This is a genomic window from Vibrio qingdaonensis (assembly GCF_026191675.1).
GTDB classification, from domain to species: Bacteria; Pseudomonadota; Gammaproteobacteria; order Enterobacterales; family Vibrionaceae; genus Vibrio; species Vibrio qingdaonensis.
In genome coordinates this window covers 1-49,081 of sequence record NZ_JAKRRY010000039.1, presented here as the reverse complement: position 1 = coordinate 49,081, position 49,081 = coordinate 1, and the positions used below count along the sequence as shown (strand labels likewise).

The following is a 49,081-nucleotide window of genomic DNA, read 5'->3' as shown; positions in this document are numbered from 1 at the left end:
GGCGAGCGCTTTTTCTGCCATCGCCATACCAACGGCATTCGTGATGCCTTGCCCTAAAGGACCGGTTGTTGTCTCGATACCTGGTGCGTAGCCGTACTCAGGGTGGCCTGGTGTTTTAGAGTGGAGTTGACGAAAGTTTTTCAGATCATCGATTGAAAGCTCGTAACCTGCTAGATGAAGCAGAGAGTAAATCAGCATAGAGCCGTGACCGTTAGATAAGATAAAACGGTCGCGGTCAGCCCACTCTGGGTTAGACGGGTTGTGGTTTAGGTGTGAACGCCAAAGTACTTCGGCGATATCAGCCATACCCATAGGTGCGCCAGGGTGACCAGAGTTGGCTTGTTGTACGCCGTCCATGCTTAGAGCTCGAATAGCATTAGCGAGTTGTTTACGATTCATGGTGTCTTCCAAAATTTATAAATGGTAATAAAAAAGGCACCTGTTATCAGTGCCTTTTTGAATTGGGTTATAGTTTTGCTGCAAGCATCTCTTCAAGCTTACCTTGGTCGATAGCGAAGTTGCGAATGCCTTCTGCTAGCTTTTCAATCGCCATTGGGTCTTGGTTATGATCCCAAAGGAATTCAGCGTGACTCATAGCGGCAGGACGTGCTGCTTGGCCTTTAGAATCGATCAGCTTCTCAACGACTTCGCCTTCTGCTTCTTCTAGTTCTTGCAGTAGGTTAGGGCTAATGGTTAGACGATCACAGCCAGCTAGCTCTAGGATCTCACCGATGTTACGGAAGCTCGCCCCCATGACGACTGTGTTGTAACCATACTCTTTATAGTAGTTGTAGATAGAGGTGACCGATACAACGCCTGGATCTTCTTGTGCGTCGAAATCACGACCTTCTTTCGCTTTGTACCAGTCCATAATACGACCAACAAATGGTGAAATTAAGAAGACGCCGGCTTCCGCACATGCACGCGCTTGTGCGAATGAGAAAAGAAGCGTTAGGTTACAGTTAATGCCTTCTTTTTCTAGCACTTCAGCTGCGCGAATACCTTCCCATGTTGACGCAAGTTTAATTAGGATGCGGTCATTAGAAATACCGGCATCGTTATACATCTTAATAAGCTTGCGTGCTTTAGTAATGCTGCCTTCTGTGTCGTAAGAAAGACGAGCATCCACTTCTGTTGAGATGCGACCCGGGATAGTACTCAGGATCTCTTTACCAATGCTCACTGCAAGCATATCGCCAGCATCTAGAAGTTGCTGGTTTTTGTCTTGGCTTTGACCTTTCGCGTACTCGATGGCTTGATCGATAAGAGGCGCATACTCAGCAATTTGTGCTGCTTTCAAAATGAGAGAAGGGTTAGTCGTTGCATCTTCTGGTTGGTATTTACGAATGGCTTCGATGTCACCAGTATCGGCGACGACAGTCGTCAGTTTGCGTAGTTGCGCTAATTTATTGCTCATCGGTACGTTCCTATAGTTGAGGCAAGGTCGTCTCATAATAAAAGGGCGACATCAGTAGCACGTGTGTTGGCTACTGAACAGAATCCTAATCAGCGAGCATTCATGCGTGAGCATGTGTTTGGCTCGTGAGTAAATGTTGATTCATATTTAACTCATGTAGGCTGAAAGTCAATAAAATATACCTGGTAAATTGCTCATTCATCCGATTACTTTCGGTTTTTGATAACGGTAGCGCACTTTTGTAGATTGGCTAGCACCAGTAAAGGCGTGGTTATCCTCGACTAGCTCACAAAATAGGCTGAGATATTGTAATGCAATTGAGCAAATGTCACGAATGTCGTATGCTCATACATATGTTCAGTGTGTGAACCAATGTATGCCTGTTTGCGGTAGAGCAGGCTCGAAAATAGAGCTAAGTGTATGGATAATTCAGAAACAAGTGCAGACGTACTCACTGAAATCGCAGTGGCATATTATCAAGATGGTGCAACTCAAGAAGAAATTTCAAAAAAGTTTGGGGTGTCTCGCGCAAAAATCGGGCGCCTCCTGAAACAAGCACGAGACGAAGGCATTGTCGACATTACAGTAAAATATCACCCAGTATATAGCGCTAAAATAGAGCAACGACTGATGGAGCGTTTTGGCATCAAGCGGGCATTGATTGCCTTAGACCAGCCGGATGGGCAGTCACAACGCAATCAAGTTGCGGGTTTAGTATCAAACTATCTTGCGCAAACATTGAAGACGGGCATGGTGGTCACGGTTGGGCAGGGGCGCAATGTATCCGCAGTTGCCCATCATACTGGTGTCATCAGTCCACGCGCTTGTAAGTTTGTGTGTGGTATCGGCGGTATTCACCCGAGAGGCGGTCTTTTTAATGCCGATCATATTTGTCGGCAGTTAGCGAAAATCTATGGCGGCTCATCGGAAACGCTCTATGCGCCTGCCTATGCAGAGAATAAGGAGCAAAAGCTCGCCTTTATGCAAAATGCGACCATTAAGCAAACACTGGATTTAGCACGTAAAGCCGATATGGCACTCGTTGGTGTCGGTGACATGAGTGAAAATAGCTATATGGTAGATTTAGGGTGGTTTACGGCTGATGAAGTGGTTCAGTCACGGCTTCACCAAGGCGTTGTCGGTGATTTTGCAGGCTATGACTTTTTTGATATCCAAGGTCGGGCTGCGAATACCGTCATGAGCGATCGCGTAATCGGTTTAGGGTTGGAAGAGTACAGAATGATCTCTGAAGTGATTGCTATTGCATCGGAAAATAGTAAACCTATGGCGTTGCTTGGAGCACTCAGAACTGGCGTTATCGATGTTATCGCAACAAGCGTGAGTAATGCACTGACGGTCTTGAACCTTGATGAGCAGATGAGAAATATAGAAGGTAGTCAAACCCACCAAACTTGATGAGTACTGGCTATATCGCTGATTCATTGATTCAGCGATAGGCCATCCAATTTATGGCGCTCTATGTGTATCGTCCAGCAAACCTATGCGCTATCAGCGACTCAAGAAAACGCCCAACCTTTGAGTATGTTTAATAACGCTTGATAACGTGCCGGTAGTTCCCTTCGTTTCTTTTTGATGAGATAAAGAGGCTCGCTGATAACGTTTGGGGTTGGCGTAACGCTCACTTGATTTTGATACGCCGAGTGATTGATCGCAACTTTAGGCAACACGGTTAACCCAATCCCCATAGCAACCGGTTGAAGAATTTGGCTCAATTGGTTGATATAAGTCACTTTAGTCAACTTGGACCAGTCCAAGTCTTGCAGTGCTTTGTCACCGCTATGTTCAAAAAACTTCTCAAAATAATGCTGTGCATCTGGGTGGGCGACGACGCCCAAAGATTCAATATCACTCAAAATACTCGCGCTCGGCACATAGGCTTTTGGCATCACAAGGCTAATTTCTAAACGTCCAATGGATTCACACGTGAGTTCAGATTGGTTAGGCATGTAGGTAACAATGCCTATATCAGCGTTCCCTGAAAGGACATCTTGAATGATTTTTCTGTTGGGACCAGCCTCTAGGTGTGTTGATAGCCCGCGGTATTTGGTTTGCAGAGAAATAAGTTCAGGGTAGATAGCGGTAGCAATAGCTCCGGGCGCTGCAATGTGAAAAGCACCTTGATGTGGGTCATCGAAACTGAGCTGTTCTTTTAGCATATGTTCATGCTTGGCCAGGTTTACCGCGTACTCATAGACGATGTGCCCCTGCTCAGTCAGTTCGAAGGTTTTTCCTTCACGGCGAAGAAGCTCAGAGCCCAAATCATGCTCTAGTTTTTTTATGTGTTGGCTGACTCCGGGTTGAGTCATGAATAGCTTTTCTGCTGTTTGAGTAAAGTGACCGACTTCGACGAGTGTTCTAAAAGTATGTAGCCAAGTAGTGTTTACCACGAGTTAATCCATAACAAAATCTTATCATGTCGTTAGTATACGATAAATTATCGATTTATAAACAGGTGAATCTTACGGGTAAATGGCTGCGTTACCACAGCCACCGGTTTATAACGGATTAACGCATGTTTATTAAGGGGCTGACTGACGCTCAATTCATACCGCTAATGCGTGATTAGCATTCGATTGGTAAGTCATGTCGCTGTCCCCACTCAGTCCAAGAGCCGTCATAAACAGCAAGGTTGTTATACCCACACATCGAGGCGCCAAGCGCCAAAATGCAAGCGGTGACACCAGAGCCGCAGCTAAATACTAGTGGTGTGTTCTTATCGTCATTAATAGAAGAGAATAATGATTGAAGCTCACTAATGGGCTTTAATGTGCCATTTCGCATGAGCTCTAAAAATGGCAAACAAACAGAAGAAGGGATGTGTCCACTGCGTATGCCTTCTCTAGGCTCTTTTACCTCGCCGTTAAATCTTGCACGCGAGCGAGCGTCGACAATGGTTCGAGAAAGGTCATTGGAGATGGCTAACACTTGCTCCGAGTTAAGAAATCGATTGTGATCCACAGGCTGCTCTAGCTTACTCGGCTGTGGGGTAACAAATGCGGTATCAACGGGGTATTGATGTGCTTTCCATGCAGGGAGTCCACCGGATAAGACATAGACATGCTCTAACCCAAGTGCTTTTAGCATCCACCAAGCGCGAGGAGAGGCAAATGTGCCTGAGTTGTCATACACCACAATCGTCGAGGTTGGGGTGATGCCAAGTTGTGAGACCAATTGGTTAAATATCAATTCTGGCGGCATCATATGCGGCAGGGGGCTGCTAGCGTCACAAAAAACGTTGTCATAGTCAAAGCGCTGAGATTGCGGAATTACCCCGTCGTTGTCCTTTGTTGGTTCCATTGGAATCTGGAATTCAATACTGGCATCTAAAATCACAAGCGAGTCATCTTCACCCAGTTTTTCATATAACCATGTGGGCGTGACCAGTGGCAGTGTCATAGCATTTTCCTTTTATTGCTGCTGACAAGAAACCAATTGATAGGTGCTTGTCGAGGAGAGTGGGCTTTGCAATTGATCCAAAGTGGCAAGTGTACCTATTTGGCAACGACGTGCGGGATCAGTCGTGATTCTTACTGTCGATTTATCGGGTAGTTCAACGGTTAAATAATGACGATTGCCATCTAAAGACTGTGTCAGTGTTTGACTGATTACTTGCCCCTGTATTGTGGCGACCGAATGCGTTAGAGGAAACCAAAGAAGAGCGACCAATAGACTAAGACCTGCGCCTAGAACGATAAAAGCGGCTTTTAAAGATTTCAAATTGTCCTCCTTAAGATCCAAAGATAAAGTAACGCGGAAAGCTAAGGGCCAAACACGCGTTTCTAAGCGTTAACATGGTCAAATCTACACAGTCATCAACATCAAAGTCGGTCTAGCAATACTGATGGTATGCTAAACCGAGGGGGGCGAGTCTATTTAACACATTAGCGACAAGTTGGGCAGGCTGGGGATTTAGGTAGGCCCAGTTCGCGCCAAGTTAGGGTCAATGCATCGAATAACAATAGTTTACCTTTTTTAACTTGACCATAGTTCGCAATGACTTTGATCGCTTCTAAGGCTTGCATTGCACCGATGATGCCAACAACGGGTGACATGACACCAGCCTCTACGCACGACAGTGACGTTTCTCCAAACAGCGCACTTAAACACTGATAACAGGGGAGTTGGTCGTCGTCATAGGTAAATACTGATATTTGTCCTTCCATTCGAATAGCGGCACCACAAACAAGAGGTATTTTCGATTCAAAGCAAAGCCGATTGAGTTGATTTCGTGTATCAACGTTATCAGTGGCATCAAGGACCAGTGAGTGCTGTTGTATTAAGTCAGATAACGCTAAATCACCTAGACGTTCTGGAATAGCAATAATCTTAGCATTGGGGTTGAGTGCTTGCAGGGATGCCTTCGCTGACTCAACCTTTGCCGTGCCAATATCGCCATCAGTGTGGAGTATCTGGCGCTGCAAATTAGAGAGTTCAACGTTATCGTCATCAACGACAGTTAACTGACCAATACCTGCCGCGATTAAATATTGACTGGCAGCACAGCCCAACCCACCTGCACCGATCATCAAGATTGATGACTGTTTAAGCGCTTCTTGCCCTTCAAAGTCGAAGTTCTTCAAGATGATTTGACGGTTGTAGCGAAGCATTTCCTTGTCGGAGAGAATATCCACAACGTCCACCTCAATAAAGTGTTGAATTGAGAAGTTGGATTTGCACTGTCTCTCCAACCGACACATTTCCTCGGTCTTGCTCAAGAACAACAAAGCAGTTTGCCAAGCTCATTGAACGGAACGCACCGGAACTTTGGTTGCCCGTTGATTCTACTTCAAACTTGCCATCTACAATGGAGTAAACACCACGTTGGTAGTCGGTGCGTCCAGGGCCTTTTTTAAATGCGGTTTTAGTGATCGTAGGGATTGACTCGGGTGCCTTCCATTGTGTATGTCCAGCCAGTTTTGCAATGAGGGGTTGCACTAAAACATACATGGTTAAGACAGCAGATACCGGGTTACCCGGGAGTCCACAAAACCATGCATGGTCAAGTTCACCAAAAGCAAAGGGTTTGCCTGGTTTGATTGCGAGTTTCCAAAAGCCAATTTGCCCTAGTTCTTCAAGGATGTCTTTGGTGTAATCGGCCTCACCAACACTAACACCGCCAGAGGTAATGACAACATCGGCCTCTTGTTGAGCGCTAATAAAGGTGTTGCGCAGTGTTTCTTGGCAGTCTGGGACAATCCCAAGATCAATGGCTTCGCAGCCAAAATTATCAATAAGAGGCTTGATACCATAGCGATTGCTATCGTATATCTGACCATCTTGCAGTTGACTACCCAGCGGTCTGAGTTCATCACCCGTTGAGAAAAAGGCTACTTTTGGTTTTCTGAATACCTTGATGTGGCTAAAGCCGAGTGTCGCAATCATCGGAATATCACGAGCCGTTAGGCGAGCACCTTGTGCCAGTACGACGTTCCCTTGCTCTATGTCATCGCCGGTTGGACGAATGTTCATATTGTGCTTGATATGATCTTGATTGAAAGTAATGGCATTACCGTTGACCTGCGTATTTTCTTGCATGATCACGGCATCACAACCGGTAGGAATTTTTGCCCCAGTCATAATTCGGATACAGGTTGTCTCGGGCCATATACCTTCAAATGGCTGACCCGCAAAGGACTTGCCTGCAAGTGGCAATGTTGTACTTTGCTCTAAATCGGCAATACGAACGGCATATCCGTCCATCGCTGAGTTGTCAAAAGGTGGCACATTCATCGGGGAGCGTAAATCTTCGGCTAGGACAAATCCTAATGCTTCAGGAAGCGAGCGTTCAATGATGTCTGTAATTGGTTTGATCGGTGTGAGCATTTTTGATAATGCTTCTTCTATTGGCATTAAGCCCGGAGCGTCGCAACAACCCATAAAATATGTATTCCTAATTCATTGCAAATATCAGGCTAACTTTATCATATTTTTGGCCTGTAGCCCCTAAGTAAAGAAGGGCGGTACGACAAAACTAACGATAAAATGGGGGTGTAATTCAAATGGATTCCGAGTATCCTGTCGTCCCTTGCGGGACTAGTAAGAGGTATGCAAATGTCAGAATTAAGCGAATCAGCACAATTGGTCAAGGAAGCTCTCTCGAAGCGCGGGTTAGAGACACCAATGTTGCCAAACACTGTCAGTCGAGAAGAAAAAAAAGAACGCATTGAACATCATATGCGGGAAATTCTTACGTTACTGCAACTCGATTTAGCTGATGATAGCTTAATGGAAACGCCACAACGTATTGCAAAAATGTACGTAGATGAAATTTTTTCAGGTTTAGACTACGAGCGTTTTCCTAAAATTACCGTCATTGAAAATAAAATGAATGTCAGTGAAATGGTGCGTGTGAAAGATATTACGGTCACGAGTACCTGTGAGCATCATCTTGTCACCATAGATGGTAAGGCCGCTGTGGCGTATATTCCACGTGGTAAAATTATCGGGTTGTCTAAAATCAATCGTATTGTTAGGTTCTTCGCTCAACGCCCTCAAGTACAGGAACGAATGACGCAACAAATTTTAGTGGCGTTGCAAACGCTACTTGAAACGGATGATGTCGCAGTTACTATCGACGCGGTGCACTATTGCGTTAAATCGCGTGGGGTCATGGATGCAACCAGTGAAACCACTACAACGGCATTAGGGGGAATATTTAAATCTATCCCAGCAACGCGTCATGAATTCTTACATGGTTTGCGATAATGTGATGTTCATTCACTCGCCCACGACTAATTTCACAACAACGCCTTCGAGATATGAAGGCGTTGTTGTATTTACTATCCGTTTTCAGCCATACTATTGATAATCGAAGAAAATTATAAGACAGAGTTGGCATATTTCTCTAAGCAATGGGTTTGAAACGTGAATCTCGCCAGTTGCGCTAACCTCAGTCTCTTGGACGAGTTGGATGAGTAGACTTCAAAAAATCTATAACTATGCAGAGCCGAACCTATTTCTAGTGGTGATAATGGGCGGGTTAGGCTACCCGTTGTATTATTGGGTATGGGAATTTCTATTTCCTCAGCCATACGAGAACGTGTGGTTAAGACTTTTTTGTAGTGCATCGGCATTGTTGCTGGCTTTTCGTCATTCGCTTCCAAGATACTTGAAGAGGTATCTTCCCCATTATTATCTATTTGCAATTGGGCTTTGTTTACCGTTTTTCTTTTTCTACATGATGTTGATGAATAATTGGTCTGATGTGTGGGTATTGTCCTTCATGTCGTCGATTTTTATTCATATTTTATTGGTTCACGATACACGTGTGATGTTTATGCAGGTCGTGATATCGCTAGTATTGGCTGGGGGGGCGGCGTATTTTGCGTCTAACGGCACCATTGAATTAGCGCATAAAGCCAGCTTCATCCCGATATTTGGCTTTACTTATGTTTTCGGCAATTTATTCTATTTTCGAAACCAAACAGAGCATGAAGCTAAAGTCTCCATTGCTAAATCGTTTGGTGCTGGGATAGCCCACGAAATGAGGAACCCGTTAAGTGCGTTGTTATCATCGTTTGAAGTGATGCGCTCTGTGGTACCAAACAGTAATTCTTCTTATCGACATTCTTATCACCTTAATGCACAAGAAATACAGACCATGAATGACATTATTGATGATTCAATGAAGGTCATCTGGGCTGGTAATGAAACCATTGATTTGTTGTTAACATCGATTGATAAAAACAGAGTATCAACATCGACGTTTTGTAAGCATCGTGCCAAATTGGTCTTAGAAAACGCGGTGACAAGCTACGCGTACAAAAATGAATCAGAGCGTAGAGCGGTTCATATAGAGATTGATGAAGACTTTGAGTATTTAGGTAGTGATACACTACTAAAGTACGTGGTTTATAATTTGCTTAAAAATGCGTTTCGCCATCGTGGAACTGGCAAGTTTAGTATTACTATACGCTCAAAGAAAACCAGTGATGGGTATAGTTTGTTAGTTAAAGATACTGGCTTAGGGATTGAGCCTGAATTGATTAAGAATATCTTTGAAGATTTCTACACAACAGGGAAAAATGGCACATTTGGATTGGGACTATCATTTTGTAAAAAGGTGATGACCTCGTTTGGCGGCAAAATAAAATGTCGCTCTACCCAAGGAAAATGGACTGAGTTTGAACTTCAGTTTCCGCATTATACTTCCAATAAAATTACTCATATTAAGCGCGAGTTAATGAAATCAAAATCTCTACTATATATCGGCCAAGCGCATTCGTTGATTCAGGAAAAACTGAGTGAAGTGAGCAGCCAAACTGAACTGGCACTCAAGACGGTATCAATGGAAGAGGCATCTGAGTACGAAGAGCATCAGTTTGAGTATAACCTTATCGTAATCGATGGCAGGCTTGATCGCCAAGGTTGGGCGTTTATGTCTCGATTAGAAGGTAAACTGTCTTTTACTGAAGCGAGGATAGCATTTCTACATGATCCGATGGACACGAGAAATTTATATTTTCAACGTTATGTCGCGATAGAGTTGTTCGAGTGGCAACAGTTTTTTGAACAGACGGCTAACTCGTTGGACTACCTGATGTTTGATCAGCTCAAACAAGTTGAAAGTTTACCGGCGTATAATGAAATCTCGACTCAAAGAACGGTCATGATCGTTGATGATAATCACTCCCTTCGCTCTATCACATCGATCATGTTAGAAAAGCAAGGATTGCACGTTTTGCAGGCTGAGAATGGTCAGGTTGCTTTGGATAAGCTAAAGCAAGAGTCGGTTGACCTAATATTAATGGATATCGAGATGCCAGTACTTGATGGTTTGACGACAACTCGGATGATTAGAGACTCTAACGAAGAGTATGCGTCCATTCCAATCGTGGGTTACACCGGAGATAAAAGTGAAGAAACCATCATCAAAATCAACGAGTTTGGAATGAACGATTATATTGTTAAGCCCACGCCAAAAGATGAGCTAATCGATAAAGTCGCTTCTTGGATCTAGTGAAACAAGCGTCATTAATGCCTCATCATACTCGCAATAAATTGACAACCTATCGATAAATTTACCACGCCGTTGGTCAGTATTGACTAACGGCGCTATTCGTTTGACTAAAAGAGGACGAGTAGTTTGACTAGAAGAGGACGAGCCAGCGCATACTAAGTGCCCGTGACTAGTCTCGCGCTTCGGTTAGACATTGCTGTAAACAAGACTTTTTTAGGTTCTGTAACGGCCCTTTTTAGTCACGTTCAACCGTTAGTCAAAGATCAATTCAGGGTTGTCCCACGCTTGCTGACAAACATGGATAACACGGTCTAGCTCTTCTCTCGTGTGCTCTGCATTAATCGAGAACCTCAATATATGCTTACCATTAGGTGTGGCGGGTGGGCAGAATATGGAACCAAAAATTCCGTGACTCTCAAAGAAATTACGAATTTTTAATGTATTTGGTGCATCGCCGGTATCGAGTCCAAATATTTGAGACTCACTACGAATATCAAAACCAATTTTTCGTAGCGCTCGATTTAAGTACTCTGCGCTGCTTTGTAGCGTTGCACGGCGTTCATCTGATTTTACAATGACGTCTAATGTCGTATCTAATCGCTTCATTTCATAAGGAAGCATTGCTGAACTAAAAATAGCAGGGTAGGCCACCATTGGAATGCAGTAAGCGGTTTTCTTATTAGCAAGTATTGCGCCAGCGCGGTACGAAAACGTTTTAGCCAAGCTAGCAGTAATAAAGTCGACGTGGGCGGTGAGGCCGAGTTCTGCCACTAATCCCGCGCCTTTTGGACCGTGTGTTCCAAGAGAGTGGGACTCGTCAACGACTAACGCACACTCTTGTTCATAAGAGATAGACACAAGATCGACCAATGGCGCGATAGTACCAGTGGTGCTATATATCGAATCGACTAAGATGATCCCAGGGCCATTACGCTTTATCTGTCTCGCTAGGTGGCGAGTGTTGTTGTGCATAAATGGGTGCAGCTTAGCGCCCGCGATTCTCGCCCCTTCCCAAAGGGACGCATGGGCAAAAAAGTCTATATATACATTGGTGTCTTTATTACAAATCGCTTGTAGCAAATTGACGTTTGCTGTCCATCCTGACTGGGATACCAGGCAACTTTCAAATCCAGTAAGTTGTGCTAGTTTAGTTTCAAACGCTGGATTTTTATCGCTACCGAGCAAAAAAACACCGGACATTAATAGGCTTTCGTCGTTTTCTTGAATGGCACGAATATGTGCATTTTTTATGGTTTCATTGCTATTGAGACTCAGGTAATCGTTAGTCTGCATGACGACATCACCCGCCTTTGGTTGCATGCCACAGATAATCGGTTTTTTATCGGCATTAGAATGAATACGATCTTCTATGAAAAAATCATGTTTTTGGGTAATAAAGTCAGGGAGAGCCTTTTTAATCTGAGTTAAATGCATAACAGTATTCTCTGAGTAATTGAAATTATATGTCGGCCGATGCACTTATTTATTGCCGATAATAGAATGACTGTCACCACCCAAATACTTATTCTTTGGTGATACTTGCAGAATGAACTATAACTTATATTAATATATTAATTTTACTTATACCTGTTGGGGGTCTAGGCAAAGTGGGACTTATCGTTTGGGCCTCATTACTGATAAAAAAGTCATTTTTTGTTCGAGTATTTTAACTCAGGCCAATACATAGCAATAAACCCCACACTTACCCAAATGACTGCAAACGTAGCAATAGTGAGCTCAAGAAACCCAAACTTATGAAGCCAGTGCCATTGAGGGTACTCAACCTCGAAAAAGGCGGTGAGTCTATGCATGGCGATCGAGCTAATAACGGAGGGGAAAGTAATCGCAGCAATAGAGGGTTGAAACTTGAGTTTAAGAAGCCGGAAGTAACATAAATATATCATTAGAGTCATGGTGATAGCGATGCCTGCAAGCGCTCCAGTCAGGATCGGATCAGGCTCATCAAAGTTCACTAGGTAGGCAGCTAATGTGAGATTGATTGGGGCTGCCATAATTGCAATGGTTGGTCTTGCCCGTTTCTTTAGCATGCCTTCAAAAACGAGGCGATATAGAACTAGCGGTAGCATAAAAAAGTAAATGCCAATACAGACACTCGCAATGGTCTCAGAATATACAGTATGTCCAAACTGAGTACCTGCGAGTGAGCTACTAATTAAGCCAACTGGATATAGGAACCAACTTGGGACAATATTTGCAATTTTAAAACTGCGTAATTGATAGAAGAAAAATAAAACGGCGAGTGAGAGATGAAGGGTTAAAGCTGCAAACCACAAAGGATATGCAATAAGTGGCAATATTAATGCTAAGTAATCACAAAGAATAAGTAACGCCATACTCATTGGTGCCATTAAGCTACCAGTAATTGAGTTTTTTATATCCGCTGAAAAAATATGCTTATTTAAAAGGTATTTTAATAAAACCGGGAGCAGAAGCAGGGCACCAATACTCGCCAGAATCGGTTGTATTTGTTTGCCTACATTAGGCAAGTACAACGCCCAAGCATGTCCAAGCCCTATAATACCAAGGGCTAATGAGGCCTGTGAGGTTGGAACATTATGAAACTGAGTCAGTCGTTTTAGAGCAGCTATATACATCGTCACCTAATCAGTTCCCTATGATTATTTAAGTGAATACTGCCAGCGCCGATAGTTAAGCACTAGAAGTCTAGCCGTCTGATTGTATCTCAATTCATTTGAAATTGCGCCCTAGTTTTCTCGACTTGGCAGATCCTCTTGTTTCAATTTAGTATTCTTTAATGTGCGGTGAAGGAGCTGACTATAAATGGGCTGACCACCAAGCATTTGAGCAATGATTGTTGCCCCCAAAGCGGTAATAATTAGTGGGAGAATAAGGTAATAGTTATTGGTCATTTCAATGACTAATAGGATACCAGTGATAGGGGCACGTACCGTGGCAGAGAACAACGCCCCCATTCCTGCAATAGCGAAAACACCGGGCTCAATAGGGAGATCAGGAAAGATAAGCTGTGCCATTAGCCCAAATGCATAACCAAAAGAAGTGCCCAGTGCAAGCATAGGGGCAAAAATACCTCCGGGAGCGCCAGAGCCAAAGCAAATAAGTGTGGTAAATACACGGCCAATAAAGAGAATGAACAGAAATCCTGCGCCAAAATCCCCATTGGTGATTTCAGGTATTAAGCCAATCCCACCGCCTGTTAACTCAGGTACGTAGAGCAGTAAAAGCCCAAAAATACCCCCAATGACAGAACCTGTTAATAGGAAACGCTTTAGATCATTTTTATGCAGTTTAACAAACAAATCTTGAAAGAGAGTGACGAGTCGATTGAAGGCAACACCAAAAATACCAAAGAGTGCACCGAGTACTAGGAACAACCATAATACTTGCATACTTGGTGAGTCATACTGCGGCATGCTGATTACCGCGCCCTGTCCATTGATAGAACGAAAAACGATAGTGGCAGCAACAGCAGAAATCAGCACCGCTTTGATTGAGATTAATGAGTAACGAAAGTGGGGGCGCATTTCTTCAACGACAAACATAATACCCGCGAGTGGTGCATTGAACGCCGCAGCTAAGCCGCCAGCCGCCCCTGATGCGAGAAGAGTATGTCGGCTATCGTCATCTTTCACTCTAAATATATCGGTAACCATACGACCAATATTGCCGCCCATCTGTACGGTCGGTCCCTCCCGTCCTAAAACCATACCTGAGCCGAGTGCTCCTAGGCCACCAAAGAATTTAACCGGTAGCACTCGCCACCAACGTACTGGTCGTATGTTATCCATTGCGCCTTCGATTTCTGGAATGCCAGAACCAGCGGCTTCTGGTGCGAATTTGTGGACAAGGAAATAGCCGATAAATGCCAATGCGGCGCTGATGATAAAGGCAGAAGCCCACAGAGGGAGTACTGAGCCGATCTCGTCCTTTAACCATTCAGTACGGGTGTCAGTGACGAAATGAACACCAAGCTCAAACAATGTGCCAACAAATCCAGCTAATATACCCACAATACAGGAAAGAAAAAGCACAGAAACCGGCGTCTTATCCCTAGACAGAAACTGATTAATGGTTTCTCTAGGTACTCTGACGAGCAGTGACTGCTTAAATTTTTCTCTCTTGGTCATAAAAGTGTGGGCCTTTTCTATTTGACGGGGGATTTAGAACCGAAATTATACGAGTTCTGAAATAGACAAACAGTGACAAGTTTGCAAAGTAGTATTGCAATATTAGTGCGCTTAGAAAGCGTGACCAGTTAGACATAAATAAACGTGTGGCAAACTTGTAATTAGAGGATTATGGTCCATAGTTAAAGCGTAGGGTATGTATTCGACAAGCACGGAGGATTTGAAGCCCCTACGTACAATTTGGATGTGAAATGTTACACATACTACTGCCTCGTAAATGATCTCAGCATCTCGTATGGCTTAGAGATTCGCAAACTCACGATTGAGTAACGAGGGTCGAGGCGCACGCAAAGTGCGCCTTTTGTCGTTTATCATCTGCGCTTTTTTAACGTATTCATATAATTGGTGTTTTGTTGACCATTTGAAGTGAATTTTCAAATAGCGCACTCTGTGATAGCGCAGAAAACCGTTTATACTAAATGCATTATTTCAATTCATTGGATTCTGTATGCCACTTCAAGTGCCTACCAATATTATTACCGGCTTTCTCGGTGTAGGAAAAACAACGACGATTCTTAACTTACTTAAAAACAAACCCGCCAATGAGCATTGGGCCGTACTCGTGAACGAGTTTGGTGAAGTAGGAATTGATGGGGCGATGCTTGCCGACGGCGGGGCAATGATTAAAGAAGTTCCAGGTGGCTGTATGTGCTGCACTGCTGGAGTCCCAATGTCGGTCGGTATTAATGCGTTGCTGCGTCAAAAACCAGATCGTTTGATTATTGAACCGACAGGCCTTGGTCACCCTAAACAAGTGATAAAAACCTTAACGTCGGAACAGTATCTAAATTACGTCGATCTGCGTGCGACCATCACCTTGGTGGATCCAAGAAATTTATCTGACACAAAATATCTCTCTAATAATAACTTTAATGACCAACTCGCCGCGGCGGATGTGGTGATTGGTAATAAAGTTGATCAGTGTAGCTCAGAAGATATCGATACCTTCAATGATTGGGTTAGCGTACAAGAGCCAGCACTCATTTATCACCAGCTGGTTAAACAGGGTAACTTGCCTATAGAGTTGCTTGATATCGAACGAAGAGAAGCGTTAACTTCAACCATTCAGAATGAGCGAGAACAGCAGTTACATGACCATAGTGACATGGAACCAGTGTTTGAGTTACCGCCAGAACAGGCATATATACGCCGAGAAAATAAAGGTCAAGGGTACTTTAGTTGTGGTTGGATTGTAGGGGCAGAGCATTTATTTGATTTTGACCAATTATTTTCTATGTTGAGCGATTTAACCGCCGAGCGGGTAAAAGCCGTAGTGAACACGACTAAGGGCTGCTATGCCTTTAATGTGTCGAATCAAGTGGTAACGGTTAATGAAATTTCATTGCAAGGCTATGAGTCTCGAATTGAAGTGATTGACAGTCAATTACTGCCTTGGGCGGAGCTTGAGACCATTTTGCTTATGCTATGTGGCATAAAAGTCTGAGTCGCACTACGTATCGGTGAACGGGTAGAACAGTGAGTTGAAATTATCGCCATGTGCATCCTAAGGGGGCCATGGTGCTTTGGTGTCGGCTGTTGAACCAACGGTGATGGCAGCAGTACGTGTAATACGGGCTGGTATCAAACATTAGCTCGAATCAAAAACTGGTTCGTATCAAGCACTGGTTCGTATCAAGCAATTGGGATACTAAACTCATTTTTTTGATGATGTTGAGCGCCCCCAAAAAGGTATATGGGGCCGAGAGCGCCGTTCGCGCAATAGGATGACTCGTGAAAAAATTGAATAAAAAGAGTTGGATAGAGCGACAAACACAGGCATGCTATTCGGTAACATGTTTCTAACAGGAAGTAAGAATTATGATTATTGAAAATGGCGTGGTGCATATTGATTCATTTTTGGCGGTAACAATGGGGATCATTGTCCTTTTTGTTGGTAGGCGGCTCAATCAGGTGGTTGGATTTTTAAAAGAATTTAGTATCCCAGAGCCTGTTTCAGGCGGTATTGTTTTCTCGGTTCTTTTTGCTTTATTACATATGGCCACTTCCATTGAGGTTAACTTTGACTTAATGGCGCGAGACGTGTTACTCGTGTACTTCTTTACCACCATTGGAATTAATGCCAGCCTAGGTGATCTAATGAAAGGCGGGAAGCCCCTCATTATTCTGTTGGTGATTACTATTGGGTATATGCTTGTTCAGAATATTACCGGTATTACGGTCGCTACAGCCTTTGGACTTGAACCTATCGCTGGCCTTCTTAGCGGAACGGTTTCCTTGATTGGTGGGCACGGAACCGCGATAGCGTGGGCACCCAAAATACAAGAACAGTTTGGGCTAGATACGGCAATGGAAATAGGGATTGCTAGTGCAACGTTTGGTTTGATTTTGGCGAGTTTAATGGGTGGGCCGATTGCTAAGTTTCTCATCAAGAGATATGACCTTAAACCTTCTCAAGAAGACGCGATGGATGTCGGTGTATCAGACTCGGCCTCAGATACTAAAATCACCTCTTATGATTTTCTCGATGCGATGCTTGCCATCCATACTTGTATTATTGTTGGTTTTTTCTTAAATGAAGGGGTTGAACATCTAGGGCTGCAACTACCGCTTTTCGTCACTTGTTTATTCGCTGGTATTATTCTCTCGAATTTAGTGCCTCATAGCTATCCGCGAATTACGGGAACTCGATGGCCTGCAAATAAACCTTCTATTGCGCTGATAGCGGATATTTCCTTGGGTGCGTTTTTGGCAATGTCACTGATGAGTATGCAGCTTTGGACGTTGGTTGATCTTGCTGGTCCTATTTTTGCTATATTAGGCGCTCAATTTATTGTTGCTATCCTAGTTAACTTGCTGATTATTTTTCCAGCGATGGGCAAGAACTACGATGCAGCGGTCATTTGTTCTGGTTTTGGTGGGATTTCTCTTGGCTCAACACCCACTGCGATGGCGAATATGTCTGCGGTAGCTCAAAAATATGGAAACTCTCATCAGGCCTTTATCGTCGTTCCTTTAGTGTGTGCATTCTTTATCGATTTAGCTAACGCTCTCATCATTCCCTATTTCATGGGGTTACTTGCGTAGCATTAACCTAATATTAGCATTACGCCAACACTCGCATTAAGCTCATAATGTCATTATATCGAGAAGCCATCAGGCTTCTCTTTTTTTTGAAAAATAGCACGGATTCACTAGGATTAAGTCATCGACACTAAGGAATGAAAACAATGGCATCGTATAAAGTACTGTTGATGGTCACATCTCATGGGAATTTAGGATTTACTAAAGAAATGACCGGCGTCGATTTAGTGCAACTTGCCATTTGTTACGCTGCTCTTGACGCTTACGATGTTGATGTAACGGCGTGTTCGGTCAAAGGTGATATGCCACCGATTGACCCTTTATATGATCTTGAGGCTGAAGTTAATGATGGTCAATTATCGGTTGATCGGGGAGCGTTGATGAAGTTATTGGCTTCATCGAAGCGAATTGTTCAGATTGATTGTGCAGAGTATGACGCTGTTATTGTGTGTGGTGGCTATGGAGCATTGTGGGATCTTACCTGTGATCCTGACTCGGTCACGTTACTTGATGATTTTTATAGCGCTGATAAATATATTTGTGCGTTTGGTCATGCATCAGGTGCATTAATTCATGTCACTCGAGAAGACGATACGTCTATTTTGGCTGGAAGAAGAGTGACAGGCTACAGTAACGGTGAGGAATTAGCAGGTAACAGAGCTGACGCTATTCCATTTTTTGTTGAAGATGAATTGGTGCGATGCGAAGCTTTGTATAGCAAAGCCGAGAATAACCAACCGCATGTGGAAATTGATGACCGGCTTATTACTGGGCAAAATACCGCGAGCGTAAGGTGTACGATTGACGCGCTACTGGTGGCGCTTAAGTCGCTTTCTATCCAAAAGGCTTGTTCGAGCCCATAGAGCGACTTACAGTCGCTGACATATCTAACAACACATCAATATTCCCTTTTTAATTCTTAGCCCATAAGATACTGGTGACAAGATAAAGTTAGCGCTGTTGCGTGGATTATATGCACCAAGGGAGTATTTCCCGGCGATTTTTTATTAGCGATGGATTTCTGCAAAAGCAGAGGTCTTTAAATGTTGGATCAGTGATGAAAACAGAAAAACAAAAAATGCTTGCGGGAGAGCCTTACCTTGCTTGGGACACGGAGTTGTATCAAGCGAGAATAAGGTGCCGAGAAATTCTTAAGCAACTTAATGATAGCATTCCAGACTCACCGCAATGGAATGAGGCTAAAGAAGCTCTCATTGAGAAAAATGGGGGAGGGTTGTATCTTGAGCCTCCATTTAGGTGTGATTATGGCAGTAATATTCAAGTTGGAAACAACTTTTACGCGAATTTTAACTGTGTGATCCTTGATGTTAATCGCGTTGAAATAGGCGATAACGTGCTTTTGGCTCCAAACGTTCAAATATACACGGCGGGTCATCCATTGGAGGCTAAGGCCCGTGTGGATGATGGCGTGGAATTCGGCTTGCCAATTAAAATTGGCAATAATGTATGGATCGGTGGTGGGGCCATCATTTGCCCGGGTGTTACTATTGGCGACAACACAGTTATTGGCGCAGGGAGTGTCGTCACGAAAGACATCCCAAGCAACAAGTTGGCAGTAGGCAATCCATGTAAAGTGATCAAAGAAATTAATAACAATGAATGAAAGTGTCACTTATAGCATTTAATTATTGATCGTTAATCCTGGTTGGCTTAATTGCTCTATTGTGTTGCAGGTAATTTGATTATGATAAACAGAAGCGTCAAAAAATTGTTATTTCGCCAACGAAAATTTGACGTTTTATTTGATGTTAATTCCATAAATATTTATGATGTAGCGATTAGTATTATTGGGTTTATCATTAGTGGATCATATGTCGCCAAATACAGCTCTGGAATTGTCGTTCGGTTTGATTGCGAACGCGATGCAAAGTTGCGCCGCGGCAATTTTGATCACCGATGCTAAGGCGAGCATCAAGTACGCTAATGACCAGTTTTATCAGTTAACGGGCTATTCTGCAGAAGATGTCGCCAATCGCAACCCAAGTGTTTTAAAGTCGGGAAAAACTAGCCCTGACACTTATCGCGAAATGTGGTCTGCGCTTTGCAGTGGGAACTCATGGTACGGTGAGCTCATTAACCGTAAAAAGAATGGCGATCTATTTATAGAGAAGGCGCAAATTAGTCCTTTCACACACCAAGGTGAAACGTATTATATTGCGGTCAAACGCGATATTACTTTAGAAAAAGATACCACAGATAAATTAAGTGATTTGGCTTACTTCGACACGTTGACTCGCCTACCGAACCGCACTTCTTTCTTTGAGGAATTACAACGTTTTCTCAGTGTGAATCCGCACTCATTAGATGCATACTCATTATTACTCATCGATCTTAATGAATTTAAGTCAATCAATGACAGCAAAGGTCATGATTACGGAGACCTGTTCTTACAGGCGGTGGCGAGACGCTTTAAATCCGTAATTGGTGAACAGGGTATTGTGGCTAGGCTCGGTGGTGATGAATTTGTTGTTTTGATCCCTTCGTGCAATGGTGACGTTGCCGCTAAATTCGCACAGCGACTCATTGACGCTATCGCCTATATAGAAATCGGCAACAAGTATGAACGCGGTTCTGCTGCTATTGGTATTACCACTAAGTCATCAAAAAATATCGAATCAAGTCTGTTGTTAAAACAAGCCGATTTGGCAATGTACCGTGCAAAACAGTGCCAGGCGAATTGGCTGTGTTATACAGAAGAGATGGGTGAGCAGTGGGGCAGGAAAAAAGCCCTTGCACAAAGACTCTCTGAGGCCATAGAGCAGCATCGTTTAGAAGTGGCTTTTATGCCAGTTGTCGATCTCGCAAATCATGAAGTGGTCAGCTTTAAAAGCCGCTTGACGTGGCATGATCAAGTCTTTGGTGAGGTAAATCGTTTTGAATTTATCCCAATTGCAGAAGAAAGCCAACTCATCCGAAAGTTGAACCTATTTACTATTGAGCAAGCCTGTAAATATGCCTCCGTCGGTGCGTTACGGAAAGTCGCCGTCAAAGTGTCATCGAGAAACTTTGGGCATGGCTCATTTGTGGATGAAATCGTTCATATACTTCAACGTTATAATCTACCAGCGGATTGCCTAATCTTGGAAGTGTTTGAAGAATCCTTATCTAAAAAGCGCAGTGTGGATGAACTGTATCAGCTTGTAGAACACGGCTGTCAAATCACTGTAGCGGATTTTGGTATGGGTCATATCTCAATCTCAGATCTTCGTGATTTACCGATTCAAAAAATTAAAATTAGTGCACTGCTTACAACAGAAATCGCCGAGGATGAATCCGTTGAGCAGGTCGCTAAAGCCATTGTAGGTCTAGCAAACTTACTTAACATAGACACCATTGCCGAGGGAGTGGAAACCGACGAACAGCTCTCGTCATTAAAAGCGATAGGCTGTCACTTTGCTTCTGGGGAATACATTTCCACACTTATGCAATACAGCGCCTAGCGATATCATTTCTTATTTAGTTATCCTGCCAAAAACTTGATATTCACAATTTGAAACTATTCACGTTTAAGGCATCGATACGTTTCGATGTGGTGATAATGATCACATTTACTTCAGTACTTGCTCGAAATTTTGAATATAAGCGCTAGGATTACCGCCATCGAAACGTATCGATGGCGATAATTTTAGTTTAGATGTTCATCGATGACCTAAAGAACCGAGCAGGTACAAAAATGAAAAAAAGTGCACTAATCAATTCTGAGCTTTCATATTTAGTTTCCACCCTTGGGCATACTGATGAAGTCACTATTTGCGATGCGGGTTTACCTATCCCAGAAGAAACTCTGCGAATTGATCTCGCCCTAACGTTAGGTGTGCCTTCATTTCTGCAAACGGTCAAAGTTTACTTATCTGAAGCTCAAATCGAAGGTGTGCTACTGGCGGAAGAATTTAAACGTGTGTCTCCAGCAGCTCACGATGCATTAATGGATCTGATAGACGCTGAAGCAAAAGCAACTCACAAACCGATTTCAGTCACGTATGTGTCTCATGAAGAATTCAAAGTAAGAACGCAAGACTCCAAAGCAGTAGTGCGTACAGGCGAATGCACACCGTATGCTAACGTGATCTTTCAATCTGGTGTTGTGTTTTAGACCAAAAAATTATGTGCGAGCAGGACAGCCCTATGTTGCAACCCATACTACAACTTAGTGAGATAGAAAAAGCCTTTCCGGGTGTCAAAGCCTTAGATAAGGCGAGCCTAAACGTGTATCCAGGTAAAGTCATGGCACTTCTTGGCGAGAATGGTGCTGGTAAATCGACGCTGATGAAAGTACTGACAGGCATTTATGCCAAAGATGCTGGTGAATTACGTTATCAAGACCAAGAGGTTTCATTTGCAGGTCCGAGAGATTCTCAACAAGCTGGCATCAGCATTATTCATCAGGAGTTAAATTTAATTCCGGAACTCACGATTGCTGAGAACATTTACCTTGGACGTGAAAAAACCAACGCATTTGGTCGCATTATGTGGAGCGAAATGTATTCAGATGCGGATGCTTTGTTATCACGCTTAAATGTAAAACATAGCTCAAAAACATTGCTTGGTGCGCTCAGCCTTGGTGAGCAGCAGATGGTCGAAATTGCTAAAGCACTGTCATTTAAGTCGAAGGTTATCATCATGGATGAGCCGACGGATGCATTAACGGATACCGAAACGGCGTCACTGTTTAATGTGATTAATGAATTGCGTCAGCAAGGGTGCGGCATTGTTTATATTTCTCACCGATTGAAAGAAATTTTTGAAATTTGTGATGATATTACCGTCTTGAGAGATGGCAAGTTCATTGGTCAAACTGTCGTCGCGGACACAAACGAAGACGCCTTGATTGAAATGATGGTTGGTCGAAAGCTCGATGAGCAATACCCACGTATTCATGCTGTGCACGGTAAGCGTAGCCTAGAAGTCAAAGGTGTTTCCGGTCTTGGCGTCACTGATGTGAGCTTCCATGTTGATCAAGGCGAAATTTTAGGCGTGTCTGGTTTAATGGGCGCTGGTCGCACAGAACTAATGAAAATCGTTTATGGTGCACTGAAAAGAGAAGCTGGCGATGTGTCACTTTATGGAAAAACGATTAATCCCAATAGCCCTCAGGAAGGGTTAGCCAACGGTATCGCGTATATTTCTGAAGACAGAAAAGGCGACGGCTTAGTGCTGGGTTTATCGGTGAAAGACAATATGTCGCTCTGTACATTAGAGACATTGTCGAACGGCTTACAGCTTCAACATGGTGATGAGGTTATCGCTGTGGAAGATTTCATTAAGTTATTCAATATCAAAACGCCGTCTAGAAACCAGATCATTGGTAACTTATCTGGAGGTAATCAGCAAAAAGTGGCGATCGCTAAAGGGTTAATGACTAAGCCTAAAGTCCTTATCCTTGATGAACCGACTCGAGGTGTGGATGTCGGGGCGAAAAAAGAAATTTATCAGCTGATCAATAAGTTTAAGGCTGATGGCATGAGCATCATTTTAGTGTCATCGGAAATGCCCGAAGTGCTTGGAATGAGCGATCGAATTATGGTCATGCACGAAGGTCGCGTAAGTGGCGAATTTATGGCAAACGAAGCCAACCAAGAAAAACTATTGGCGTGTGCGGTGGGTAAAAAGGTTAACGAGGAAGCAGCATGAGCAACAAAACAATAAGTGTAACAACAGAAAAGAAGACGACGCTATTCAATAAGGAATGGCTAATTGAGCAAAAGTCACTGATAGCGTTGATTTTTCTTATTGTAGTGGTGTCTTTTCTCAATCCAAACTTTTTTACCGTCGACAATATACTCAATATCCTTCGTCAAACATCGGTTAATGCCATTATTGCGGTTGGTATGACCTTGGTCATTCTGACAGCGGGTATCGACTTAAGCGTCGGTTCTGTGTTGGCCCTATGTGGCGCGTTTGCCGCTAGCCTAGTTGGGTTGGAAGTGCCGGTGATGATAGCGGTACCAACGGCGCTTGTTGCAGGTGCTGCATTGGGCGCGATCAGTGGCATTATTATCGCGAAAGGTAAAGTACAAGCATTTATTGCCACCTTGGTGACCATGACGTTGTTACGTGGTGTCACAATGGTGTATACCGACGGACGCCCAATTTCTACGGGCTTCACGGAGACAGCAGATGCCTTCGCTTGGTTTGGGACGGGTTATGCTCTAGGTATTCCAGTACCAGTATGGCTTATGGTATTGGTATTCGCTTCGGTTTGGTATTTGTTAAACCACACACGTTTTGGTCGTTATGTTTACGCACTTGGTGGCAATGAATCGGCGACTCGCCTATCAGGTATTAATGTCGATAAAGTAAAAATCGGCGTGTATGCAATTTGTGGTTTGTTGGCGGCATTGGCTGGCATTATTGTCACCTCACGTCTGTCGTCAGCGCAACCTACAGCTGGAATGGGCTATGAACTTGATGCCATCGCAGCGGTGGTATTAGGCGGAACGAGCTTGATGGGTGGGCGCGGTCGAATCATGGGTACATTAATCGGTGCTCTGATTATTGGTTTCCTGAACAACGCACTGAACCTGCTTGACGTCTCGTCTTACTACCAAATGATTGCAAAAGCCGTTGTTATTCTGCTAGCTGTTTTGGTTGATAACAAAAACAAGTAGAACACCGATTATATAGGAGCGAGATGAAAGCTGGTTTCGCTCCTTATGAAACGCAAGCACAACGCTACATGGTACTTTGTCATGAGGTACCCAGAACTATTAGAACCATTTTACATTTATTAGTAACACCCCCTACATACAATATATAAAGGAATAGACCATGAAAAAATTGGCAACGCTTATCTCAGCAGCTGTACTATCAGCTTCTATGTCTGCGACCGCAACAGCACAAGATACAATGGCGATCGTTGTGTCGACACTGAATAACCCTTTCTTCGTAACAATGAAAGACGGTGCGGAAGCAAAAGCCAAAGAACTTGGCTACAACCTTATCGTTTTAGATTCACAAAATGATCCAAGCAAAGAGCTTTCCAATGTGGAAGACTTAACGGTTCGTGGTGTGAAAGCGATTCTAATTAACCCAACAGATTCTGATGCGGTATCGAATGCCATCCGTATGGCCAATCGTTCAAATATCCCAGTACTGACACTCGATCGAGGCGCAAGCCGTGGTGATGTGGCAAGCCATATTGCATCTGACAACGTTGTTGGTGGTGAAATGGCGGGTCATTTCATTATGGAAAAAGTAGGCGAAAAAGCAAAAGTCATTCAGCTTGAAGGTATTGCCGGTACGTCTGCAGCGCGTGAGCGTGGTGAAGGTTTCATGAATGCAGTCAAAGGTTCTGATATGGAGCTATTGGCAAGCCAACCAGCCGACTTTGACCGTACTAAAGGTCTAAACGTCATGGAGAACTTGCTTGCGGCAAACCCAGATGTTCAAGCGGTATTTGCTCAAAACGATGAAATGGCATTAGGAGCATTACGTGCAGTACAAGCGGCGGGCAAAGACGTTATGATCGTAGGGTTTGATGGTACTGACGATGGCATTGCAGCGGTAAAACGTGGCAAGTTAGCGGCAACCGTTGCACAGCAACCCGATATGATTGGCGCGCTAGGCGTGGAAACGGCAGTTAAAGTATTAAAAGGTGAAACGGTAGAAGTGTATATTCCGGTTCCTCTTAAGATCATTAACGAGTAACGTGCGCTGATTGGTCAATAGACGCCTGCAATGAGGGCGTCTATTGAAGTCAGTTCTTTATTGGAAGCGGTATTTGCTCTTTTCGTTAGTCAGGCGGGCCGCAATAACGTCATGCATTTTTGACAGAGAGTATTTTGGACTAATCGGTTAGTCCAAAGTTTTCTTATTCCTAGTTACAAGGAACACTATATGAATGAGCTCATTGTTTTAGGTAGCGTCAATGCAGACCACGTTTTACAGGTGCCTTCTTTTCCAAGACCTGGTGAAACGTTACACGGTCACCGATACCAAGTTATCCCTGGCGGAAAAGGGGCGAATCAGGCGGTCGCTGCGGCAAGATTAGGAGCGGATACTGGGTTTATTGCATGCGTTGGTGATGATCCGTTTGGCGTAAATATACGTGAAGCTTTTCAAGTCGATGGCATCAACGTGGCAGGTGTGTCGGTGGAAGCCGATACTCCCACCGGTATTGCGATGATACAAGTCGCTGATAGCGGTGAGAACAGCATTTGTATTTCAGCGGAAGCCAACGCCAAACTACTTAAGACGCAGGTGGAAAAACATCGTACGTTGATCGATGGTGCCAGTTACTTACTGACGCAACTGGAAACCCCGTTAGAAGGTATTGAGTATGCAGTCGCACTTGCTAAGCAGTCGAAAACGAATGTCATCCTAAATCCTGCACCAGCGCGTGAGTTGCCCGATAGCATACTATCGTGTATTGATGTGATAACACCCAACGAAACCGAAGCCGAAGTGTTAACGGGCGTGACGGTTACCGATGATGAATCAGCTCAACGAGCAGCAAGTTTATTGCATCATAAAGGCATTGAAATTGTTATGATTACGCTGGGTTCTCAAGGGGTTTGGTTAAGCCAAAACGGACGTGGTAATCGTATCCCAGGGTTTAAAGTAGACGCGACCGATACCACCGCGGCAGGCGATACCTTTAATGGCGCATTTGTCACGGCATTAATACGTGGTGAAAGTATTGAGGATGCCATTATTTTTGCCCATGCGGCAGCCGCGATTTCAGTGACACGTTTCGGCGCGCAAACGTCGATTCCAACTTTAGATGAAGTGAACGAGTTTATTTCGCAGCAAAGCTAGAATGGAGATGTAGGCTAAATGGCTTCGATGAAGGATATTGCAAGGCATGCAGGGGTTTCAACCTCGACGGTTAGCCATGTCATCAATAAAACGCGATTTGTTAGCGAAGAGATATCAGAGCGCGTGAATAAGGTGGCAAAAGAGCTAAACTATGCGCCATCTGCGCTTGCCCGAAGTTTGAAAATGAATCGAACAAGAACGATAGGCATGTTGGTGACAACGTCGACGAACCCTTTCTTTGGTGAAGTTGTAAAAGGCGTTGAGCGCAGTTGTTATCAAGAAAACTACAATCTTATCCTCTGTAATACAGAGGGGGATACTGAGCGAATGCGTGCATCCATTGATACCTTGATGCAAAAACGCGTCGATGGCTTAATATTGATGTGCTCCACCTTAGAAGGGGAGAAAATTGATATTTTCCAGCAATATCCGACGATTCCAGTGGTAGTGATGGATTGGGGCCCTATTCACTTTGAAAGTGATAAAATTCAAGACAATTCATTTTTTGGTGGTTACCTTGCCACCAAGCATTTAATCGAGTCTGGTCATCAGGAAATTGGTTGTATCACAGGGCCGTTAAATAGACAGCAAGCACAAATGCGTTTCGATGGTTACAAAAAAGCCCTTGAGGAAGCCGATCTTGAGCTAAATTCAGACTGGGTTGTGGAAGCAGACTTTGAGTGTGAAGGTGGTGCGCAGGCGCTTAATACACTCGTCGAGCGCGGTCGTTTGCCAACAGCATTATTTGTTTGTAATGATATGATGGCCATGGGTGTTATTAATGTCGCCGACCGACGGAATATCCAAATTCCTGATGAGCTATCCATTATCGGTTACGATGATATTCATATTGCTAAATTTATGACACCGTCATTAACAACGATCCATCAACCTAAGTATCGTTTAGGGAAAGCGGCGGTAGAAACGCTACTCGATAAAATAGAGAAGCGTGTTGAGCGGCCTGATCTCATTCAATTAGAGCCAACGTTGGTAAAACGTGAAAGTGTAAAATCACGCTAGCGCAGCGGTATAGGTCATCGTTTTATTGACGATATGGCGATGTCACACCACTGACGAGATAAAAAGGCGTTAAATAGAGCTCCTCTGAAGCTTCCGTTTAACGCCTTTTTCGTGTCTAGAGCTAAAGTCGGTTAAGTGCAGTGTTAGACTACAGTGCGTTTGCTAATATGGTACGAGTGACATCAAGGGTAATGCCTTTATTTTCACCCATTTCGAGGTAGCCATTCTGTTTTAGCTTAGCAATAATCTGCTCAATAGCGTCACTTTTATCTCCAGGTACTTCTGACAACACGAGATCGACATTTAACCCCTGGTAGAAGCTCTCAATGGCGACGATGGTATGTTCTGCTAATGACGGACTATCGGCTAATCCAAAGACATTTCGCCCCATTTGCTCTAGTTTCGCTCGTTTTGCTTCAATTTGAGCACGAAGTAAAGAAGGTTGAACAATGGCGAGAGAGCGCGCATGGTCGACGTGCCATAAGGCGGTTAATTCATGGCCAATCATATGAGTCGCCCAGTCTTGAGGCATACCAGCGCCTATGAGACCGTTGAGTGATTGATTGGCTGTCCACATTAGGTTTTCACGCCAAGCGTCATCTTGCTGTTCAAATTGACGTCCGAGCACGAGAAGATTTTTAAGCAGCACTTCCGCATAGCCATCTTGAACCATATTGCCCGTTGGGTAGGTGATGTATTGTTCACAGACATGAACCCACGCATCAACCAGTCCATTAATGAGTTGCCTTTCCGGCAGTGTTTTCATTGCACTCGGATCAAGAACAGCAAAAGCCGGTCGAACTGCAGGCGACATAAAGCCGAGTTTTTCATTCGTGGATCGTTTGGTGACTACTGCCCCCATGTTGGATTCCGACCCAGTGGCCGGAAGCGTTAGAATAGCGCCAAGTGGGATGGCGGTTTCAACGGTATATTTGCCCGTCACGAGATCCCAGCTGTCACCGTCATGCAGCGCTGCTGCGGCAATGTATTTAGCGCCATCAATGACAGAACCACCGCCAACCGCGACAATGAAATCAATGCACTCAGATTTCGCTATCGCGATCGCTTTATCTAAGGTTTCTTTGGTTGGGTTAGCTTCAATGCCCGAAAACTCCATCCAGCGATGATCGCTAAGTGCGGCGACAACCTGTTCATAAACGCCGTTCTTTTTTATCGACCCGCCGCCATAAACAACGAGCACATTGGCGTCGCTTGGTACATTAGTGGCTAACGCACTGATTTGTCCAACCCCAAAATGAATGACCGTGGTATTAACGTAGCTAAATTTCATGAAATTGCCCCTTTTGACTCAAAGTACTATGCCGAGACACCGATGTTGATGCCCAGAGAAAGCTGATGCATAGAGCAGCTAACGCATAGATAAGTGATAGGTTTAGTGTATAGGATGGGTTAATACTATGGTGGGGGTGTATTTTTGGGGTTCAAGGGAAACCCCAAAAATAGTTAAAAATGATTAGCTACAAGTCGGCGGTTTTCCAGCGATTTGGCGCTCTTGTTGCAATTCTTTATGCAAAGATTTCAGCTGCGTTTTTGCTTCTTGAGTAGAGCTAACAGATTGGCTTAATTTGATGAAGCGGTTGACCGCATTATCGACCCCTTGTGAGTTGTCTCTGTCGTAGTCAATCAGCGCTTGCATGGCAACGCCTGCTTCTTGATAAGATTGCTGGGAAGCCTGTTCTGCCGCCAATGCTGAGCGAAATGCGGAGTCATATTGACAAGCAATCAGAGCGTTAACTGAGGCGTCTATATCCGGACCGAAATCAAGTGTCGGCTTAGGCTTTGTAGCTTGTTGCGCCGCTTGTTTTGCTTCTTCTTTTTGGTCCTTTGAGTAGCCATCAACAGCTCCTGCTGTGCCGCCTGCTAAAGCGCCAGCAGTGACATTTCGGCTGAGACGATACGTATTCACTTCTCCGTCAACAATAAGGTCGGTGAGTGCACCTAGCATTCCTGCAGACACCGCACCGACAGCTGCGCCTTCTGCGGCACCTTGTGTCGTATTGGCACTGCAGCCAAACAGAAAAGTAGACAAAATAGTGATGGCAATGATGGAAGGTTTCTTCATGGCATAATTCCTAGGTAACTTATTGTTATTGAAAATCTTGTCATTAAAAATTGTACTATTGACCAAGTATAGGGCAACTGTTTTTTGTTCGATCCATTTATAATCGCATCAGAGGTATTTTTGTGATCTGACATCACGCGGATTGGCCAGCAACTTCGAAAGGTATAGGTGCGAATTATGGAAAGGGTGGGGCGTGTCTTTTTTGGTGAATACTATAACGGATGGGTATGGAACTTTCGTATAAAGCTTACTCCCCCCCCGTAAGTTTTATACTCGTAATGGTGATCCATGTTTCGATAAAAATACCATAAAGAAAATTACTTAGAGTACGTAACGATTTTTTGTGCTTGTATATGAGTATATACCAGGTTTTTTACTCTGGAATAGGTTGGATTTGAACCATTTTTTAACATGTGTTAGCATTTGCGCCGAATTATTAATTAGAGCTCTAAATAAATGGAGGGCGGTTTTTTTGTTTTCTCATTTGAGTAAAACAAGTAGGAAGCGTATTAGTTGTATTTATGGAAAAAGCATTAAAGAAATATAGTATTGAGACGACGGACTATCAGGTCGGTCAGGACAATGTACAAAAATGGGGGTTTGATATTCATAACCCAGTATTCGGGACAAGCGCCGCACTGGTCATCCTATGTCTACTTTCACTTCTCATCGTTGAACCTTCCACAGCGCTTAGCGCGTTAAACAGTGTTAAAAATGGCATCATCCAAGACTTTGACGTCTTCTTTATGTGGGTGACCAACTTCTTTATATTTTTTGCTTTAGCATTGCTGGTTTCACCATTAGGAAAAATTCGCATTGGTGGGAAGGAAGCTAAATCAGAACATTCCACGATTTCTTGGCTCGCGATGTTATTCGCAGCTGGCATGGGTATCGGCCTACTCTTTTGGGGGGTAGCAGAACCTACCGCTTATTTCACCGACTGGTGGGGCACCCCACTGAATGTTGAACCTAATACGGAAGCAGCAAAGTCACTTGCTATGGGCGCGACATTATTCCACTGGGGTTTTCATGGCTGGAGTATCTACGCCATTGTTGCGCTATCTCTAGCCTTCTTTACTTATAACAAAGGATTGCCGCTCTCCATTCGCTCTGCGTTCTATCCCGTTTTTGGTGATCGCGCGTGGGGTTGGTTAGGGCATATCATTGATATTATGGCGGTGCTTGCCACATTATTTGGTCTGGCAACTTCTCTTGGGTTAGGCGCTCAGCAAGCGACAAGTGGCATTAACTACGTATTTGGCCTAAATGGTGGAATTGGGATGCAACTTGGTGTCATTGTGTTTGTCACAATGATCGCTGTTGTTTCCGTTATTCGTGGTATTGATGGCGGGGTGAAGGTACTTAGTAACGTTAACATGATCTTAGCGTTTTTATTGTTGGTGTTTGTGACCGCTGTTAGCTTTGACGTCGCTCTGTCTTCTCTTTGGACGACGACGGCCGGGTATTTAGGCAATATTGTTGAGCTGAGTATTCCTCATGGTCGTGATGATACCGTTTGGATGCATGGTTGGACGGTATTTTACTGGGCTTGGTGGATTTCATGGTCACCATTTGTTGGGATGTTTATCGCGCGTGTCTCTAAAGGTCGTACGGTTAGAGAGTTTCTGTTGGCGGTTATTTGTATTCCAACCGTGGTCACTGTGATTTGGATGTCGGTATTTGGTGGTATCGCGATTGATCAAGTCATGAACAATATTGGTGAACTCGGCGCGACAGGACTCACGGACATTTCACTGACTTTGTTTCACGTGTACGACGCTCTGCCATATGGTGAAGTACTTTCAGTGATTTCAATTGTACTGATTTTGGTCTTCTTTATTACCTCATCAGATTCGGGTTCCTTGGTCATCGACAGTATAACGGCTGGTGGCAAAATTGATGCACCAGTACCGCAACGGATTTTTTGGGCTTGTATTGAAGGCGCAATTGCGGGTGTCATGTTGTGGATTGGCGGTAAAGAAGCATTACAAGCATTGCAATCCGGCGTTGTGGCTACCGCGCTTCCGTTCGTATTTGTATTACTGCTGATGTGTTTTAGCTTGATAAAGGGCTTAAGGACGGAACTGCCTGAATATCGATAATAATGAGTTTGTTGTCATAGATTAAATCAGAGGAGCCAGTAGGCTCCTTTTTTTCGGTTGAAGAATGTGAAAACCAAATTAATAACACAATCATTACCTTGGTGCATCATTATGGGTTAATTGATTGATTTCATTTGTGTTGAGTGAGGTGTCTGATGTGCTGAGAAAATAGTCCAAGCATTGACGACAGATTGTTTTAATAGCATGAGTAAAGGAGAGAATAGTCCCATTAAGTAAACATATTTTGGTGATTTATCGTAATTGATAAATGCATTATCGATGCAAAATAAGTGGTGTCGGTTTACATAGATTACGCATTTAATTGCGAGTCAAACGGGTTTTTTTGCCTACAAAACTCTCAATAAGAACGAAAAACGCACACTTTATTTTCTTCAAAGCTAAAGTGGATTTGGTTAATGTAAATGCCTTGTTAACAATCGTATTGCGCTTTAGGGATCGATAGCGATGGCAGAACCAGCACTAGACACTATCTAAGGAGAGAATGGTAATGGAATTCACTAATAGTATTAAACGTACGAGAAAGTGGGGAAAAGTCAGTATTTTAGCGGCTATCTGCTCGACTTCCTTCCACATGCAAGCGAATGCGGTACCGGTAGCAAACTCGGAATGTCGTCCGGATGGGCTCTATAAAACAGCGGGTATCGATGTGCCATATTGTACAGCGTATGATACTGAAGGGCGGGAAATTATGGGGGCGGATCACCCTAGACGTGTCATTGGTTACTTTACCAGTTGGCGTTCAGGCGATGACCCTCAATCCTCCTATTTAGTGAATGACATTCCTTGGGAGCAATTGACCCATATTAACTATGCATTTGTCAGTATTGGGTCTGATGGCAAGGTTAATGTTGGTGACGTTAACGATCCTAGCAATCCAGCAGTAAATAAAGAATGGCCAGGTGTAGAGGTCGACCCGGCTCTAGGTTTTAAAGGTCACTTTGGCGCTCTAGCAACCGCGAAAAAGAAACATGGCGTGAAAACACTGATCTCGATTGGTGGCTGGGCAGAGACTGGTGGTCATTTTGCCGCAGATGGTAGCCGAGTTGCTGATGGTGGATTTTATACCATGACGACGAATGCGGACGGGTCGATTAACCAACAGGGTATTGAGACCTTTGCGACTTCAGCCGTAGAAATGATGCGAACCTACCAGTTCGACGGGCTAGACATTGATTATGAGTACCCTACATCAATGGCAGGAGCAGGCAATCCAGATGATGTGGCTTTCTCGGAATCTCGACGTGCCTATTTAATGAACTCTTATCACGTGTTGATGAAAGTACTCCGTGAAAAATTGGATGCAGCTAGTGCGCAAGACGGCATTCACTATATGTTGACCATTGCAGCGCCATCCTCCGGCTATTTGTTGAGAGGAATGGAAACCATGGCCGTAACCAAGTATTTGGATTACGTCAACATCATGTCTTACGATTTACACGGCGCTTGGAATGATCATGTGGGTCATAATGCTGCCTTATATGATACGGGCAAAGATTCAGAGTTGGCTCAGTGGAATGTATATGGAACGGCTGCCTATGGTGGTATTGGGTATTTAAACACCGATTGGGCTTACCACTATTTCCGCGGTTCAATGCCAGCGGGTCGAATTAATATTGGCGTACCTTATTACACACGTGGTTGGCAAAATGTTACTGGCGGCACGGATGGACTTTGGGGGCGTGCACCGTTACCTAATCAAGCAGAATGTGCGGCTGGTACAGGTGAAGGTGAGAAGAACAATTGTGGCTATGGGGCATTAGGCATAGACAACATGTGGCACGATAAGGATGCCAATGGTGTCGAAATGGGGGCAGGTTCTAACCCTATGTGGCATGCAAAGAACTTAGAAAAAGGCATTATGGGTTCTTATGCAACCGCATACGGTTTAGATCCGGTTAATGATCCTGATGATGCTTTGTTTGGGAATTATACTCGTCACTATGACAGTGTCGCTGTCGCGCCATGGCTATGGAACGCAGATAAAAAAGTGTTCCTGTCGACAGAGGATGTTGATTCAATCAATGCCAAAGCGAACTACGTCATTGACAAAGAAATTGGTGGCATCATGTTCTGGGAGCTAGCGGGCGACTATAATTGCTACATCTTTGACGCAAACGGAAATCGTGGCGCGATCGATCTTACTGAACAAGCCTGTGCGTCGGGTAATGGTGAATACCATATGGGTAATAGCATGACTAAGGCAATGTACGATAAATTCCTTAGTGCGACACCTTATGGAAATAGCGTTGCCACTGGCGTAATACCAACGGAAGCGGTAGATATTTCTGTTTCCATTGGTGGCTTCAAAGTCGGTGACCAAAACTATCCAATCAACCCTAAAGTAACCTTTACCAATAACACAGGCAGCGATATACCGGGTGGCACTGAATTCCAATTCGATATTCCTGTATCTGCGCCGGATAACGCAAAAGATCAGTCTGGTGGCGGTCTTCAAGTCATTGCCTCTGGACATACTCGAGCAAATAATATCGGTGGGCTTGATGGGCCGATGCACCGCGTGGCCTTTACGCTACCAAGTTGGAAAAACTTACCCGCTGGTGCGACGTATGAGCTAGATATGGTTTACTACTTACCTATTTCTGGCCCAGCCAACTATACGGTTAACGTGAATGGTGTGGATTATGCGTTTGCATTTGAACAACCAGATTTACCACTAGGTGATTTGACGACTGGTGGTGGTAATAACGGTGGCGGTAATGGCGGAACGCCGGGCACGTGTAACTCTACGGGGGTTAACGCTTACCCTAACTTCCCGCAAACGGATTGGCAAGGAAACCCGAGTCATGCCAGTGGTGGAGATCAGATGAGTCACAATGGGGTGGTGTACAAAGCAAAATGGTGGACCAATTCTGTACCTGGCAGTGATGGTAGTTGGGAAGAAGTGTGTACTTTGTAATACAGAGCGACGCATGACGTAACATATATCATGTGAAATGAAATTAACGAATAAGCCCGCCTGACTCTATTGCTCTGGCGGGCTTTGTGTTAGACGGGCGTTCCAATAAATATAAATGGGTTTAAATCGGCTTAAATAGATATAAGTCGGCTTAAATAGATATAAGTCGATATTAGGAAAATTGGTAGCCTTCTGGAACGACCACAATACCTTTACTGGAAATAGTAAATCGAGCCGCATCTTCGACTGGGTTCTGACCAATAACCGTGCCATCGGGGATGAGGACATGCTTGTCAATAATGCACCCCTGAAGTTGGCACTGCTCACCGACGCTCACACCATCAAATAGAATGCTATCGGCAACGGTGGCACCATCATTAATTCTGACATTCGACGACAATACCGAACGGTGCACCGAGCCCCCTGAGTTCACTACACCGTTTGAAATAATGGAGTTGATGAAAATACCTTCGTTGCCTGTTGCGGAGGAGACGGTTCGAGCGGGTGGCAGTTGTGGCTCATAAGTTCGTATTCCCCAGTTTTTTTGGTACAAATTCATGGGGGGAACGGGCTCAAGTAAATCCATGTTTGCTTCATAAAATGAGTCGATTGTGCCGACATCTCGCCAGTAGCAGTCTTTTGCGACTCGACCTGTCTCTTCCCCAAAATGGTAGGCGTAGACTCCTGAACTATCAATGAGTTTAGGGATTAAGTCATGACCAAAATCGTGGCTAGAGGATTCTAATTCCGCATCTTGATGAAGCGCATCTTGCAGTGTTTTCATAGTAAAGACATAAATGCCCATCGACACTAAAGACTTGGATGGGTCACTGAGCATCGACGCGGGATCATCGGGTTTTTCTTTAAAATTAATTACTTGTTGCTTGTCATTGGTTTCAATAACACCGAAGGCGGAGGCTTCTTCTCTTGGTACATCCATGCAAGCGATGGTCAGTTCGGCGCCAGTTTGCTTATGAGCATCAATCATCGCGGCATAATCCATGCGGTAGATGTGATCGCCAGATAGCACAACGACATGTTCGGCCTCACTACGCGATAGTAACCACATGTTGTGATAGATAGCATCAGCCGTGCCTTCATACCATTTTCCTCCTTTACGCATTTGCGGAGGAACGACGGTGATGAACTCTTTGAGTTCAGGGTTGAATATCGACCAACCATCTCGAATGTGTTTATGAAGGGAGTGTGACTTATATTGAGTCAGTACCAATATTTGTCTTAGTCCAGAATGGAGACAATTGGTTAGGGTGAAATCAATAATTCGATATTTTCCGCCGAATGGCACCGCCGGTTTTGCTCGGTCATCGGTAAGGGGGCTAAGGCGTGACCCCATTCCGCCTGCGAGAACGATCGTGAGAATATCTTGCATGTTGACTCTCCTGTTTGGTGCACGAGTGATTGACTATGGAGTTAACCTTACAAGAATTGAGCCAGTAATTAAGTAACTGATTGTTGGTTGATATTCATGATTTCATTCAGTGTTTGCACCATATTGAACTGGGGTGGAATGCGCCTGCACTTATGTGGTGCGAACGTTGTCGAGATACAGGGCGACACACAATTCTGGTGGTATTAAAAACAGGTAGTGGCGATGATCACAACTATTACCATATGAAATTGCTATAGTTTACACAATGTAATGCGACGACTATTTTGGCGCGATGACGATATAGAGGTAAGTATCGATGAGGTTGATGGCTCATATCCTATTTTTGGCTTTTTATTTGCCTAGCACTGCGCTAATGGCTCAAACCCCAACTGAGATAATCGAGCAATCTGATCAATCTATGCGCGGTGATGCCAGTTATTCAGAACTCACGATGAGGATCATTCGACCAGAGTGGACGCGTAGTATGAGCATGAAGAGCTGGACTAAAAATCAGGCCTTGTCACTAGTGTTAGTGACTGCGCCGGCAAAGGATAAGGGCTCAGCGTCGCTAAAACGTGATCGCGAAATGTGGAACTGGATTCCAAACATCGAGCGAGTAATTAAAATAGCCCCTTCAATGCTGGGGCAATCTTGGATGGGATCGGATTTTACCAACGACGATCTCATCAACCAATCGTCAATTGTGGTGGACTATACCCATGAGCTAGTGGGTGAAGAAAGTTTCGATGGTGTGAATACGTGGGTGATTGATGCGGTCGCTAAGCCTGATGCACCTGTTGTCTGGAGCAAAGTGAGGCTTTGGATCTCACAAACCTCTTATTTACAGCGCAAAGCGGAATTTCATGATGAGTTTGATGAAAAAGTCAGCACGATGCAGAGTTTTGATGTTAAGACGTTAGGTAATCGAATGGTTGCGACACGTATGGAAATGGTACCCGCGGATAAACCAGGTCATAAGACCGAAATGATTACCCATGCAGCACAATTTGATTTTGCTATTGAAGACGGCTTTTTCTCACAAAGCCAAATGAAAACCTTGCGATAATCGTTGTCACTTAGGCCGTGGTTGATGCGAAACAGTAACAAAAGGGGACTCAATGCTGGTTAAGCTTGCATGGCGTAATCTATGGCGACAAAAAAGAAGAACGATATTGACGGCTGCTGCACTCGCGCTCGCGCTTTGCCTGTCTTTGCTGACGCGCAGCTTTCAGGAAGGGAGTTATAATGCCAATATCGATAACGCAGCACGTTTTTATACTGGGTTGATTCAGTTACAAGATCCTGATTACGCAGACAATGCGAGTATTGATGATCTATTGTCCGCTAATTTGGATGATTTTGCTTACCTTAAGTCTGAACCATCCATCGAATATATCCTACCAAGGTTGGAAAGTGTCGCATTGGCAGCGGCGGGTGAACGTTCAAAAGGGGTTATGGTGTTGGGTGTAAACCCCGAACTGGAAGATCGTTACTCTGGCGTGAGTGAAAAGGTTTCTCAAGGACGTTTTCGTTTTGATAGTGACTCCCTAAAAGGTAGCAGTGTACTCATTGGTGAAGGGCTGGCCAAATATCTACGATTAGAGGTGGGTGACGAAATAATATTGTATGGTCAAGGCTACCAAGGTCAGACAGCTTCGGGTCTTTACACTGTAAATGGGCTCCTTAAATTTCCGGTAATGAGTTTGGATAATCGGCTCGTTTATATGCCAATAAGCGAGGCGCAGCGTTTATACAGTACCGGAAACCAACTGACATCTTGGGTTTTACACACACAAACACTTAGCGACGTTGATTCGGTAGAAGCATCATTAACAGATCATTTTGGTGATGACATTCGAATAAGAGATTGGAAAGATCTTTCACCAGAAATGGCGCAACAAATAGAGATGGATCGAGCTGGCGGTATTTTTCTCATCTACTTGCTTTATGGCATTGTCGGCTTTGGTTTGTTTGCGACGGTCATGATGATGACATTGGAGCGCCAACGAGAGTTTGCGGTTATGTTAGCGGCCGGCATGAGCCGAGGAAAGTTGGTGTCTTTGTTATTTATTGAATCAAGCTTTATTTGTATTTTAGGGATTGCGCTTGGTATCGCCGTCGCCATGCCAATTCTTGGCTATTTCTATTTTAATCCTATTCATATCACTGGCGAGGCCGCTAAGGTCATGCTGGAAGCTGGATTTGAACCTATTCTTCCCGTCTATCTTAACTTGGGGCTTATTATTAATCAGGCGCTTGCGGTCACACTAATGTTACTCATTTGTCTAATCGGTCCAACTTGGAAAGTGCTACGCCTTAACCTGGTTAGTGCGTTAAAAGGAGGTGGTCATGATCATTAAATTGGCGTGGCGAAACCTTTGGAGAAATAAACTACGAACCAGCATCATGCTCGGGGCAATGGTGTTTGGTTTGACTGGTGTTATTACTATGATGGGCTTTATGAATGGGCTTGTCGATAACATGGTACACAACGCTATTGCTTGGCAAACCAGTCACTTACAGATTCAAAATAAGCAGTTTAAAGAAAATTCGGATATTAATGCCTACGTGGTTGATGCTCAAGCGATCGCGGAACGTTTAGATAATCAACCCGACGTATTGAAATGGAGATCCCGCTTTTTAATTGATGGGATGATAGCGTCTGCCCGCAGTACACGGGGTGTTCGAATTGTCGGTGTCGATCCCGAGGTAGAAGCGAGTTTTACCCCACTATCCCAACATATTATTGACGGCTCGTGGTTTGATGGAACAGGGCGGCACCCGATCTTAGTATCACAGAAGAGCGCCGAACGATTAAAGCTAAGAGTAGGCTCGAAAGTCGTTTTGACATTAACCGACCAATTTGGGGAGGTCACGGGCGCGGCCTTTCGGGTTAAAGGTATCTTCAAAACACCATCTACGAATTATGATGAGGGCAATGTTCTCGTTCAGAAGTCCGACATCCAACAGATAACGCACCTTTACGAAGTGCATGAGTTCTCTATTTTAGCCTCTGCTGAACTGGGCGCAGACAGTCGCCTATCCATCGCAACATTGGTGACTAAAATCAACGCTTTACTGTCGCCAGATAATGAAGCCCGAGCATGGTTTGATATACAGCCATTACTTGCGTCAATGATGGCAACCATGGATGTGAGCAATCAAGTGATGCTGATTGTGTTTGTTGTCGCAATGGGGTTTGGCATTATCAATATTATGCTGATGTCAGTGTTTGAACGCACTCAAGAGTTTGGTGTATTGATGGCCGTCGGTATGCCTAAGTTTAAGATTTTTATGCTAATAATTTCAGAGACATTGTTTTTGGGCTGTGTGGGGGCGGTACTAGGTGTGTTTAGCAGTGTACTCGTTATTGGGGTATTGAACGTCACCGGAATTTCCCTTGGTTCACATTCAGACGGTCTTGGAGTATATGGCGTAGATACGGTTTTATATCCTCAGGTCAGTGTGGACCAGTACTTAATGGTGCTTATTACGGTTCTGTTTGCGTCTAGCATCGCAGCGCTGTATCCAGCAAGGCAAATTTTGAAGCAACGACCCGTAGAAGCTATGGCAGAGAGAAATTAGTAATGGGATTCCTTAGCGAACAAATCGGATTTTTGCGTATGACTTTTCAATTTATGGTGTGGAATGCCATGATTTATCGAGTAGTGGGTGTTTAAGTTATGACAATATCAATGAGCGCTTTGACCAAGATTTATAATGCAGATAGTGAATTTCCAGTTCATGCCGTGCAAGCGCTGTCTCTGACGATCGAACCGGGTGAGTTTGTCGCGATTATGGGGCCTTCAGGCTCAGGAAAAACCACCATACTTAACATGATAGGCGGTATTGATGAGCCAACGTCAGGTCAGATTATCATTGATGGGCAAGATATTGTTGGGTTATCTGAGAAGCAACGTATTGCATTTCGACGTGATCATATTGGTTTCATTTTTCAAGACTACAGCTTGCTGCCGGTATTGACGGCGATGGAGAATGTAGAGTTTGTTATGCAATTACAAGGCGTAGAAGAGGGTAAATGTCGTCGACGTGCTAATGAATTACTGGATCAGGTTGGACTATCGAATCAAAAGCATAAACGTCCAGCAAAAATGTCGGGTGGGCAGCAGCAACGAGTGGCCGTTGCGCGTGCGCTTGCGTCTAAGCCCCGATTTGTAATGGCGGATGAGCCAACAGCAAATCTAGATGCAAAAAGCACGAGTGAACTGTTAGACATTATGCAAAAGCTAAATGAAGGAGAGGGGACCACATTTATCTTTTCTACTCATGACCCTCGAGTCATTAAGAGAGCAAAACGAGTGATTGTGTTTGAAGACGGGCAACTCGTGTCAGACACGTTGCAAAGTGGTCAATAATAGTATGTTGTTAATCGTCAGTTTAACGATCTACCCATACCTCACGGCACAAGCAGGCGTAATGATTCAATGATGCTAAAGAAATTAGTAACGACCATTTTTATTGTGGGTGCAGCCTGCTACATGATAAAGGTCAAAGCGGAGATCCCAGGGCTCGTGCCGGAGAGTAACTGGGATCTAGGGGGGTACGTTAAATATATGGCAACGGGGTTGGTACCTGATCATAGTGATAACGCATTGGATCACCTTATTCATCAACGCTTTAACTATGAGTACCGCTTTACTCCGTCATTTCGTTTTAATGCGGGGATGCGTAATAGAGTACTGATGGGAGACAGTGTGTCGTTGCCCTATTATTCACAAGTGACAGAGTGGGATGCCGGGTATTTTGATCTATCACGTAATATTGTGGATAACGACAAGGTTATCGTAAATAGCCAATTTGACCGCTTGTATTTGGATTGGCAGGGAGAGGAGTGGCGCTCTCGTGTTGGGCGCTATCGTATTAATTGGGCGATGAATACGATATGGAATCCAAACGATCTGTACAATGCGTATTCAATCTATGACTTTGACTATGAGGAAAAATCAGGAACCGACGCTATTTCGATTAGCCGCAAGCTAGGCTTTGCCAGTAGTTTAGATGTGGTTTACAGCCCAAGTAAAGACAGTAACTTACAGCGCTATTCCGCCCGTTATCTCTTTAATCTTCAAGGTTGGGATGTGCAAACTTTGCTAGGACGTTCGGGGGTGGATAATGTGATCGGTGCAGGTTTTGCCGGGGACATCAAAGGCGCAGGTATTCGAGGTGAGTTGACTTGGTTTGATCCTTGGTTGAAGGATTATCAACCCCAAACTTACCAGCAACCTCAAGCTTACAAGCAAACTCTAGTGTCTAGCGTTGAAGCGGATTATAGTTTTGGCGGGCAACGTAATTGGCTTGCTCGGGCTTCCGTCCTATATATTAGTGAGCCTCAACAGACGTTTGATGCCGCGACGTATTTAACCTTACCATTAACGGCAAGAACACTTAGTTTTACTCGCTATACGGGGTATGCCGATGTGAGCTTTGATCTGTCACCGCTGAGTCAGTTCACGGCATCAGCAAGTTACTATCAAGACGGGTCGTACTTTGTTGGCTTATCTAACCGATATTCATTAGCCGAAGATTGGCAATTGCTTACCGTAGTGCAAAGATTTGATGGTAGCGCAGAGAGCTTGTTTGGCAAAACGCCCTCTACACTGTTGTTTGCTAACATAAAATGGTCATTTTAAAGGTAGTAGTAAACCGTTACCCTAACGTGTTTAGCTGTTTAGCTGTTTAGCTGTTTAGCTGTTTAGCTGTTTAGCTGTTTAGCTCTAGGTTATGGATATGCTGTTTCACTTTGTTATAAACGAGGGTAAACCAAGCGGTAAACTCATCGCGATGAGTATGTAAATTAGCGTCGAGCTCGTCTTCTTTCCACCATTTGCAGTCGCTGGCTTCATCGGGGTTTAAGCGGGTGCTAATGTCATCAATATTAGCAATCACCACATGGTCGAGCTCGTTTTCCGTTAAACCATTAGAAAATTTGGCGCAGTAACTAATGCACCCAATCTCTTCAAGATTGAGTTTATCTTCAATGCCCATTTCTTCATAAAGGCGTCGAGAGGACGCTTGTGTGATTTTTTCGTCTGGACGCGGGTGAGAACAGCAGGTATTGGTCCACAGACCACCACTATGGTATTTGTTTAGCGCTCGTTTTTGCAGTAGATATTCAAACCCATCGCTGGTTTTACGATAAAGCAATACGGAAAACGCCAAATGCCTTAGGCCTAATCGATGAGCGTTTAACTTTTCTTCTACACCAATTTGATTGCCTAATCGATCTACAATGATCACTACATCGTCATACATATCGTTTGCCTTATCGCTTTATATAAAGTGAGCAAAGCTCCAAGCCTTGTTTACTTGTAAAGATAGCTCACGATGCTCCTTTCGCGAGTGGCGGCGACTATAGCATAATTCTATTTCAAGAACGCCAGTTAAAAAAAGCGTAGTGTTGACGATGTTCAGAAGAATCTAATGCGGTAGCTAACCAATGTGGTGATTGGCTAGGTGGGTGTTAAGACATGGCTGGTGGACTGTTAGACCTTCTTGACGGAAAAATTAAGAAGCATAAGCAGCGCTATTGGAAATAGAGAAGCAATTAGCATCCACGTCCAGCCTTGGGAGAACAGCACAATACCAGCGCCTAGCGATCCGGCTGCCTGGAAAGTGGTAATGGAAAAGTCATTCACCGCTTGGACTTTAAAGCGTTCATGTGGTTGATAAGTTTGTGGTAATAAGCTTGTGCCACCGATAAACAAAAAATTCCAGCCTATTCCCAAAGCAACCAGTGCCCACCAGTAATGATGGACAGAATGACCGGCTAAGCCAACAACAATACAGCCAAGAAAGACCACGCAGCCAACTGTGATCAGTTTATAGAGACCGATACGCTTAATAATGAGTGGTGTGATTAAAGACGGAAGGTACATCGCCATAACGTGGCTCTGAATAACCCACTTTGCATTTTGAATATCGTGTCCATGTTCAGACATTGCTAAAGGTGTGGCTGTCATCAAAAATGCCATCACCGCGTAGGCCGTTAGCCCTGAACCGATCGCTAGCCATAATATAGGCTGTTGAAAAAGTTGTGGTATGGTTCGAACTGGTCCTGAATTGCTATCGGTTTCTCTAACGTCGAGTGGCTTCATCGCGACAGCTAAAATACACGCCCCCACCGCTTCAAGTATCCCTAATGCAACATAGGCATTGGCATATTCCGAGTCAAATATTGCCACCATTTGCCCCAAATTTAACAGTTCTGGACCTAACCATGCGGCGGCGATTCCGCCGACTAACACTAAGCTAATTACCGATGGATGTTGAGAAGGGGTTTGACAACTTTCTATAGCGGCAAAGCGATATTGCCCCACATAGGAGAGCTGGGTGCCCAGGATAAAAGTGCTGAGTGTGAAGCCCCAAAAGTGACCTTGTTCAATGTTCCAACTAGCAAAAAAAGCAGCGAGACTGCTAACGATTGCAGCAATAATAAAAGCATTTTTCCGGCCGATAAGTCGTTGAATTTTTGCCGCGGGGAAAACATTGAGCGAGACACCAAGGATCAACGTGGTGACAGGAAGCGTAGCATAAGCAGGGGAGTCGTGCAGGGATGCACCAATAATACCACCAAGAAACACATTTAATGCGCCGACCGATAACACAAACGGTTGAACGGTAGCAAGTAACCAGGCATTCCATGGCAGGTTTTTCATTCAGTCGTATCCGGAATAGAAGCTAAGATACTGACTGTTGTACAAGAAATATCTATAAAATGAAAGAGAAAGGCCTAGATAGTTGAATATCAAGGCCTTATTAAGCTGTTAGCTGTTAGCTGTTAGCTGCTTGCAGTTCTGCCTTAGCTTGTTTTTTAGCTAGGAACTTAGCGATAACAGTCACACCAGCAATGTACATTGCGCCGCCTAGAAGGCCTGTTGCCATCCATGAGAAGCCATGCTCAACAACGTGATCTTTGTGTAGGATACACATAACCACGTAAGCAAAGGTAATGTAACTAAACGCAAAGTGCGCAACAGGTCCTAGACCAATAGTAATAAGAACAACGCCACCTACATAGATGTAAAATGCGTTTAGACCACCTACATATGGTGCTAGCGCGCCAAGAACAGAAGGAATAAGCATACCCATTGCAATACCAGCGATGCCAGCTGCGAAGATGTTCTTTAATTTGCTCAAATCGAATTTCGCTTCAAAGAAGAAGATTAGCGCAAGGAAAGCAGGCCATTTGTCGTGAATACCAAACTCTTGAAGAATGGCGGTGCCCGCGACAATCCAAAGTGTGAGTAGGACAGTTTTTGTAATATGTGCAGAATTGAATACTTGATTCATGTTCAGGTTCTCTGTAGGGAGTGAAGTAAAACGGTTTGGGCGCGCATTCTATAGACACATGGATTTCAGGTCACTAGGGGGCGTGAGGCAACTATCTGAATTATAGGGATAAGCGGCTGTACGGTATCGATTGTGTTTATTGGTGTGCAAAATATAAGCGGTGGTATTTAGGTGTCAGATATGAAGGTGGGCAAAATTGCACTTGGTGCATTATATAGTGGCTGGGCATACTATTTTTTGTGTTGATGGTGTGGGATTGGTGTATTTTTTAGGGGTATGTTTAGTGAAGGTTTCGGTGGCAAACGAATAACGCTTAATCACAACCAAAAAGGTGTGATTAAGCGTTATATGTAGGGAGTTCTCAAGGCTCAGTATCAGCGCTGCGATTATGCAGCGTTATTCTTTACCGCAGACGGTTTCTCTTCATCGCCTGATTGAGAGGTATCACTTAACACATCGGCAAGTGTTGATTTTGAAAGGTGACCTTGTAAGTCGCCGTTGTCGTCGACAACAGGCAGTGGATGATCACTGTCTAGTGTTTCAGGTATAACGGCTTCAAGTAGCGCATCACTTTGAACGGCAGGGACATCGTCAAGCATCTGAGACGGGATTTCTTTGTGATAATCTTTTTGCTCGACTTGGTCTAACGTTTCTTGCGTGATGACACCTTGGTAACCATCATCGTTGACGACGTAACCATAATCTTCTGACGATCGACGCATTTGTGCAATGGCTTCACCCAGAGTTTCTGCGGTAATACGAGCAATAGGCGGTTGCATGACGGTTTCAACGGTCAGTGCCCTTGCTCGATTGACGTCTTTTACGAAGGCTTCAACGTAATCATCGGCCGGGTTTAACAAGATATCTACTGGCTTATCTTGCTGGACGACAACACCATCACGAAGAATGGCAATGCGATCACCAATTCGTAGTGCTTCATCCAAATCATGGGTAATAAAGATGATGGTCTTATGCAGCTTCTCTTGCAGTTCAATCAGTTGATCTTGCATTTCACTTCGAATTAACGGGTCGAGTGCAGAAAAGGCTTCATCCATTAGCAAAATATCGGCGTCAGTACATAGTGCTCGAGCTAGCCCGACACGTTGCTGTTGTCCACCTGAGAGTTGGCTAGGGTATTGTTGCTCATACCCATCAAGCCCTACGGTTTTAATCCATTCTCCCGCTTTTGCGTAACGGTCTTCTTTACTTAAACCTTGAATTTGCAACCCATAAGCGACGTTGTCGATAACGGTTTTGTGCGGGAGTAGCCCGAAACGCTGGAATACCATCGACATTTTATGGCGTCTGAAGTCACGTAGCTCTTGGTTAGAGAGTTTCATCACATCAGAGCCATCGACGATGATTTCGCCTTCTGATGGGTCTATGAGGCGGTTAAAGTGACGAATCATCGTCGACTTACCTGAACCCGATAATCCCATAATAACGAATATCTCACCGGGATAAATATCAAGATTAATATTTTGCAGCCCAAGGGTATGACCGGTTCTAGCAAGAAGATCATCTTTGCTTTCGCCGTCTTTCACCGCTTGCAAGTAGGATTTGTCTTTCGGCCCGAAGATCTTGTACAGATTTTTGATCTGAATAATAGGTTGAGGCTGAGTCATTAGTCTCGTCCTCCTAAATGTGCTTGCGTACGCTTAGCATAGCTTTGCGAGACGCGGTCAAAGATAATAGCCAGGGCTACGATAGCAAGGCCGTTTAGAAGACCAAGAGTAAAGTATTGGTTAGTAATAGACTTAAGTACTGGTTGACCTAGCCCTTTCACGCCAATCATGGATGCAATGACCACCATTGCTAGCGCCATCATAATTGTTTGGTTAATGCCTGCCATAATGTTTGGCATGGCAAGTGGTACCTGTACCCCAAATAAACGCTGCATCGGACTGGCGCCATAGGCCGTGGAGGCTTCTAACACATCTTTATCCACTAAGCGTATTCCAAGGTCGGTTAAACGGATAACCGGTGGAATGGCATAGATAACAACGGCAATAACACCCGGAATTTTACCTATGCCCAGTAGCATAACCACAGGTATAAGATAAACGAAGGCGGGCATGGTTTGCATGATATCAAGAATCGGGGTGATGACCGCTCGTGCTTTTTTCGATTGTGCCATCAGTATTCCGGTAGGGATGCCCAGCGCAATGGCGACGAAGGTTGAGACGAGAATAATACTCATGGTTCGCATGGTATTGTCCCACATACCAAAGAAACCAATTAAAAAGAAGGCGACGGCAACAGAAAGGGTGAGTTTCCATGAGCGGCTGGCAACAAAAGCCAGACCTGCCAAGATGCCAATAATGAGCCACCAAGGGCTACTTAGTAGCAGTTTTTCAAACCATATGAGGAAGCTTAGAAGCGGATCGAATAGGGATTCAATCGTGTCTCCGTATTCTCTGGAGAACTCTCTATACGCACCATCAAGTGTTTTTCGTATATCGAGTAGTTGTTTTCTATCAAGTTGAGGAATTTCACTCAACCAGCTGGCATCGGACATCTGTCACTCCTTGACCACTTATGCCACTATTTTTTGCCGTTTTAATGCGTCACCACAAAGGTTTGTCATTGGTCACCTTTCAAAGGATAACCATGGCTCAATAGCAAAAAAGGTCGCTTGATATAGCATCTTTGCCTAAAACGAAAAGGTGAAGAATTACGCTAATCCAAAGGCGACCATACTTATCGTTGTTATAAAGAGAGCATTGATCTTCACGTGTCACACTCGTCAATGATCAATGCTCGTTCGCCGCAACAGAGAGTCGCTATTTTCGAACTAAAAATGCGTTCGGATTACTCTCTGTTCGAATTGTAAATACGCTTGAATTACAATGCGTCGATAGCAGCTTGCACTTTAGCGGCAACATCAGCAGGTAACCAAGCAGCCCATGTATCTTTGTACTCTTTCATGAAATGTTCAGCGGCAAATTCACCGTCAGCTTGCTCATCTTCCATCCAAGCAAGTAAACCATTCATCTGTTCATTACTGAACTCACGTTTAGCGAAGTATTCCATCGCGGCAGGCGAATTCTCTGCAAATGACGTTGTCACAACGGTTTCAACAACTGAAGGTGGGTACATCGTCGCTTTTGGTGTTAAACAGTCTTCATTGGTAATGCACTCTTTAAAGTGCTCAGCATCAACGCCGCTACCAAAGTCGACTTTAACCATTTTGTATTTACCTAATACTGCAGTCGGTGCCCAGTAGTAGCCAAACCACGCTTCTTCACGCTCGTAAGCTTTAGCGATTGAACCAGACAAGCCCGCACCTGACCCTGGGTCAATGACTTCAAATCCAGCGTCTTCTAAGTTAAGTGCAGTAAATAGATTGCCTGCTGAAATTTGGCAGTTCCAGCCTGCTGGACAGGAATAAAAGCCTGACTTAGCTGGATCTTCTGGGTGGCTGAAGAGCTTAGCATTAGCGATCACGCCTTCAATAGTGCCAAGCGAAGGATCTTTTTCGACCATATAAGCGGGGACCCAATAGCCTTCTTCGCCGCCATCAGAAAGTGTTGTGCCTGCGTATTGAATACGGCCTTCTTTTACACCCGCATCCAGTGCTTCACGCATGGAGTTACTCCAAAACTCTGGCGCAATATCTGGCTGTCCTTTTGAAATCATGGATGCGCCAGTTGGCATGGTATCGCCAGGAACAAGTTCTGTTGGGCAGTCATAACCATTTTCTAGGATAAACTTATCGATGTTGGCAATGAGAGTGGCAGAGTTCCAGTTCATGTCAGCGATGGTGACGGGTTCACATTCACTAGCAGAGACAGTTTGGAGGGATGAAGCGACGAACAGTGAAGAGATTAGCAATTTCCTTGCAAGGTGTTTCATAATGATTTTCCATATCAGGGTTCACGATTAAGTATATGAAATATGAAAAAATATTACAAACCTCATTCACATTCTGTTCACACCTAGATCACTAATTGTCAATTAATGTTGATTTAATATGCGATCGGTTGCGTCTTTTTTCTCGCTTAGTGAGCCAAATAATAGGCACGACGATCATCAAGGTTCCAATTGCCATAAAAATATCGGGCACTTCCCCAAACCATAATAGACCAACAGCCACAGCGCCAATCAGTCCGCTGTATTCCGCACTGGCGATTTTATTGCTGTCTACGGCACGATACGTCAACACGCACGTCGCGGCGTATATCAAAATAAAAGTACTTGAAGCTGCTGCGGTAGGAAAAGCGCTCCAGTCCCAAGTATCCCCCTCCATATACACTAGGCATAAGGATACTGGGATGCCAACTAGGTTGGTAATGAGTAGCGTATGCACGACCGATTGTTCCTTGGGCAATTTACGAATAAGTAAATTGTTCACGGCAATAGTGAGTGCGACCACCAAAGCGGCAAGGGCGGCAAAATCGATTTGATCGGGTCGAATAATCACCAATACGCCAGCAAAGCCCATGATTGCGGCAGCGATGGTTTGAGAGGAGAGTTTTTCGCCAAAGAATAGGGCAGCCAGTGGCAGCATCATTAAAGGTGCCGCGTAGAAAATCGCGTTGGCGGTGGCTAAAGGCATGGACGAGATGGCGTAAACCATGAATACCGCACCAAATAGCCAGACATGTGCTCGAACAATGTGCCATTTAAGTCCGGCAGTGAGATTTTTGGGTTTACTAAGCGCAAAAAGAGGCAATAAAAGCAATACCGCAGAGATTTGACGGAAAAAAACAAACTGGAAGACGGCAACATCATTACCGACACTCTTAATCATCGCGTCAGACAAAATCGCAATTTGGTTTCCAAAAACAAGCAATAACATTGCGGTGGTGACTGACATCGCTCTCATAAAATT

Annotated in this window: 40 protein-coding genes and 1 pseudogene; 21 read left to right on the top strand and 20 right to left on the bottom strand. The window is 44.2% G+C overall.

Annotation, left to right across the window (positions count from 1 at the left end; all coding sequences use genetic code 11):
* Nucleotides 1-399 (bottom strand): annotated as a pseudogene (locus MD535_RS21205) (transketolase); the annotation flags it as partial.
* 67 nt (nt 400-466) lie between these two features.
* Entirely contained in the window at nt 467-1,417 is a 951-nt protein-coding gene (gene tal, locus MD535_RS21200; protein ID WP_265677020.1) for a transaldolase, read from the bottom strand.
* A 420-nt stretch (nt 1,418-1,837) separates the two neighbouring features.
* On the opposite strand from tal, the gene MD535_RS21195 reads away from it, so the two are divergent.
* Nucleotides 1,838-2,833: a sugar-binding transcriptional regulator gene (locus tag MD535_RS21195; RefSeq protein ID WP_265677019.1), complete on the top strand. Its 996-nt coding sequence runs from the start codon at nt 1,838-1,840 to the stop codon at nt 2,831-2,833.
* A 101-nt stretch (nt 2,834-2,934) separates the two neighbouring features.
* On the opposite strand, the gene MD535_RS21190 is transcribed toward MD535_RS21195, so the two are convergent.
* The 5 genes from MD535_RS21190 to moeA all read right to left on the bottom strand — a co-directional run bounded on the left by MD535_RS21190 (nt 2,935) and on the right by moeA (nt 7,315).
* Nucleotides 2,935-3,825, bottom strand: coding sequence for a LysR family transcriptional regulator (locus tag MD535_RS21190; RefSeq protein ID WP_265677018.1), 891 nt, complete (start codon nt 3,823-3,825; stop codon nt 2,935-2,937).
* A gap of 175 nt (nt 3,826-4,000) precedes the next feature.
* Nucleotides 4,001-4,834 (bottom strand): sulfurtransferase, encoded by an 834-nt coding sequence (locus MD535_RS21185; RefSeq protein WP_265677017.1) that lies wholly within the window; start codon nt 4,832-4,834, stop codon nt 4,001-4,003.
* Between the two features lie 12 nt (nt 4,835-4,846).
* Complete coding sequence (locus MD535_RS21180) at nt 4,847-5,155, bottom strand: hypothetical protein (RefSeq protein WP_265677016.1); 309 nt, start codon at nt 5,153-5,155, stop codon at nt 4,847-4,849.
* Between the two features lie 164 nt (nt 5,156-5,319).
* Nucleotides 5,320-6,069 (bottom strand): molybdopterin-synthase adenylyltransferase MoeB, encoded by a 750-nt coding sequence (gene moeB / locus MD535_RS21175; RefSeq protein WP_265677014.1) that lies wholly within the window; start codon nt 6,067-6,069, stop codon nt 5,320-5,322.
* 10 nt (nt 6,070-6,079) lie between these two features.
* On the bottom strand, nt 6,080-7,315 hold the full coding sequence (gene moeA / locus MD535_RS21170; RefSeq protein ID WP_265677013.1) for a molybdopterin molybdotransferase MoeA: 1,236 nt from the start codon (nt 7,313-7,315) through the stop codon (nt 6,080-6,082).
* A gap of 174 nt (nt 7,316-7,489) precedes the next feature.
* On the opposite strand from moeA, the gene folE reads away from it, so the two are divergent.
* On the top strand, nt 7,490-8,143 hold the full coding sequence (gene folE, locus MD535_RS21165; protein ID WP_250616004.1) for a GTP cyclohydrolase I FolE: 654 nt from the start codon (nt 7,490-7,492) through the stop codon (nt 8,141-8,143).
* Nucleotides 8,144-8,348: 205 nt separating this feature from the next.
* Complete coding sequence (locus MD535_RS21160) at nt 8,349-10,397, top strand: hybrid sensor histidine kinase/response regulator (RefSeq protein WP_265677012.1); 2,049 nt, start codon at nt 8,349-8,351, stop codon at nt 10,395-10,397.
* A 252-nt stretch (nt 10,398-10,649) separates the two neighbouring features.
* On the opposite strand, the gene cqsA is transcribed toward MD535_RS21160, so the two are convergent.
* The 3 genes from cqsA to clcA form a co-directional block, all read right to left on the bottom strand.
* Nucleotides 10,650-11,831, bottom strand: a complete 1,182-nt coding sequence (cqsA, locus tag MD535_RS21155; RefSeq protein ID WP_265677011.1) for an alpha-hydroxyketone-type quorum-sensing autoinducer synthase — start codon at nt 11,829-11,831, stop codon at nt 10,650-10,652.
* 212 nt (nt 11,832-12,043) lie between these two features.
* Complete coding sequence (locus tag MD535_RS21150; RefSeq protein ID WP_265677025.1) at nt 12,044-13,012, bottom strand: TDT family transporter; 969 nt, start codon at nt 13,010-13,012, stop codon at nt 12,044-12,046.
* 111 nt (nt 13,013-13,123) lie between these two features.
* Nucleotides 13,124-14,524 carry a H(+)/Cl(-) exchange transporter ClcA gene (gene clcA, locus MD535_RS21145; RefSeq protein ID WP_265677010.1) on the bottom strand — a complete coding sequence of 467 codons (1,401 nt, stop codon included), beginning with the start codon at nt 14,522-14,524 and terminating at the stop codon, nt 13,124-13,126.
* A 508-nt stretch (nt 14,525-15,032) separates the two neighbouring features.
* On the opposite strand from clcA, the gene MD535_RS21140 reads away from it, so the two are divergent.
* The 11 genes from MD535_RS21140 to MD535_RS21090 all read left to right on the top strand — a co-directional run bounded on the left by MD535_RS21140 (nt 15,033) and on the right by MD535_RS21090 (nt 27,424).
* A complete protein-coding gene (locus tag MD535_RS21140) occupies nt 15,033-16,028 on the top strand; it encodes a CobW family GTP-binding protein (RefSeq protein WP_265677009.1) in 996 nt (331 codons plus the stop codon).
* Between the two features lie 374 nt (nt 16,029-16,402).
* A complete protein-coding gene (gene gltS / locus MD535_RS21135) occupies nt 16,403-17,629 on the top strand; it encodes a sodium/glutamate symporter (RefSeq protein ID WP_265677008.1) in 1,227 nt (408 codons plus the stop codon).
* 143 nt (nt 17,630-17,772) lie between these two features.
* The gene (locus MD535_RS21130; protein ID WP_265677007.1) at nt 17,773-18,489 is read left to right on the top strand and encodes a type 1 glutamine amidotransferase domain-containing protein; all 717 of its coding nucleotides are present in this window, start codon (nt 17,773-17,775) and stop codon (nt 18,487-18,489) included.
* Between the two features lie 194 nt (nt 18,490-18,683).
* Nucleotides 18,684-19,250, top strand: a complete 567-nt coding sequence (locus MD535_RS21125; protein ID WP_265677006.1) for a sugar O-acetyltransferase — start codon at nt 18,684-18,686, stop codon at nt 19,248-19,250.
* 208 nt (nt 19,251-19,458) lie between these two features.
* Nucleotides 19,459-21,087 (top strand): sensor domain-containing protein, encoded by a 1,629-nt coding sequence (locus tag MD535_RS21120; RefSeq protein WP_265677005.1) that lies wholly within the window; start codon nt 19,459-19,461, stop codon nt 21,085-21,087.
* A gap of 233 nt (nt 21,088-21,320) precedes the next feature.
* Nucleotides 21,321-21,740, top strand: coding sequence for a D-ribose pyranase (gene rbsD / locus MD535_RS21115; RefSeq protein WP_265677004.1), 420 nt, complete (start codon nt 21,321-21,323; stop codon nt 21,738-21,740).
* Between the two features lie 32 nt (nt 21,741-21,772).
* A complete protein-coding gene (gene rbsA, locus MD535_RS21110; RefSeq protein ID WP_265677003.1) occupies nt 21,773-23,278 on the top strand; it encodes a ribose ABC transporter ATP-binding protein RbsA in 1,506 nt (501 codons plus the stop codon).
* On the top strand, nt 23,275-24,255 hold the full coding sequence (gene rbsC, locus MD535_RS21105; RefSeq protein ID WP_265677002.1) for a ribose ABC transporter permease: 981 nt from the start codon (nt 23,275-23,277) through the stop codon (nt 24,253-24,255). The genes rbsA and rbsC overlap by 4 nt, the downstream gene beginning before the upstream one ends.
* A 160-nt stretch (nt 24,256-24,415) precedes the next feature.
* Nucleotides 24,416-25,294 (top strand): ribose ABC transporter substrate-binding protein RbsB, encoded by an 879-nt coding sequence (rbsB, locus tag MD535_RS21100; protein WP_265677001.1) that lies wholly within the window; start codon nt 24,416-24,418, stop codon nt 25,292-25,294.
* Between the two features lie 189 nt (nt 25,295-25,483).
* Complete coding sequence (rbsK, locus tag MD535_RS21095) at nt 25,484-26,404, top strand: ribokinase (RefSeq protein WP_265677000.1); 921 nt, start codon at nt 25,484-25,486, stop codon at nt 26,402-26,404.
* Nucleotides 26,405-26,422: 18 nt separating this feature from the next.
* Nucleotides 26,423-27,424, top strand: a complete 1,002-nt coding sequence (locus tag MD535_RS21090; protein WP_265676999.1) for a substrate-binding domain-containing protein — start codon at nt 26,423-26,425, stop codon at nt 27,422-27,424.
* A gap of 148 nt (nt 27,425-27,572) precedes the next feature.
* Here the strand turns inward: MD535_RS21090 and MD535_RS21085 are convergent, their stop codons facing one another.
* Nucleotides 27,573-28,715 (bottom strand): iron-containing alcohol dehydrogenase, encoded by a 1,143-nt coding sequence (locus tag MD535_RS21085; RefSeq protein WP_265676998.1) that lies wholly within the window; start codon nt 28,713-28,715, stop codon nt 27,573-27,575.
* 183 nt (nt 28,716-28,898) lie between these two features.
* A complete protein-coding gene (locus MD535_RS21080; RefSeq protein WP_265676997.1) occupies nt 28,899-29,507 on the bottom strand; it encodes a hypothetical protein in 609 nt (202 codons plus the stop codon).
* Between the two features lie 521 nt (nt 29,508-30,028).
* On the opposite strand from MD535_RS21080, the gene MD535_RS21075 reads away from it, so the two are divergent.
* Both MD535_RS21075 and MD535_RS21070 read left to right on the top strand, forming a co-directional pair.
* Nucleotides 30,029-31,609, top strand: coding sequence for a BCCT family transporter (locus MD535_RS21075; protein ID WP_265676996.1), 1,581 nt, complete (start codon nt 30,029-30,031; stop codon nt 31,607-31,609).
* A gap of 508 nt (nt 31,610-32,117) precedes the next feature.
* Nucleotides 32,118-34,547, top strand: coding sequence for a chitinase C-terminal domain-containing protein (locus MD535_RS21070; protein WP_313897283.1), 2,430 nt, complete (start codon nt 32,118-32,120; stop codon nt 34,545-34,547).
* A gap of 172 nt (nt 34,548-34,719) precedes the next feature.
* On the opposite strand, the gene glgC is transcribed toward MD535_RS21070, so the two are convergent.
* Complete coding sequence (gene glgC / locus MD535_RS21065; protein ID WP_265676995.1) at nt 34,720-35,937, bottom strand: glucose-1-phosphate adenylyltransferase; 1,218 nt, start codon at nt 35,935-35,937, stop codon at nt 34,720-34,722.
* Between the two features lie 373 nt (nt 35,938-36,310).
* Here glgC and MD535_RS21060 point away from each other — a divergent pair, with 373 nt between their 5' ends.
* From MD535_RS21060 to MD535_RS21040, 5 genes are all read left to right on the top strand, one after another.
* Complete coding sequence (locus tag MD535_RS21060; RefSeq protein WP_265677024.1) at nt 36,311-37,003, top strand: outer membrane lipoprotein-sorting protein; 693 nt, start codon at nt 36,311-36,313, stop codon at nt 37,001-37,003.
* A 52-nt stretch (nt 37,004-37,055) separates the two neighbouring features.
* The gene (locus MD535_RS21055) at nt 37,056-38,297 is read left to right on the top strand and encodes an ABC transporter permease (RefSeq protein WP_265676994.1); all 1,242 of its coding nucleotides are present in this window, start codon (nt 37,056-37,058) and stop codon (nt 38,295-38,297) included.
* Entirely contained in the window at nt 38,287-39,522 is a 1,236-nt protein-coding gene (locus tag MD535_RS21050; RefSeq protein ID WP_265676993.1) for an ABC transporter permease, read from the top strand. Before MD535_RS21055 ends, MD535_RS21050 begins: the two co-directional genes overlap by 11 nt.
* 98 nt (nt 39,523-39,620) lie before the next feature.
* Entirely contained in the window at nt 39,621-40,313 is a 693-nt protein-coding gene (locus tag MD535_RS21045; protein WP_265676992.1) for an ABC transporter ATP-binding protein, read from the top strand.
* Between the two features lie 72 nt (nt 40,314-40,385).
* Nucleotides 40,386-41,588 (top strand): hypothetical protein, encoded by a 1,203-nt coding sequence (locus MD535_RS21040; RefSeq protein ID WP_265677023.1) that lies wholly within the window; start codon nt 40,386-40,388, stop codon nt 41,586-41,588.
* Between the two features lie 70 nt (nt 41,589-41,658).
* On the opposite strand, the gene idi is transcribed toward MD535_RS21040, so the two are convergent.
* From idi to MD535_RS21005, 7 genes are all read right to left on the bottom strand, one after another.
* Nucleotides 41,659-42,210: an isopentenyl-diphosphate Delta-isomerase gene (gene idi / locus MD535_RS21035; RefSeq protein ID WP_265676991.1), complete on the bottom strand. Its 552-nt coding sequence runs from the start codon at nt 42,208-42,210 to the stop codon at nt 41,659-41,661.
* A 230-nt stretch (nt 42,211-42,440) separates the two neighbouring features.
* Nucleotides 42,441-43,613: an MFS transporter gene (locus tag MD535_RS21030; RefSeq protein ID WP_265676990.1), complete on the bottom strand. Its 1,173-nt coding sequence runs from the start codon at nt 43,611-43,613 to the stop codon at nt 42,441-42,443.
* 115 nt (nt 43,614-43,728) lie between these two features.
* Nucleotides 43,729-44,247 carry a hypothetical protein gene (locus tag MD535_RS21025; protein WP_265676989.1) on the bottom strand — a complete coding sequence of 173 codons (519 nt, stop codon included), beginning with the start codon at nt 44,245-44,247 and terminating at the stop codon, nt 43,729-43,731.
* A gap of 386 nt (nt 44,248-44,633) precedes the next feature.
* Nucleotides 44,634-45,872, bottom strand: a complete 1,239-nt coding sequence (locus tag MD535_RS21020; protein WP_265676988.1) for a quaternary amine ABC transporter ATP-binding protein — start codon at nt 45,870-45,872, stop codon at nt 44,634-44,636.
* The gene (locus tag MD535_RS21015; protein ID WP_250615964.1) at nt 45,872-46,765 is read right to left on the bottom strand and encodes an ABC transporter permease; all 894 of its coding nucleotides are present in this window, start codon (nt 46,763-46,765) and stop codon (nt 45,872-45,874) included. Before MD535_RS21015 ends, MD535_RS21020 begins: the two co-directional genes overlap by 1 nt.
* 326 nt (nt 46,766-47,091) lie before the next feature.
* On the bottom strand, nt 47,092-48,102 hold the full coding sequence (locus tag MD535_RS21010) for an ABC transporter substrate-binding protein (protein ID WP_265676987.1): 1,011 nt from the start codon (nt 48,100-48,102) through the stop codon (nt 47,092-47,094).
* 91 nt (nt 48,103-48,193) lie between these two features.
* Nucleotides 48,194-49,075 (bottom strand): DMT family transporter, encoded by an 882-nt coding sequence (locus MD535_RS21005; RefSeq protein WP_265677021.1) that lies wholly within the window; start codon nt 49,073-49,075, stop codon nt 48,194-48,196.
* Nucleotides 49,076-49,081: the final 6 nt, after the last annotated feature.

Coding starts and splice junctions, on each gene's coding strand:
- MD535_RS21075 (WP_265676996.1), top strand. CDS start 30,029: ATGGAAAAAGCATTAAAGAAATATAGTATTGAGACGACGGACTATCAG.
- MD535_RS21160 (WP_265677012.1), top strand. CDS start 8,349: ATGAGTAGACTTCAAAAAATCTATAACTATGCAGAGCCGAACCTATTT.
- MD535_RS21010 (WP_265676987.1), bottom strand. CDS start 48,102: ATGAAACACCTTGCAAGGAAATTGCTAATCTCTTCACTGTTCGTCGCT.
- MD535_RS21055 (WP_265676994.1), top strand. CDS start 37,056: ATGCTGGTTAAGCTTGCATGGCGTAATCTATGGCGACAAAAAAGAAGA.
- folE (WP_250616004.1), top strand. CDS start 7,490: ATGTCAGAATTAAGCGAATCAGCACAATTGGTCAAGGAAGCTCTCTCG.
- MD535_RS21050 (WP_265676993.1), top strand. CDS start 38,287: ATGATCATTAAATTGGCGTGGCGAAACCTTTGGAGAAATAAACTACGA.
- rbsD (WP_265677004.1), top strand. CDS start 21,321: ATGAAAAAAAGTGCACTAATCAATTCTGAGCTTTCATATTTAGTTTCC.
- gltS (WP_265677008.1), top strand. CDS start 16,403: ATGATTATTGAAAATGGCGTGGTGCATATTGATTCATTTTTGGCGGTA.
- tal (WP_265677020.1), bottom strand. CDS start 1,417: ATGAGCAATAAATTAGCGCAACTACGCAAACTGACGACTGTCGTCGCC.
- MD535_RS21005 (WP_265677021.1), bottom strand. CDS start 49,075: ATGAGAGCGATGTCAGTCACCACCGCAATGTTATTGCTTGTTTTTGGA.
- MD535_RS21045 (WP_265676992.1), top strand. CDS start 39,621: ATGACAATATCAATGAGCGCTTTGACCAAGATTTATAATGCAGATAGT.
- MD535_RS21070 (WP_313897283.1), top strand. CDS start 32,118: ATGGAATTCACTAATAGTATTAAACGTACGAGAAAGTGGGGAAAAGTC.
- MD535_RS21025 (WP_265676989.1), bottom strand. CDS start 44,247: ATGAATCAAGTATTCAATTCTGCACATATTACAAAAACTGTCCTACTC.
- MD535_RS21195 (WP_265677019.1), top strand. CDS start 1,838: ATGGATAATTCAGAAACAAGTGCAGACGTACTCACTGAAATCGCAGTG.
- glgC (WP_265676995.1), bottom strand. CDS start 35,937: ATGCAAGATATTCTCACGATCGTTCTCGCAGGCGGAATGGGGTCACGC.
- rbsB (WP_265677001.1), top strand. CDS start 24,416: ATGAAAAAATTGGCAACGCTTATCTCAGCAGCTGTACTATCAGCTTCT.
- MD535_RS21090 (WP_265676999.1), top strand. CDS start 26,423: ATGGCTTCGATGAAGGATATTGCAAGGCATGCAGGGGTTTCAACCTCG.
- MD535_RS21125 (WP_265677006.1), top strand. CDS start 18,684: ATGAAAACAGAAAAACAAAAAATGCTTGCGGGAGAGCCTTACCTTGCT.
- MD535_RS21040 (WP_265677023.1), top strand. CDS start 40,386: ATGCTAAAGAAATTAGTAACGACCATTTTTATTGTGGGTGCAGCCTGC.
- rbsK (WP_265677000.1), top strand. CDS start 25,484: ATGAATGAGCTCATTGTTTTAGGTAGCGTCAATGCAGACCACGTTTTA.
- MD535_RS21150 (WP_265677025.1), bottom strand. CDS start 13,012: ATGTATATAGCTGCTCTAAAACGACTGACTCAGTTTCATAATGTTCCA.
- MD535_RS21030 (WP_265676990.1), bottom strand. CDS start 43,613: ATGAAAAACCTGCCATGGAATGCCTGGTTACTTGCTACCGTTCAACCG.
- clcA (WP_265677010.1), bottom strand. CDS start 14,524: ATGACCAAGAGAGAAAAATTTAAGCAGTCACTGCTCGTCAGAGTACCT.
- MD535_RS21130 (WP_265677007.1), top strand. CDS start 17,773: ATGGCATCGTATAAAGTACTGTTGATGGTCACATCTCATGGGAATTTA.
- MD535_RS21020 (WP_265676988.1), bottom strand. CDS start 45,872: ATGACTCAGCCTCAACCTATTATTCAGATCAAAAATCTGTACAAGATC.
- MD535_RS21015 (WP_250615964.1), bottom strand. CDS start 46,765: ATGTCCGATGCCAGCTGGTTGAGTGAAATTCCTCAACTTGATAGAAAA.
- rbsA (WP_265677003.1), top strand. CDS start 21,773: ATGTTGCAACCCATACTACAACTTAGTGAGATAGAAAAAGCCTTTCCG.
- MD535_RS21060 (WP_265677024.1), top strand. CDS start 36,311: ATGGCTCAAACCCCAACTGAGATAATCGAGCAATCTGATCAATCTATG.
- moeA (WP_265677013.1), bottom strand. CDS start 7,315: ATGGGTTGTTGCGACGCTCCGGGCTTAATGCCAATAGAAGAAGCATTA.
- idi (WP_265676991.1), bottom strand. CDS start 42,210: ATGTATGACGATGTAGTGATCATTGTAGATCGATTAGGCAATCAAATT.
- MD535_RS21185 (WP_265677017.1), bottom strand. CDS start 4,834: ATGACACTGCCACTGGTCACGCCCACATGGTTATATGAAAAACTGGGT.
- MD535_RS21085 (WP_265676998.1), bottom strand. CDS start 28,715: ATGAAATTTAGCTACGTTAATACCACGGTCATTCATTTTGGGGTTGGA.
- MD535_RS21080 (WP_265676997.1), bottom strand. CDS start 29,507: ATGAAGAAACCTTCCATCATTGCCATCACTATTTTGTCTACTTTTCTG.
- rbsC (WP_265677002.1), top strand. CDS start 23,275: ATGAGCAACAAAACAATAAGTGTAACAACAGAAAAGAAGACGACGCTA.
- cqsA (WP_265677011.1), bottom strand. CDS start 11,831: ATGCATTTAACTCAGATTAAAAAGGCTCTCCCTGACTTTATTACCCAA.
- MD535_RS21120 (WP_265677005.1), top strand. CDS start 19,459: ATGTCGCCAAATACAGCTCTGGAATTGTCGTTCGGTTTGATTGCGAAC.
- MD535_RS21140 (WP_265677009.1), top strand. CDS start 15,033: ATGCCACTTCAAGTGCCTACCAATATTATTACCGGCTTTCTCGGTGTA.